60 protein-coding genes (2 of these 60 cut by a window edge) are annotated in these 57,671 nt (G+C 40.6%); 16 read left to right on the forward strand and 44 right to left on the reverse strand.

The window, feature by feature from the left end:
* The 8 genes from GOP56_RS15685 to GOP56_RS15715 form a co-directional block, all read right to left on the reverse strand.
* A protein-coding gene (locus GOP56_RS15685) for a malate:quinone oxidoreductase (RefSeq protein ID WP_003334032.1) crosses the window boundary here: on the reverse strand, positions 1–375 show its beginning. Its footprint begins 1,128 nt before the window's first position; the window shows 375 of its 1,503 coding nt (coding positions 1–375); it begins with the start codon at positions 373–375; the stop codon falls past the left edge of the window.
* Between the two features lie 671 nt (positions 376–1,046).
* Positions 1,047–1,640, reverse strand: coding sequence for a DUF1963 domain-containing protein (locus GOP56_RS15690; protein ID WP_254068429.1), 594 nt, complete (start codon positions 1,638–1,640; stop codon positions 1,047–1,049).
* A 43-nt stretch (positions 1,641–1,683) separates the two neighbouring features.
* Complete coding sequence (locus tag GOP56_RS24010) at positions 1,684–1,845, reverse strand: DUF1963 domain-containing protein (RefSeq protein ID WP_254068431.1); 162 nt, start codon at positions 1,843–1,845, stop codon at positions 1,684–1,686.
* Between the two features lie 724 nt (positions 1,846–2,569).
* Entirely contained in the window at positions 2,570–4,321 is a 1,752-nt protein-coding gene (locus GOP56_RS15695; RefSeq protein ID WP_163246023.1) for a hypothetical protein, read from the reverse strand.
* Positions 4,322–4,351: 30 nt separating this feature from the next.
* Positions 4,352–5,215 carry a DNA adenine methylase gene (locus tag GOP56_RS15700; protein ID WP_371807971.1) on the reverse strand — a complete coding sequence of 288 codons (864 nt, stop codon included), beginning with the start codon at positions 5,213–5,215 and terminating at the stop codon, positions 4,352–4,354.
* Positions 5,216–5,498: 283 nt separating this feature from the next.
* The gene (gene rlmH, locus GOP56_RS15705; protein ID WP_003344580.1) at positions 5,499–5,978 is read right to left on the reverse strand and encodes a 23S rRNA (pseudouridine(1915)-N(3))-methyltransferase RlmH; all 480 of its coding nucleotides are present in this window, start codon (positions 5,976–5,978) and stop codon (positions 5,499–5,501) included.
* A 5-nt stretch (positions 5,979–5,983) separates the two neighbouring features.
* Positions 5,984–6,217, reverse strand: coding sequence for a CxxH/CxxC protein (locus tag GOP56_RS15710; RefSeq protein ID WP_163246024.1), 234 nt, complete (start codon positions 6,215–6,217; stop codon positions 5,984–5,986).
* Positions 6,218–6,578: 361 nt separating this feature from the next.
* The gene (locus tag GOP56_RS15715; protein WP_163246025.1) at positions 6,579–6,998 is read right to left on the reverse strand and encodes a DUF4288 domain-containing protein; all 420 of its coding nucleotides are present in this window, start codon (positions 6,996–6,998) and stop codon (positions 6,579–6,581) included.
* A 402-nt stretch (positions 6,999–7,400) separates the two neighbouring features.
* Here GOP56_RS15715 and GOP56_RS15720 point away from each other — a divergent pair, with 402 nt between their 5' ends.
* Positions 7,401–7,796: a RidA family protein gene (locus GOP56_RS15720; protein WP_096886320.1), complete on the forward strand. Its 396-nt coding sequence runs from the start codon at positions 7,401–7,403 to the stop codon at positions 7,794–7,796.
* Between the two features lie 322 nt (positions 7,797–8,118).
* On the opposite strand, the gene GOP56_RS15725 is transcribed toward GOP56_RS15720, so the two are convergent.
* Entirely contained in the window at positions 8,119–9,393 is a 1,275-nt protein-coding gene (locus tag GOP56_RS15725; RefSeq protein ID WP_163246026.1) for a S1C family serine protease, read from the reverse strand.
* A 248-nt stretch (positions 9,394–9,641) separates the two neighbouring features.
* Between GOP56_RS15725 and GOP56_RS15730 the strand changes: the two genes are divergently transcribed.
* On the forward strand, positions 9,642–9,956 hold the full coding sequence (locus GOP56_RS15730) for a hypothetical protein (protein WP_163246027.1): 315 nt from the start codon (positions 9,642–9,644) through the stop codon (positions 9,954–9,956).
* Positions 9,957–9,979: 23 nt separating this feature from the next.
* On the opposite strand, the gene GOP56_RS15735 is transcribed toward GOP56_RS15730, so the two are convergent.
* From GOP56_RS15735 to GOP56_RS15760, 6 genes are all read right to left on the reverse strand, one after another.
* Positions 9,980–10,768, reverse strand: a complete 789-nt coding sequence (locus GOP56_RS15735) for an MBL fold metallo-hydrolase (protein ID WP_003334023.1) — start codon at positions 10,766–10,768, stop codon at positions 9,980–9,982.
* Positions 10,769–10,786: 18 nt separating this feature from the next.
* Positions 10,787–11,569: a two-component system regulatory protein YycI gene (locus GOP56_RS15740; RefSeq protein ID WP_022586024.1), complete on the reverse strand. Its 783-nt coding sequence runs from the start codon at positions 11,567–11,569 to the stop codon at positions 10,787–10,789.
* Complete coding sequence (locus GOP56_RS15745) at positions 11,556–12,941, reverse strand: YycH family regulatory protein (RefSeq protein WP_163246028.1); 1,386 nt, start codon at positions 12,939–12,941, stop codon at positions 11,556–11,558. Before GOP56_RS15745 ends, GOP56_RS15740 begins: the two co-directional genes overlap by 14 nt.
* The gene (walK, locus tag GOP56_RS15750; protein ID WP_163246029.1) at positions 12,938–14,770 is read right to left on the reverse strand and encodes a cell wall metabolism sensor histidine kinase WalK; all 1,833 of its coding nucleotides are present in this window, start codon (positions 14,768–14,770) and stop codon (positions 12,938–12,940) included. The genes GOP56_RS15745 and walK overlap by 4 nt, the downstream gene beginning before the upstream one ends.
* On the reverse strand, positions 14,763–15,473 hold the full coding sequence (yycF, locus tag GOP56_RS15755; RefSeq protein WP_163246030.1) for a response regulator YycF: 711 nt from the start codon (positions 15,471–15,473) through the stop codon (positions 14,763–14,765). The genes walK and yycF overlap by 8 nt, the downstream gene beginning before the upstream one ends.
* A 168-nt stretch (positions 15,474–15,641) precedes the next feature.
* Positions 15,642–17,135, reverse strand: coding sequence for a peptidoglycan DD-metalloendopeptidase family protein (locus tag GOP56_RS15760; protein ID WP_163246031.1), 1,494 nt, complete (start codon positions 17,133–17,135; stop codon positions 15,642–15,644).
* 368 nt (positions 17,136–17,503) lie between these two features.
* Between GOP56_RS15760 and GOP56_RS15765 the strand changes: the two genes are divergently transcribed.
* Positions 17,504–17,875, forward strand: coding sequence for a hypothetical protein (locus tag GOP56_RS15765; protein ID WP_163246032.1), 372 nt, complete (start codon positions 17,504–17,506; stop codon positions 17,873–17,875).
* A gap of 197 nt (positions 17,876–18,072) precedes the next feature.
* On the opposite strand, the gene GOP56_RS15770 is transcribed toward GOP56_RS15765, so the two are convergent.
* From GOP56_RS15770 to GOP56_RS15820, 12 genes are all read right to left on the reverse strand, one after another.
* A complete protein-coding gene (locus tag GOP56_RS15770; protein WP_003334016.1) occupies positions 18,073–18,282 on the reverse strand; it encodes a hypothetical protein in 210 nt (69 codons plus the stop codon).
* Between the two features lie 179 nt (positions 18,283–18,461).
* Positions 18,462–19,748 carry an adenylosuccinate synthase gene (locus GOP56_RS15775; protein ID WP_003334015.1) on the reverse strand — a complete coding sequence of 429 codons (1,287 nt, stop codon included), beginning with the start codon at positions 19,746–19,748 and terminating at the stop codon, positions 18,462–18,464.
* Positions 19,749–20,056: 308 nt separating this feature from the next.
* On the reverse strand, positions 20,057–21,403 hold the full coding sequence (gene dnaB / locus GOP56_RS15780) for a replicative DNA helicase (protein WP_003334014.1): 1,347 nt from the start codon (positions 21,401–21,403) through the stop codon (positions 20,057–20,059).
* 28 nt (positions 21,404–21,431) lie between these two features.
* The gene (rplI, locus tag GOP56_RS15785) at positions 21,432–21,875 is read right to left on the reverse strand and encodes a 50S ribosomal protein L9 (RefSeq protein WP_003334013.1); all 444 of its coding nucleotides are present in this window, start codon (positions 21,873–21,875) and stop codon (positions 21,432–21,434) included.
* 15 nt (positions 21,876–21,890) lie between these two features.
* Positions 21,891–23,828, reverse strand: a complete 1,938-nt coding sequence (locus GOP56_RS15790; protein WP_163246033.1) for a DHH family phosphoesterase — start codon at positions 23,826–23,828, stop codon at positions 21,891–21,893.
* Between the two features lie 15 nt (positions 23,829–23,843).
* Positions 23,844–24,824 carry a DUF2232 domain-containing protein gene (locus GOP56_RS15795; protein WP_163246034.1) on the reverse strand — a complete coding sequence of 327 codons (981 nt, stop codon included), beginning with the start codon at positions 24,822–24,824 and terminating at the stop codon, positions 23,844–23,846.
* Positions 24,825–24,899: 75 nt separating this feature from the next.
* Positions 24,900–25,130 (reverse strand): 30S ribosomal protein S18, encoded by a 231-nt coding sequence (gene rpsR / locus GOP56_RS15800; RefSeq protein ID WP_003334009.1) that lies wholly within the window; start codon positions 25,128–25,130, stop codon positions 24,900–24,902.
* Positions 25,131–25,182: 52 nt separating this feature from the next.
* Positions 25,183–25,650: a single-stranded DNA-binding protein gene (ssb, locus tag GOP56_RS15805; RefSeq protein WP_003334008.1), complete on the reverse strand. Its 468-nt coding sequence runs from the start codon at positions 25,648–25,650 to the stop codon at positions 25,183–25,185.
* Between the two features lie 24 nt (positions 25,651–25,674).
* Complete coding sequence (gene rpsF, locus GOP56_RS15810) at positions 25,675–25,962, reverse strand: 30S ribosomal protein S6 (protein ID WP_003334007.1); 288 nt, start codon at positions 25,960–25,962, stop codon at positions 25,675–25,677.
* 137 nt (positions 25,963–26,099) lie between these two features.
* The gene (gene ychF / locus GOP56_RS15815) at positions 26,100–27,200 is read right to left on the reverse strand and encodes a redox-regulated ATPase YchF (RefSeq protein ID WP_003344608.1); all 1,101 of its coding nucleotides are present in this window, start codon (positions 27,198–27,200) and stop codon (positions 26,100–26,102) included.
* A 492-nt stretch (positions 27,201–27,692) separates the two neighbouring features.
* On the reverse strand, positions 27,693–27,803 hold the full coding sequence (locus GOP56_RS24415) for a hypothetical protein (protein WP_371807972.1): 111 nt from the start codon (positions 27,801–27,803) through the stop codon (positions 27,693–27,695).
* A 39-nt stretch (positions 27,804–27,842) separates the two neighbouring features.
* Entirely contained in the window at positions 27,843–28,553 is a 711-nt protein-coding gene (locus GOP56_RS15820) for a hypothetical protein (RefSeq protein WP_022586018.1), read from the reverse strand.
* A gap of 122 nt (positions 28,554–28,675) precedes the next feature.
* On the opposite strand from GOP56_RS15820, the gene GOP56_RS15825 reads away from it, so the two are divergent.
* Complete coding sequence (locus GOP56_RS15825) at positions 28,676–28,891, forward strand: hypothetical protein (protein WP_022586017.1); 216 nt, start codon at positions 28,676–28,678, stop codon at positions 28,889–28,891.
* 293 nt (positions 28,892–29,184) lie between these two features.
* Here GOP56_RS15825 and pepF read toward each other — a convergent pair whose 3' ends face one another.
* The 4 genes from pepF to GOP56_RS15845 form a co-directional block, all read right to left on the reverse strand.
* Entirely contained in the window at positions 29,185–31,116 is a 1,932-nt protein-coding gene (pepF, locus tag GOP56_RS15830; protein WP_163246035.1) for an oligoendopeptidase F, read from the reverse strand.
* Between the two features lie 343 nt (positions 31,117–31,459).
* Positions 31,460–31,675 (reverse strand): DUF951 domain-containing protein, encoded by a 216-nt coding sequence (locus GOP56_RS15835; protein ID WP_163246036.1) that lies wholly within the window; start codon positions 31,673–31,675, stop codon positions 31,460–31,462.
* 4 nt (positions 31,676–31,679) lie between these two features.
* Positions 31,680–32,594 carry a mechanosensitive ion channel family protein gene (locus GOP56_RS15840; RefSeq protein ID WP_022586015.1) on the reverse strand — a complete coding sequence of 305 codons (915 nt, stop codon included), beginning with the start codon at positions 32,592–32,594 and terminating at the stop codon, positions 31,680–31,682.
* A 20-nt stretch (positions 32,595–32,614) separates the two neighbouring features.
* The gene (locus GOP56_RS15845) at positions 32,615–32,866 is read right to left on the reverse strand and encodes a putative Se/S carrier protein (RefSeq protein WP_035318994.1); all 252 of its coding nucleotides are present in this window, start codon (positions 32,864–32,866) and stop codon (positions 32,615–32,617) included.
* A gap of 206 nt (positions 32,867–33,072) precedes the next feature.
* Between GOP56_RS15845 and yyaC the strand changes: the two genes are divergently transcribed.
* Positions 33,073–33,696 carry a spore protease YyaC gene (yyaC, locus tag GOP56_RS15850; RefSeq protein WP_163246037.1) on the forward strand — a complete coding sequence of 208 codons (624 nt, stop codon included), beginning with the start codon at positions 33,073–33,075 and terminating at the stop codon, positions 33,694–33,696.
* Between the two features lie 58 nt (positions 33,697–33,754).
* Here the strand turns inward: yyaC and GOP56_RS15855 are convergent, their stop codons facing one another.
* The 12 genes from GOP56_RS15855 to rpmH all read right to left on the reverse strand — a co-directional run bounded on the left by GOP56_RS15855 (position 33,755) and on the right by rpmH (position 44,723).
* Positions 33,755–34,915 carry an aminotransferase class V-fold PLP-dependent enzyme gene (locus GOP56_RS15855; RefSeq protein WP_163246038.1) on the reverse strand — a complete coding sequence of 387 codons (1,161 nt, stop codon included), beginning with the start codon at positions 34,913–34,915 and terminating at the stop codon, positions 33,755–33,757.
* A 13-nt stretch (positions 34,916–34,928) separates the two neighbouring features.
* Entirely contained in the window at positions 34,929–35,774 is an 846-nt protein-coding gene (locus GOP56_RS15860; RefSeq protein WP_163246039.1) for a ParB/RepB/Spo0J family partition protein, read from the reverse strand.
* Positions 35,771–36,529, reverse strand: a complete 759-nt coding sequence (locus GOP56_RS15865; RefSeq protein WP_003344627.1) for a ParA family protein — start codon at positions 36,527–36,529, stop codon at positions 35,771–35,773. The genes GOP56_RS15860 and GOP56_RS15865 overlap by 4 nt, the downstream gene beginning before the upstream one ends.
* 178 nt (positions 36,530–36,707) lie before the next feature.
* Positions 36,708–37,562 carry a nucleoid occlusion protein gene (noc, locus tag GOP56_RS15870; protein ID WP_163246040.1) on the reverse strand — a complete coding sequence of 285 codons (855 nt, stop codon included), beginning with the start codon at positions 37,560–37,562 and terminating at the stop codon, positions 36,708–36,710.
* A 635-nt stretch (positions 37,563–38,197) separates the two neighbouring features.
* Complete coding sequence (gene rsmG, locus GOP56_RS15875) at positions 38,198–38,914, reverse strand: 16S rRNA (guanine(527)-N(7))-methyltransferase RsmG (RefSeq protein ID WP_003333992.1); 717 nt, start codon at positions 38,912–38,914, stop codon at positions 38,198–38,200.
* Positions 38,915–38,925: 11 nt separating this feature from the next.
* The gene (gene mnmG, locus GOP56_RS15880) at positions 38,926–40,827 is read right to left on the reverse strand and encodes a tRNA uridine-5-carboxymethylaminomethyl(34) synthesis enzyme MnmG (RefSeq protein ID WP_163246041.1); all 1,902 of its coding nucleotides are present in this window, start codon (positions 40,825–40,827) and stop codon (positions 38,926–38,928) included.
* A gap of 11 nt (positions 40,828–40,838) precedes the next feature.
* On the reverse strand, positions 40,839–42,215 hold the full coding sequence (mnmE, locus tag GOP56_RS15885; protein ID WP_162988303.1) for a tRNA uridine-5-carboxymethylaminomethyl(34) synthesis GTPase MnmE: 1,377 nt from the start codon (positions 42,213–42,215) through the stop codon (positions 40,839–40,841).
* A gap of 152 nt (positions 42,216–42,367) precedes the next feature.
* A complete protein-coding gene (gene jag / locus GOP56_RS15890) occupies positions 42,368–43,009 on the reverse strand; it encodes an RNA-binding cell elongation regulator Jag/EloR (protein WP_003333988.1) in 642 nt (213 codons plus the stop codon).
* Positions 43,006–43,773: a membrane protein insertase YidC gene (yidC, locus tag GOP56_RS15895; protein WP_003333987.1), complete on the reverse strand. Its 768-nt coding sequence runs from the start codon at positions 43,771–43,773 to the stop codon at positions 43,006–43,008. The genes jag and yidC overlap by 4 nt, the downstream gene beginning before the upstream one ends.
* Before the next feature lie 34 nt (positions 43,774–43,807).
* On the reverse strand, positions 43,808–44,029 hold the full coding sequence (yidD, locus tag GOP56_RS15900; RefSeq protein WP_004432969.1) for a membrane protein insertion efficiency factor YidD: 222 nt from the start codon (positions 44,027–44,029) through the stop codon (positions 43,808–43,810).
* A 6-nt stretch (positions 44,030–44,035) separates the two neighbouring features.
* Complete coding sequence (gene rnpA, locus GOP56_RS15905) at positions 44,036–44,404, reverse strand: ribonuclease P protein component (protein ID WP_003333986.1); 369 nt, start codon at positions 44,402–44,404, stop codon at positions 44,036–44,038.
* A gap of 184 nt (positions 44,405–44,588) precedes the next feature.
* Entirely contained in the window at positions 44,589–44,723 is a 135-nt protein-coding gene (gene rpmH / locus GOP56_RS15910) for a 50S ribosomal protein L34 (RefSeq protein ID WP_003333985.1), read from the reverse strand.
* Positions 44,724–45,309: 586 nt separating this feature from the next.
* Between rpmH and dnaA the strand changes: the two genes are divergently transcribed.
* The 6 genes from dnaA (at position 45,310) to gyrB (ending at position 51,654) form a co-directional block, all read left to right on the forward strand.
* A complete protein-coding gene (gene dnaA, locus GOP56_RS15915) occupies positions 45,310–46,671 on the forward strand; it encodes a chromosomal replication initiator protein DnaA (protein ID WP_003333984.1) in 1,362 nt (453 codons plus the stop codon).
* Between the two features lie 236 nt (positions 46,672–46,907).
* Positions 46,908–48,047 (forward strand): DNA polymerase III subunit beta, encoded by a 1,140-nt coding sequence (dnaN, locus tag GOP56_RS15920; RefSeq protein ID WP_003333983.1) that lies wholly within the window; start codon positions 46,908–46,910, stop codon positions 48,045–48,047.
* A 29-nt stretch (positions 48,048–48,076) separates the two neighbouring features.
* Positions 48,077–48,295, forward strand: a complete 219-nt coding sequence (gene yaaA, locus GOP56_RS15925; RefSeq protein ID WP_003333982.1) for a S4 domain-containing protein YaaA — start codon at positions 48,077–48,079, stop codon at positions 48,293–48,295.
* 14 nt (positions 48,296–48,309) lie between these two features.
* Complete coding sequence (recF, locus tag GOP56_RS15930; RefSeq protein WP_003333980.1) at positions 48,310–49,428, forward strand: DNA replication/repair protein RecF; 1,119 nt, start codon at positions 48,310–48,312, stop codon at positions 49,426–49,428.
* A gap of 10 nt (positions 49,429–49,438) precedes the next feature.
* Entirely contained in the window at positions 49,439–49,732 is a 294-nt protein-coding gene (gene remB / locus GOP56_RS15935) for an extracellular matrix regulator RemB (RefSeq protein WP_004432976.1), read from the forward strand.
* Positions 49,732–51,654, forward strand: a complete 1,923-nt coding sequence (gyrB, locus tag GOP56_RS15940) for a DNA topoisomerase (ATP-hydrolyzing) subunit B (RefSeq protein ID WP_121473178.1) — start codon at positions 49,732–49,734, stop codon at positions 51,652–51,654. Before remB ends, gyrB begins: the two co-directional genes overlap by 1 nt.
* 209 nt (positions 51,655–51,863) lie before the next feature.
* On the opposite strand, the gene GOP56_RS15945 is transcribed toward gyrB, so the two are convergent.
* Complete coding sequence (locus GOP56_RS15945; RefSeq protein WP_003333976.1) at positions 51,864–52,706, reverse strand: helix-turn-helix transcriptional regulator; 843 nt, start codon at positions 52,704–52,706, stop codon at positions 51,864–51,866.
* Between the two features lie 146 nt (positions 52,707–52,852).
* On the opposite strand from GOP56_RS15945, the gene fabF reads away from it, so the two are divergent.
* From fabF to GOP56_RS15970, 5 genes are all read left to right on the forward strand, one after another.
* Complete coding sequence (gene fabF / locus GOP56_RS15950; RefSeq protein WP_163246042.1) at positions 52,853–54,100, forward strand: beta-ketoacyl-ACP synthase II; 1,248 nt, start codon at positions 52,853–52,855, stop codon at positions 54,098–54,100.
* Positions 54,101–54,277: 177 nt separating this feature from the next.
* Entirely contained in the window at positions 54,278–55,267 is a 990-nt protein-coding gene (trpS, locus tag GOP56_RS15955; protein WP_163246043.1) for a tryptophan--tRNA ligase, read from the forward strand.
* A 350-nt stretch (positions 55,268–55,617) separates the two neighbouring features.
* Positions 55,618–56,142: a transglycosylase SLT domain-containing protein gene (locus GOP56_RS15960; RefSeq protein ID WP_163246044.1), complete on the forward strand. Its 525-nt coding sequence runs from the start codon at positions 55,618–55,620 to the stop codon at positions 56,140–56,142.
* Between the two features lie 23 nt (positions 56,143–56,165).
* Positions 56,166–56,933, forward strand: a complete 768-nt coding sequence (locus tag GOP56_RS15965; RefSeq protein WP_003333972.1) for an ABC transporter ATP-binding protein — start codon at positions 56,166–56,168, stop codon at positions 56,931–56,933.
* On the forward strand, positions 56,920–57,671 hold the 5' end (the start) of the coding sequence (locus tag GOP56_RS15970) for an ABC transporter permease (protein ID WP_163246045.1). It continues 1,165 nt past the right edge of the window; 752 of the gene's 1,917 nt are visible here — the first part of the coding sequence; it begins with the start codon at positions 56,920–56,922; its stop codon lies beyond the right edge, outside the window. Before GOP56_RS15965 ends, GOP56_RS15970 begins: the two co-directional genes overlap by 14 nt.

Raw genomic sequence — 57,671 nt, forward strand, 5'->3', positions numbered from 1 at the left:
ATTTGTTTCCCCTTGAACCAAACTCATATGAGGTATTGGCATGATAAAGTCCTGTGGATTACGAATCAGATTGCTTTCTACAAGGTAGGACCAAAACTGTCTGGAAAGCTGGAACTGTTCATTAATTTTTATCGCTTTTTTAATATCTATAGATCCGTCAGATTTTTCGGATGTATAGTTAAGCTCGCACAGTGCGGAATGACCTGTACCCGCATTATTCCATTCGTTAGAGCTTTCTTCCCCTGCTTTTGCAAGTTTTTCAAACACTTTGATTTCCCATTCGGGCGCTAACTCCTTGAGCAATGATCCCAAAGTCGCGCTCATGATTCCAGCACCAATTAAAATAACGTCTGTTTTTTGCTGCATGTTGCTCATTGTAATCTCTCCATCCCCTATATTGGCAAAAAAGAGTAGGCGCTTCGGCTTAGTTGTCACCAAAGCAAGGCGCCACCTAGGAATACACCTTTTCTGTCTCAATTATAACCATACCATAGTCTATTATAATTATTTATAGACCAAAATATCTACTATTATGATAATTATAAACCATTTAAGGCTGGTAAAAAAGTAAGAAGTCCGTCACAAGACTCAGGGAACACATAAAAAACCAAGGCCTTAACCCAGCTTCTTGCAAGGGGTAAGGCTTTGGTTTGCCGTTATTGGTGAATAGACATTCTCTAATTTTTGTTGTTAATTGCGGTATGGTTCTTCGCTGTTTTTTTTACTGGTAAACCTATTTTTCATCGATTCAAAAGGATACTTGTCTCAGCTTCTTTCTGTATTTCGACACCTGGATTTCTTTAATTACAGGCCGAATCAATACCTAGAAACGATTGCGCTCTGACAAGGTATGTACAAAGTCCATGAAACAAAAGACCCTTATGATGGAGCAGGTATTGCATGTAATATCGATGTGCAAGTTCCGCAATGTGACCCTAGTCTTCCCAGAATCTCTTATCAAGCCTATCCAGCCGTTCTGTCTCTTCCTCGGTATGCGATACTGATTATTGCGATATTCTTTGGATGTATGAAAGTCCTTTTGACGTCTAACTAGAATACAGGGAACAATAGGTGTGTGCAAAGTTCCCCGTCAGCAGATCTTCCTTCCGAATATAAAATTGCAGTTCTCCGGCATCCCACCAGCAAAACCCGACCTCCTGATCTGAGTCTAGCGCCAGTAGTAAAAGCGTATCGCGGACTTCCTGCTCCGCCTTGTCTGAATCGCTGTTCAAATGCGCCGTTATCTGCTCCATGGCCACCTTCACGGAATAGTTATATTCCTTACCGGTCAAAAGCCGAAGTGCCGCTTCGTATTCGCAATCTCCATGCTGGGTTGCCGGATAACCGAACAAGACTGCAAGGTCTCTTGAGTTCCCTTTGGTCAACTCGAAGCATAACTCTTCGTATTGCTCGTAATCATGCTCATCATCCTCCACCTGCTCGTACTCCACATAGCCGTAATTGGGCGGCTCAATCGTAGCTCTGGGAATCACCCGGTAACCGGCAAACTCTTCCACGAGCGCCGTCACTTTGGGTGAAGGTTGACGCTGGGCTTCCTGCAGCTTCTCCTCTTGTAGATACAGCACCTTGTGTTCGATATGATAAGAAGGTTCATCCACCCCAAAGAAAAAATAAAGCATGCCTCCCGCTGGAAGCAGAGAAGACTCATCATGAGACGCCAATTCACGCAGACCGCAACTGAGCCAGAAACGTCATGGGCGTCCCGTTAGAATTAAGCGGCCATTCCACGTTAGGCGGTAGTTCCGGATCGCCCTCTATGCGGGAAGAGCATATATCCTTATAATTCTCTATCTCTTTCTTGGACAAGCGAATGCCTTGGCGCACAGACTCCTCCAAATATTCCATCGCATGTTCGAACTGATTCTCCCGAACAATTAGCTCTCGCTTAACATCGCCTTCACCATCCTTGTTATTTGAGTATATAATTTGAACAAATGTTCTGAATCAACGTATACATAGGCATTTCAATTGTATCATAAGGAAAGGAAGAGTAACTCTCCACGTTGTTAGTAATCCAGATGCTTCACGCTGTAAATCTTCAATCTCGTATTGCTTCCAGTCTCAGGTGTCCGTCCTTTTGGTTAGTCAACTGATCGAAATATTCAGGCTGTTCGAGAAGCTTATTTACTTCAATTACTACTTGCGGGTCGGTAGTGCGGGAGCGTCTTAACTCGTCAGCCAGTTGCCGTAACTCTCGTGCTTTCTGACAATAGTCTCTTACTTCCTCTACTATCGCCTCGTACTCTACTTGCGCCTGTGTAATTAAACCTACCTTTTCCTATGCTTGTTTTGCCATTTTCCTTTTCCTCCTTTTATTTTGGACATGCAAAAAAGGCTCATTCCTCCTTATCGTTCAAGTTGGAATAAGCCTTTGAAAGTTTACCAAGTGTGTGTCAAGATTTTTATTGTTTGGTTATTGGTTTTATTGTACGATCCTGCTTCTAAGATGTAAACCTGCAAGTAAAATTTATCGTTAACCAAAGAAAAACATTTTAAGCTCTCTTTTAAAACTATGGACTTTTTTCAATTTACCTCTTAAGTAAACTGTTTATGCATGTTCAAATTGCTCTTTTAGAATTTCGGCATACACATACTCCAAGTACAAAGTCAGATTAGTGAACATCACTTGAATATCATCATTTGACATTGTTACATCAAAGTAGTGGATACTTTTTTGTAATATATCTACTTTACCAGTTGCCTCTTTTCTTCCCCTCTGGATGTGCTTCACAAATATACGTGGATCCAATTGCTCTATTTTATTGCAACAATAATCTATAAACCCTTGTAAGGATTTACTTTTTTCATCGATTGTCTGATTATCGTCTTTTAAAACTTTAGAAGCAAACATTCTGAAAGAGTACTCAAGGAACATTCGACTTACGATGTTAATAAAGAAAGAATACTTCCCATTTTTATTTTCAGTTGCTAAGAAGTACATCAGTGATTTTATTTTTTCTGAATGATCAAAGGTCAGTTGACCATAATATTTATCAAAAAAAGTCTTTGAAAGCACCGTTTGTGGTTGTACAACTACAGAAGAATATGTTTTTGTCGGTTTAATTGCAATTTTCAAGCTATCTTGCCAATATATTAATTCTCTAGAATGTTCCATATAGTATATATAGGTGACATAATATTCACCTGCTATATTATTCGGTTGAACAATTTTATTGACTATAGTCAAATTAGGGCAATCTATAACAAGCAACTCAGGATCAAACTTCTCATCATTTATCAATTCAAGTTTTTCCATTAAATCAATTGTTTGATTAGTAAAGTATGTTTGTTTACTGTCTTCTTTCTTTAAACTAATCTTTAGAGACTTATCAGTACGTTCATCACTCTCTACTGTACCCTCTTTACTATCATCTTTCTTTCCTTCGGTATTTTGATCTTCAGTACTTGTAGGATTATCTTCCTTCCTATCCTCTTCCTTAGAATCATCATTAGTATCTGTATTGTCTGTGTTCTCTTCTGTTTTTGCACTATCTATCTTACTTTGATATTCTTCAATTAATGGGATAAAAAAGTCCTCAATTTCTCTCGCTTTATTAAATAAGCGAGTTAACGCTACTTCTCGCTGATTACTTTTTTCAATACTCTTTTCAATTAAATAATTAATGAATTCGATTTTTTCCTTTGAAATTTTAGAGCTATCTTCTCCATCTAACTGAAGTGCCTTTTTAACTTCTCTATTGTTAAAAAATCTCTGTATGGTAGTATAGCTTATTTTCCTAGTTATATCTTCTTTAAGAAATTTTTCAGTTAACTCGGCGATTATCAAGGCAATGGAATTTTTCTGTTTTAGTCTTTTTTGGAATACACCTTGTTCCCTTGGTGTCCACGCTTTAAGTCCTCTACCTTTATCTTCTCCAGAATGCGTCCTCTCCATAATTAATAATGCGTCTTCTTCGTTAGTAACATAGCAATATATTTTTGTAGAATATACTTCTGTTTCTTTTTTTATTAAGTTTTCGATTCTTTGTTTCAAAGATCTATCAATTGTATTAAGAATCTCTGGGTTACTAAGAAACTTTAGGCACGCAACCCGTCTATTACCTTCATATACAACATATTTTCTTTTTTCTGGATTAAAAACTAGTGTGGGTAAGTTAGATCCCATCAACCCATTTTCATATATATCTTTTGCAAGATTATACATATACTGGGACCCTACTTTGTTAATTAGCTTCTTTATAGTATCGATTTCGTTAGTACCTACATCATGCCTAGGATTCTCCGCATAGTTTAAAATATTGGATATATCTACGGTCTTATACTCACTTTTAGTACTCATGACAACACCCCGACTATCATAAATTTAGTCTCAATTTTTGATAATTTTTATTAACTCATGTTCATTGTCTAACCGATTTGTTTTCTTAGAAAAAAACATGTATTCTGAGCCATTCTTTTTTTCTTGTAATGTATACGATAAATTAAAGGTAATTGAATCATACTTAGAATACATCTGTTTAATTTCACTAGTTGTATCGTAGGTAACAATCCATTTGCGATTAGCCATCGTATTATTAATTGTTTTAGCTAGATTATCGTGGTCTCCGTGGTTATAAAAGTTTGTATATAACCCTCGCCCCTTTTTATAGTAGGGTGGATCAAAAAATGTAAATGAGTTTCTAGTCTTTGTTATTTCTGATTCAATGAAATCCATTGCATCCATGTTAAATATTTTGATAGCGTCTTTATACTCGGATATTCTCAGTATTCTCTTGATCAGATCAGCTTTATTAAATCTGCAATCAATTAAGTAGTTCCCTGTTTGTTCCAAACCACCTATTGGTCCCGCTTTGTCTATAATACCTGACCTATTTACTCTATTTAAAAAAAAGGTAGAAAACCCTACATTAAGTTCCTCATGATCATACACATTTTCTCTAATCAATTTTTGATGATGCCACTCGTCGATTGTAATCGGCGTATTTTGAATTAACCTAATAAAATCATCTGTTCTGTTTAGAACACTATCCCAAAAACAATAAATTGAATAATCATAATCATTTATGATTATCCTCTTAACTACACCATTAAACAACAGTGCAAAAGACAGAGCAGAACCTCCTGCAAATGGCTCGACATATGTAGAACAATTGTTATTTGCGACTAACCTGCTTATAAATCGATATAACTTATATTTTCCCCCTGGATATCTTAAAGGCGATGGATTTATCAATTATTTCACTTCTTTCTATGTTGAGAGATACTTTGTGCGATAGAAGAATGTATACAACCAAGTATAGCATTTTAACAGAAAATGAGATATACTACCATCCTAAATTAAACCAATAATTCCAAAAAACCTCGTTCTAAAGAGAAACGAGGCTCAAAAAAGAATCATATTTTTCATTTGTTTTTACTCTTAACATTCTCGTCCGACACCTCTTTTTCAACATAGTCTCTTAAACTTATTATATAGTGTTTATCAAATACAATCTCCTGCCTAATCTTGTGTACCATCACTTATGATAAGGCTCACCCCGACTAATCCGAAACGCCCGATAAATCTGCTCTACTAGCACCAATCGCATCAATTGATGGGGAAATGTCATCTTAGAAAACGACAGCTTCGCATCCGCTCGCTTCAACACCTCATCTGCCAGCCCCAGCGATCCGCCAATTACAAACGCCACCTGACTACGTCCGTGCAGCGCTAGCTTATCCATTTCGCTAGATAGCTTCTCAGACGACCACATCTGCCCCTCGATAGCCAACGCGATCACGTAATGGTCCTGCTTGATATGTGCTAATATCCGCTCGCCTTCCTTGCGCTTGACCTGCTCCATTTCCGTAGCACTTAGCTCTTCCGGGGCTTTCTCATCGTTTACCTCGACGACATTTAGCTTGCAATAAGCCGACAAGCGCTTGACATACTCGGCGATGCCTTCCTTTAAGTACTTCTCCTTTAGCTTCCCGACCGTAATAATTGTAATCTGCACTTCTCCTACATTCCCTTCACATGCAATAGCACGATTTTGCCTGGTTGTTTACATTCCATGCAGGTGGCTGGGATTTCTCCTAATTCTACTTCATCTATGGAAAACGTATCTGGTGCCACATCGTGATAATTCACATAATCGTCCAGCTCCGTTTCAATATGCTCCATACAGATCACACGGATTGGATGCTCCTCATGAAGTGGTGTTTCTTTTCCTTGAATCACGATTGTTTTAGCCATGATGTAATATACCCCCGCTTTATAGTAAGTCGTCTCTCATTCTCGACTAAGAGATCGACTTTAGATTCATACTCAAATTGATTGATTTTCTCACTCTCCTAGTCTACCCCAGATGAGTAATGAATCAAAGGTGAATGGGCATAAAAAAGACAGCTCTTTCATAAGCCGTACCCAAAACAAGATAAAATTTGACTCTTTTTATCTATTATTTTCAATTAAAAAAACGGCTAGCCAAACACATATTTACTGCCTTACTGACAGCTAGACCAAAAAAGAGCCGGTTTTCCCCATGTTAAGAATATAACCAGCTGTCTGTCTAGCTCAAAATCTTCACCGTCTTTTATATCTATGATCATTCTAATTATTGTTCTTCCTCTTCATCTAAAGCCTCGGGATAGTATCTTTTAATAATGTCATTGGTGGTTTCTTTGCTTGTTGCGTGTATAAATCTTGAGTAAACCTCTACCCCGGTTGTTATCTCTGAATCGTTAAGCTCAAATGCATGGAGTGAACATACAAATTGATCCTTAACTTGTTCACCATAGTAATTTAGATATTCATGTTCAGCCTTTTTTGCATATTCTTCTGCCAATTTGCAAGCCTGTTCGGTATCTGTAGCTTTCACTATTATGATGCTTTCCTCCAAAAGTTTATTGTCCTTGCTTACATAATAGTCGGCATTTATTTTATCGGGAAGTGGAGCGCCTGAATGGATAGATTCAAATAGAACCTTTACTGAATACCATTTCATTCTACATTCATTCGATAAAGCATTTTCCATACAAATCTCCCCTCTCATCAACTACAACTTTTAGGTATGTTAATGAAAAGCTACCCCTGAAGTGGGTTTAAGTAAACCTATTATTACTTTTCAAATCAATCACCTGTTAATAAATGTACCCGTTTTTTTAGCTTGGAATCAGATCATCATTTCATTTGTCTTGCGTTAATGTTAGAATATTAATGTAATTATCTCACTTTTAAAGGTAAGGAGGAAATACCCGATGAAAAAGAGATCGATTAAATTTTTATCTTTTGGTATTGGGTATTCTACCGCTGTTTTTTTCTAGAATTGATTAATGACGGGATAAGTCTGTCTAAAATCAAGAAAGATGAAAAAACAGTGAAAATATATGACATATCCATAAGTTATATGTTTTCTATTTAAAAGGAGACTTTTACAATGAATAATCATGTGATCAAAAGATATAATCCAGAAAATATAGCGAGACCTGTCGGGAACTATAGTCATGTAACAAAAATAAGCAGAAATGCTGAAATGTATGTATTTTCTGGGCAAATTGGTATAGATCAGAACAATAATATACCCACAGATTTTAATCAACAAGTGACAAACACAATGAATAATATCGTTGAAATCCTTTCTTCTCAAAATTTGACTCCCGATCATGTCATTAAGGTTAATATTTGGGCCACAGAAGAAATTGATTGGGAGCATTTCGATGAGATTTGGAATCAAGTATTCGGTACCACACCTCCTTCAATGACGATTGCATACATTAAAGGATTAGGGTTACCGGAATTAAAAATTGAATTAGATGTTTGGGCAGCAGGTTGATTTTAGTAACTCTAAAACAGGCTGTCTCCAAAACCATTAAGGTAAGATCATGATATAAAAAGATAAAAAAAGACCATCCTTTTTCAGTGAAAATCTGAAAATGAAGGATGGTCTTTGCTTTGTACTTTATCCATCACCGATGCTTGTATTGGAATGAGCGAGAAATTACCCGATAGGGCTTTTCACATGCCTAAAATTTATGCTGGCAAGTAAAAATCAACAGGTTTTCTCATTCTCAGCTTTTCCTTTTCACTAGCTTGATGACGAAGGAGACCGCCAGCAACACTTGATTTGCTGGCGGTCCCCCTCATTACTCTATTATTTACGGAAATTGCGGTTGTAGCTGTTCCTGATTCTGCTGTGGCTTTTCCCCGAGTGTTACTTTAACCTCTTTCTTAAATCCATCTCGATACAGAGTGATCGATACGGTTTCACCTGCTTTTTTATTCAGGGTGAAGTATTTCAATAGCTGTGCACTGCTATTAATTGGAGTATCGTCTAGTTGGGTAATGACATCGTATTGTTTCAAGCCACCCTTAGATGCTGGAGAGAAGCTTCCTACGTCCATAGCAACTACACCTGTTTTCACTTCGTTTGGTAGATTCAATACTTCCTTCCACGCATATTTTGGTACGTCTGTTAGGTCGCGCGGTGTTACGCCAAGGTAGGCACGTTTTAGATAGCCATCCTGCATAAGACGTGGAATGATGTTTTTCACATCGTTAATAGGGATCGCAAATCCAAGACCTTCTACGCCCTCACGAGAGATTTTCAAGGTATTAATTCCGATTACCTGGCCATAGATGTTGACCAGAGCACCGCCGCTGTTTCCTGGGTTAATGGCTGCGTCTGTTTGGATAACGTCCAGCTCCCAGTCTACAACGCCGTCATCATTTACGTCTGTCGGCATGGAGCGGCTTTTCGAACTGATAATTCCTTGTGTAACGGTACGAGAGAAGTCCAAACCTAACGGGTTACCAATCGCAATGGTTGGTTCCCCTACTTTTAACGTGCTAGAATCACCTAGCTCGGCAACTTTTGTTACCTTCGATCCATCTATTTCTAACACGGCCAAATCGTTGTATGCGTCAGCTCCAAGGACTTTAGCGGTCACTTTGTCTCCGCTTGCTAGACTGACTTCAATGCTTTGCGCCCCTTGTACAACGTGATTGTTCGTGATGATATGCGCTTTTCCATCTTTCTTTTCGAAAATGACACCAGAGCCTACACCGGCCGCGACGTTACCTGTTTGTCTGGTCCAGAGGTTAGCTACCCGTTTGATGTTGGTAATTCCGACCACAGCATCCTCTGTTTTTTCCACTGCGCTGGTGATCGCTGTTTCCACATTCACGCTTACAGGCTGGTTGGTTTTCGTTGAGATCGTCGATGCTGTCACGGCTGCTTGATTAGCATCTGCTCCATTTTTTAAAGGTAGATTCAGATAACCTGTTTTGGAGATGACTGGCGTAAGCATAAGTACGACCAAACCTCCAATGACGGCTGATGTGACAGAGGTCACGATATATTTGCCCATGCCGGAACGGCTGGCTTTTTTCTTTGGCTCCGTTTCATAAAAATCATTATCGTAATAACCCATAACAATTACTCCTTTCGTTCTAGCAGGAATAAAAGATATTTTTGTAATTAAGAGCTTACATATTCTTGCTGTAGTAACAGTATACGCAGGCATTGAGGCAAATTAACGTTAGAAATATGGAAAGGTTGTGGAATGAATCTCGTCCATTCGCATAAGATGAGGAGGAAGCGTCAAGAATGGGGTTATGCATACATATTCAAGGCTTTCCTACCCGCACTAAACTGATAAAAAGAAAGGACGTGCTTCACATGAAACAGCCCTTTTCTCCCTTAGACCAGCTAGACATTTTGGCCAAGCTCAGCGATCTGCGAAATGTAGATTACCATAATACGTTAGTGCTTCATGCCATTATTGAGTTATTGACCGAAAAAGGACTTCTTAATCATGAAGAGGTAACTGCTAAAGTCCAGCAATTAGACAGCCGCATGAATACACAGATCATGGAAAAATCCTGTCCAAAGGGATTGCAGACCATGCAAAAAAGCCACGACCATACAGCCGTTAATTTTCAAGCCGCCCCAAAAGCTCCTAACGGAAGCTATGTGCCGACCAAGCCACAATAAATCAAGGAAGGCTATCAATGTTTCTACAGCACTTCCAACCTCGTCGGACGATGCGGATAGGTTTCCCGCAAGTGCACATCATTTCCGACATGCAGGCCCTTTTCCTCCAAGATATTTTTCACCGTAAGCTTTGCCAGATCCATCATATTGTTTTCTTTGCTTAAATGAGCCAGGAATACACGCTCTGCTCGCCCGCCAAGAATATCTGTCAAAGCTTCGCCGGCCATTTCATTGGAAAGATGGCCAACATCGCTTAAAATCCTGCGCTTAATACTCCAAGGATATTGCGACATGCGTAGCATATCCACATCGTGATTTGCTTCAAAAATGTAGGCATCTGCTCCACGAATAACTTCCTTGATTCGGTCACTTACATAGCCGAGGTCGGTCGCGATACTCAGCTTTTTATTATCCGCATGCATACAAAAGCCCATTGGCTCGACAGCATCGTGGGAGATTCCAAATGATTCAACCGTGATATCACCGAATTCCATCGTTTGGCCCACCTCAAAGAGTTGCTTCTGTCCCTCAGGGATCGTTCCTATCAGCTTGTCCAGCTCACCCCATGTTTTTTGTGTAGTATAAATCGGGATGCCATAGCGCCTTGCCATGACACCCACACCTTTGATATGGTCGGAATGCTCGTGTGTTACTAGAATGGCCTGCAAATCACTTGGCTTTACGCCAACCTCTTCTAAACACGCCTCCGCTTGTTTCCCCGTAAGACCGACGTCGATCAATAAAGAAGTACGCTCTGTTCCTACATAGATCGAATTCCCTGTACTTCCACTGGCTAACACACTAAATTGCAACAGATATCCCTCATTCCTCTATTCGACCATTCCCTTTTTATCTAGTGGTCGCTCCATCGTCCCAGTAAATCCATTCATATATTCAACCTTATTGCCATGCTGAAAACGCCACACAGGCGCTAACACCTGTATCTCAGCGTCATATTTAAACCCATAATAGCCGAGTGAGATGCTATCAATGCTTTCTCCGCTCTTAATCACTTCTTTTTCAATTAGAGAGCGCAGGGCTGTGTAAGCCGTAATGATTTTCCGACCTGAGCCCTGATTTTTCACCAGTAAATAAGTCTGCTTATACCCTCTGATAAATCCATCAGCAATGTGTAGCTCTAGTGGTGCGACGAACATCGGCAGTCCATCATGCGTCTGCCAATAAATTGGTGCAGATAAACTCCAGTTGACATCCTCTTTATACTGATCTGCGAATTTAATCGTGTTGTATAGTTGATGTAAGACATCCTTTGGACTTTTAAAATCTCGTATGGGGATTGGCTTTTCAAGGCGTGATTCTAGCACGGTATTGTCTACCACTACCTGCTGGTCTGCCATCTCCTCCTGTTCAAAGGTAGCCGAGGTCACATACTCCACATACAGATAGTTTAATAGAGGTGTTTCCTGTGGGATATCCATCTTGATCGTGATATTTTGCTTTGATAGATAGTTTTCAATCTCCCATTGCGTGCTTTGCGCAGATTCTGACTCTACGCCATGCTGCAATTTTGATAGGTACACCTGATAGCCAAGAAACAAATTAAGCGTCAGGAAGGCAAGAATCAGAATGGTTTTCGTCCTACTCCAGTCCACTCACTTTCCCTCCTTTTGGCACGGCACTGCGAACATCAATGATTTTATTATACACGCCTTCCAACTGCACCACCCAGGCTGGGATTAATTGCATGTAGCCCTTTTGTTCTACCAATTGATAGGCCAAATAGATGTTACTGATTTTTTCCGTATCAATTTTATTCTCTTGTAAATAGGTGATCAGATCAGCACCAGAAGCAACATTCACTTCCTTATAGCCGAAGAACGTATCCAAATCAATCAACGATCTTCTCATTGATTGAACCTGTCCTTTATCCATATTAAGTTGGATATTATCAATTAATTTAGAGTCCTGGCTGATGATCGGGAAAGCGCCTAGATATTGACGGAAAACGATTTGGGAGCTGCCCTCTGTGCGTTGCTCCATTGACCGTAAGCGAAATTCATCAATCCATCCCATGTGCTGATTTATAAAAGAAACGCTCTCCTGAAGCTGTTCATAGGCAGTCATTTGCGTATCGCCAGCTTGCCAAACAGGTGTGGTGAGAGTCATTAAATGCTGCCCATTACGCACCTGAACAGATCGAGTACCATCTGTATAAATATTCGTGCCATCTCGCTCTACAATCTGTCTGACCAAGCCCGGATCAAGAAAATAACTCTCCAGTAGTTGCTTGCGTGAGATTGGCAGATAGTTGTAATTATACATGCTCATGACACTCTGCTTTTTTGGTAGATAATAAACGCTCCAGAAGGATTGCTTATTTTGTACAATATACGGTGATCTTTGCGGGTCCTTATACGTTTTTAGAATCTGCTCCGGTAAATTCTTACCAAACAACAGATAAGAATTGCGTAAATCTTTCGGGCTTACGGCTGTCTTGGCTCGAAAGCTCTGGTGATCCTTCGTTGACAAAAATAGAGCATACACCGTATCATCTGCTTCCTCATAATACAGCCAGACTCTGTCTATTCCTGTTAAGCGCTGATCAACGTCACGCAATGTCAGTACCTGCTCCATAACGGAAATGGGGATGAGCGAGTTATATTGCAGCTCTAATCCCAGCTTTTTACGAGTCAAGCTATCCCACTTGTCTTCCGTCATCGGGTAATAGCTAAATTCATTAAAGTACCAATTCTGCACCTGTCCCATCAGGATTCGATACACATCATCACTGGAGTTTGCTTTGGTATGACGATCTTCGCCATAATGAAAAAGAATGGAATCGGGAACCACAAAATCCTTAGCTTGCTTAGATGCCCCCTGTTTGTCGGCAGGGACGAATGTGGCAGGTGATATAAATTCTAGCTGAGGCTGATTGTTGAGAAGAAGGGAAGTCAAAATCAGACTGAGCAGTACCAATACCACAAGCACGACAGACTTTATATTCTCCATCCGCTCTCTGCTCAAGCTTCCTCTCCTCCTTTAGCTAACGGAATCCAGAATGTGACGATGGTCCCTTCATTCCACTCACTTGAGATTTGTATCTCTCCACCATGAGCTTCTACCAAGTCCTTCGCGATGGCTAGTCCTAGACCTGTGCCTCCCTGACTGCGAGACCTTGCTTTATCTACGCGATAAAAACGTTCAAAAATAAACCGTAAATCCCGCTTAGGAATCCCGATTCCTGTATCTTTTACAGAAATATATGCGCGTTGTTGTTCATTATCGGCACGTGCCTCTACCGTTACTTCCCCGCTCTCTGGTGTATATTTGATCGCGTTAGACAACAGATTATCCAGAACCTGAGTAATTGCATCATCGTCCATATAGACATCATCCAGACCTTCTGAATGGAATAGCTTGAGCTTGATCCCATTTTGTTCACACTGCATCGCAAAACGCTGGGTTGCGTATTGTAAAAGCTCTGTCATGCTTATTTGCTTTCGATTTAATTGAACACCCTGCGCATCAAATCGTGTAAGCTGCAATAAATCATTGACCAGTCGAATCATCCGATCCGTCTCATTCATCGTGACACGTAAGAATTGATTCGATAGCTCTGGCACTTCTACTGCTCCATCCATGAGTGCTTCTGTGTAGCTTTTAATGGTAGTCAGCGGAGTGCGTAGTTCGTGTGAGACATTAGCCACAAAATTACGGCGTTGTTGCTCTGTACGTTCCTGCTCTGTAACATCCTGCAACACGGCAATAATTCCACCCTTTTTGCCACTATCCTGCTGGAGCGGGGTAATTAAGACTCGCAGCATAATCACTTCACGATTGGATACCATCATCTCTAGGAGCAGAGGCTCCACCTCCTGAAACAAAGGCATTTCTTCCTCAGGCGGCAGGCGTAGCACATCATAGATACTGCGTTTTTGATCTAACACATCCGCTTCCTGTACCTCAAGCATTTCTTCTGCTGATCGATTCATTAAAATGATCGTGCCATCCCGGTCAGTCGCCATAACACCATCGCTCATATTTGCTAAGATTTGCGATAGTTTTTCCCGCTCCTCCTCCTCTAGTAAAACCGCCTCTTTTAAACGAGCTGTCATATAGTTAAAGGTACTGCCAAGCTGGCCAATCTCATCATCGCTGTAAATGCGCACCGATCGGTTAAAGTCACCGTTCGCTACCGCCTTGGCCTGCCGAGTCATTTCTTTGACTGGCTTGGTGATGGTTTGGGCTAATAAATATCCCAACACTGCCGTTACTACTAAAGCGATAAACGTTCCTGTAGCAAAAATATTAGTGGTTTGACGAATGGTCGTATACAGGCTCTCAATCGAGGCAACCATGTACACAGCTCCGTATACCACATTCCCCTTTTTGATGGGGACGGCTAGCACTTTTACTCGCCCCTCCGTAACAGGATCAATACGCATTGATTCATTGCGCGTTCCAAGAAGCGCGATCGTAATTTCCTTCTGGGCAGTACGTTGCCCGATAATCGCCGGATTATCTTCAGAGGTACTAATCACCGTTCCATTCGCATCGACTACCTGTACATGCGCCTCCTTAAAGGACATGTTGCGAATCAGATTATCTATATCGGTTTTGACATCCTGTCCGTTATGGTCATCAGGACTGCGTGTCTGACTAAAATATTTCTCTAATAGAGTAGACAATAAGGTAGCCTGTCCGTTTAAGCCTTCTGAAAAGTTGTTGGTATAGTACTTTTCTATTTCACGAGTAAAATAGGCCCCAATGACCTGCATGGCCATTAGTAGTAACAGCATATAGATGACGACTACCTTCCACTGAACTGTTTTGAACAGCTTCAGCTTACCCATGAAGTGATCCCCCCGTAGAAGTCTGTTTCATGGTGTAGCCTAGTCCACGTCGTGTAATGATATAAGTAGGCTGACTCGGGTCATCCTCAATCTTTTCTCTAAGGCGTCTAATGGTGACATCGACTGTTCGCACATCACCGAAATAATCATAGCCCCATACCGCCTGTAGCAAATGCTCTCGTACCATAACCTGTCCTTGATGCTTTGCCAAATAAACAAGCAATTCAAATTCCCGATGGGTTAATTCGAGAGTCTCACCTTGTTTTTTTACGGTATAAGAATGCAAGTCTATCTCTAAATCCCCAATACGGAAAAAATGCTTGTTCTGTTCCCCTTGCTTTGGTTTTTGCCTGCGTAAATGGGCTTTGACACGGGCTAATAGCTCACGTGTACCAAATGGTTTCGTCACATAATCATCGGCTCCTAATTCTAAGCCTAATACCTTATCCAATTCCGAATCCTTAGCCGTAAGCATGATGATCGGCATCTCGTATTCCTGACGGACAATCCGACACACATCCATCCCATCTCGGCCAGGCAACATAATATCTAATAAAATCAAATCAGGCTTTTCTTGATGTACCAACCGAAGAGCTTCCTCACCATCGTATGCGCACACCACTTGATAGCCTTCTTTTTCTAAAGCGAATTTTAATATATCAGCAATTGGTTTTTCATCATCCACTACGAGGAGTTTCGCCAATGGATTCACTCCTTTCGACTACTTGATCTATTCGTGTACTCTATCCATTCCACTTTAACGAATAATTCCCTTTCAAGCAATCTACAGAGCCTCACATAACTAGTAGAGAAAAAGAAAACAGACCACCCTGACATCTCTGTCAGAATTGGTCTGTTGAATTGTCTATAGTTAGCGTAACACAGAAAGCGGGTTTAACAAACGCCCGTTTTTGTGCACTTCAAAATGAAGATGGACACCTGTAGAGTCACCTGTAGATCCCATAATGCCAATGGCTCCACCTTTGCTGACAACTTGTCCAACTTTTACCTTTGCACTGCGCAAATGTCCATAAAGGGTTTGCGTGCCATTCCCATGATTAATCGTTACGGAAATACCATAGTCTCCATTCCAGCCAGCTTGGACAACGCGACCGTTATCTGCTGCTTTCACTGTACCTGATCCCGCAATATCAATACCTTTATGCATACGTCCCCAGCGAGTTCCAAACCCACTGCTAATATAGCCCCTAGCTGGCCAAGCAATACGACCGGTACCACGGTCCGCTATGACCTTCGTACCTTTTTCAATAATTTTTGAAACGGGTTGTTGAATCATATCTTCATCGACCATCTTTGTTGCTACAAGCTGACCATTTTCTTTTACATATTCGTACTGAACACGTTTTAAACCATTCTTACCCTCGCGAACTACTTTCGTTTCACCTTTAGGCATTTTGGCATTCGATTTTGTTTCAATTTGATAAAAAATATTTTCGTCCTTAGTCGCGTTTTCCACCACTTGAACCGTCACATAAGGGCGAATCTCGGTAACATTTAATTTTTGATCCAATTGAAGCAACGTATTCTCAGTAACACCAGGATTGTTTTTAAATATCTCTTTTTGGGTAATTCCATATTTTTTAGCAATTCCGCTAACTGTATCACCAGGCTTAACAGAATGTATTGTTTCTTGTGCCGTACCTTTAACTAATACTTCCTCTAGCTTGTTAGCCGGTATAATCTTATCAGCCGGTACAGTTTCTGTATCTAGAGAGACCTTTTCCTTGAACGAAACTGACTTAATCTGTTTGTCAGTCGATAGGGAAGCCGCCATAACTTCTGGTTTCTTCGTTTTATTCGTCGGAACGCCACTGTATCGTTCCTTGATATCAGCTAAAACTTTATCCGCTTGTTCTTGATTAGCCGCATACCCCACAAGTTTGTCCCCAACCATTACCTTGATGGCTTCAACCTGAAGATTTGCTTCCTTTTCAAGTGTTTGAAGTGTTTCTTGATTGTTTACCTGCCCTTTAAACACCTTTTCTTCTGCAAAGGTGATATTATCACTTAGCGTAAGCGGGGCATGATGTTTCTGTTCCTGTTCCTTTAAGCGCTCTTCCGTCCATTGCCTCACTACTTCAGGGTTGTCCACCACACCCATCTCTTTACCATTTAGCATGACATGATAAAGGGGAGTCATATTAGAAGTGTAGTAATAATTCGCATAGGTTACGCTAGTAGCACCCATTACAAGTGTCACAGCTACAGTAACAGATTGTTTCTTATGGCTAAGGATATATGCCCAAGCACGGTCTGCAATTCGTCTGGAACTTTGATTACATGTATCAAGCAATGGCTTGACACGCTGAACCAACCAGTCTTTCCATTCGGCCGGTCGCATCATTAATACCTCCTATAAGCCTTTCCAACATCAACATTACTCGCGCAAAAGTTGAAAAAACAAAATGTTCCAGCACATTGTGTCTGGAGTTAAATTATACCTGTCAAATTTCCTAATTAAGCCAACTTATTAAACTGTATCACATCACAGCAATCGACATCAAGTGTAAAATCCGGTCGAATAAATAGTAATGTGTCGAGTAATAATAAAGTCACAAGATTGTAAAAGAATAACAAGGTACTATTTACCTGTATATGAACGATGATTTTCATAGGAAATAATACCCATGACATGTAAAAGCAAGGGCAGTCGTCACTGATCAAAAAATAAGTCAGTTCGTACATACTTCTCAACAACTGGAGGCAATTTCTATGAAAGAAATTAGTATTTTAGCAGGATTTTCATCCCTTCAGAGCGCTCAACAGGCAGCAAACGAATTACAGCAGCTAGGATGCTCCACAGTTAAGATTGATGAGGTAAGTAGCTATCCGGGAAAAGGTGTAGACCGCATAATGAATCCCATTACTGGGGAAATGCCCAATTTAGGAAGTATGACGTTAAGCGGAGACTTTCCTTCTGGTCGTGATGCTAGTGTGCTAGCAGCTTCTGACCCTTCTGCTAGCGGCATGGCTGATCGAGGTGCTGAGGCTACTATGCCAAACCTGCTGCTAACCTGCCTAGTGGATGATGCCATCAGTAGTAAGGCCAATCAGATTATCCAATCTCATGGCGGGCTGATTTAACCTATCTGGACCTCTTAGGAATAAGGAAAAGAGACTGTTTTGAAACGTCTACATGTAGTCATATAGACGTAGAAAACAGTCCTTTTTCCTGTTACCCCTGTTTTTTTGTGGTGCAGCCAAATCAAACGTATTACATGACTTATCGTGTTTTTTAATCAATAACCCCTGCCATTCTAATGTACATAATCGTGCATAATTTAGTTAATAGCCACCATTGAGGTGATGTCACGTATGGATAGTCTGCGAATTTCTTTCTTTTTGTTTGTATCATTCTCTCTTTTGCCAAGTACGAAGCAAACATATCCTTTGCTTACATGAGTCATCGTCCCGCTGATGATTACACCATTAAACATTTTAACTTCCACATCTTTGCCAACCAGTGTCATTGCTTTTTGATCGAATCCCATTATCAAGCACCCCGTTTTCATTTGGTATACGATAAGATATGCCCAGATGGTGGGTACTGGTGACTGTCCCAAACAATTTTTTTACGAAGAGGTAGAAAAATCATTATTTCCGTTCATAAAAAAGCGGTTCCTATGCTAGTGATAAGCATAAGAACCGCTTTTTTTCATTTGGCAAGAGCCTATACGTAAATGCCTCTTACTACATTTGTCTGTTCACGGTCAGGCCCAACGGAGAAGATAGACATAGGTACTCCTGTTAGCTGTGTGATACGCTCGATATAGTGACGAGCAGTAGCAGGCAAATCATTTAAATCACGTATGCCCGTGATATCTTCACTCCAACCCTCAAGCTCTTCATATACTGGCTCACATTCAGCCAGTACCTTTAAGCTTGCTGGGAATTCGTTTAGAATCTCACCTTTGTACTTATAAGCCGTACAAATTCGAAGTTTGTCGATGCCAGATAGTGTATCTAGCTTCGTAATTGCTAAACCAGTGATACCACTCACGCGACGAGCATGACGAACCACCACAGTATCAAACCAGCCGATACGGCGAGGTCTTCCTGTTGTTGTACCGAATTCAAAGCCTACCTCACGGATGTGATCTCCTGTTGCATCGTGTAATTCTGTAGGGAATGGACCGTCTCCTACACGTGTTGTATATGCTTTCGCCACGCCAATTACTTGATGAATTTTGGATGGTCCTACACCAGAACCGATAGTCACCCCACCAGCGATCGGGTTAGACGATGTTACATATGGATAAGTACCTTGGTCAATATCTAACAGTACCCCTTGAGCACCTTCAAATAGCACACGGTTTCCATTATCAATAACGTCATTTAATACGACTGATGTATCAGTTACGTATGGACGAATGATTTCAGCATACTTCAGATACTCTTCATAGATATCTTCTAGTTTAAAGCCTTCTTCGTTATAAAGCTTCTCAAGAACGCGGTTTTTCTCAACTAGGTTCCGAGCTAACTTTTCCTTAAACTCTTCTTTGTCCATCAAATCAGCGATACGAATACCAATACGCGCTGCTTTATCCATGTAAGCAGGACCGATACCTTTACGAGTAGTACCGATTTTGTTTTGGCCTCTGCTCTCTTCTTCTACTCCATCCAGCTTAATATGGTATGGCAGAATAACATGAGCACGATCGCTAATTTTTAAATTATTCGTAGTGAATCCATGACCATGCAGATATTCTAGCTCTGCTACCAATGCCTTAGGATCAATAACCATGCCGTTTCCAATTACGCAGATTTTATCCTTATAAAAGATCCCGGATGGAATCAAATGGAGCTTATATTTATTCCCATCAAAAATAATTGTATGACCAGCATTGTTACCACCCTGGTAACGTGCTACTACCTCTGCTGTTTCTGCTAAGTAATCTGTAATTTTTCCTTTTCCTTCATCGCCCCATTGGGTTCCTACAACCACGACTGTTGACAATGAACACACCTCCTGATTAATAATCAGAAAAACAAACTCATTTTACTAAAGCAACGAACAGATGTCAACCAAATCACGAACATTTTATAATCCTTATTACTATATGTTCGTAAATACATATTCATTTTATGCCAATAAGAAGCAGGCTTCCCTGTCCTTTTACCTATTTTTCTTAGTATATGTCAAAAAAAGAAAAACAGGCGAAAATAAGCTCTTGTGTACCTAGTAAAAATAAGAAATGCATTATTTTCTGCCCGTCATAACACAAAAAAAGCCATCTTCTTGAAATGGAAGATGGCTCGTTTTTGTTAGCCTACATCCCGATAACGATGATCTAAGCTGACGAATTTATTAAATTCCTTTAAGAAAACAAGCTCAACGGTCCCGGTAGGACCATTACGTTGCTTGGCAATGATAATCTCAATAATATTTTTGGCCTCAGTTTCCTTATCGTAGTAATCATCACGATATAGGAAGGCAACAATATCAGCATCCTGCTCAATGGAACCTGATTCACGAATATCTGACATCATTGGACGTTTATCTTGTCGCTGCTCAACAGAACGGCTTAACTGTGACAAAGCAATGATAGGTACATTTAACTCACGGGCTATCCCTTTTAACGTACGTGAGATCTCAGATACCTCCTGCTGTCGGTTGTCACCTTTTCCTCGTCCCTGAATTAACTGTAAGTAGTCAATTAGAATGAGACCTAATCCTTTTTCAGTTTGAAGACGTCGACATTTTGCACGAATATCCTGTACGGTTATACCTGGTGTATCATCAATATAGACGGGGGCCTTCGCTAAAGTACCAATTGCCATCGTTAGCTTTTGCCAATCATCCTCTTCCAACCCACCAGAGCGCATACGGGAAGCATCTAGATTCCCTTCCGCACAAATCATACGTTGTACAAGCTGAGACGCTGACATCTCAAGAGAAAAGATAGCTACTGTTTCATTCGCCCTCGCGGCAACGTTCTGCGCTACGTTCAAAGCAAACGCTGTTTTACCTACAGAAGGACGAGCAGCTAAAATAATCAGGTCAGATCGTTGAAAACCTGCCGTCATTTTATCTAAATCAGGATAACCAGATGGAATACCTGTTATATCGCCTTTTCTTTGGCTTAAAAATTCAATACGCTCATAGGTTTCCATCAAAGCATCACGAATAGGAATAAACCCTCCGCTATTGCGGTTTTGTGCGATCTCTAGGATATATTTTTCCGCATCCGCAATGATTTCGCCTACTTCATCCTCACGTGAGTAGCCATCATTAGCAATTTTAGTTGCTGTACGAATTAATCGACGAAGCAATGATTTCTCTTCTACGATCTTGGCATAATACTCAATATTGGCCGCTGTAGGAACAGAGCTAGCGAGGGATGTTAAATAGACAACACCACCCGTTTCTTCCAAGACCTTTTGATCCTGTAAATCTGCCGTAACGGTTACAAGGTCAACAGGCTCTCCTCTTTCATAAAGAGCAAGCATGGTATTGAAGATACGCTGGTGAGAAGTTTTATAGAAGTCTTCTGGGCGAAGGAGTTCCATCGCAGTAATAAGCGCTTCTTTGGATAAGAAAATCGCACCCAACACCGATTCTTCCGCCTCTATATTTTGCGGCGGCACTCGGTCCAAATATAAATCGCTCACTTCACACCCCTCAACTTCTGTTCAAATTTTACTCTTCTACTACATGTACTTTTAAAATTGCTACAACATCATGATGGAGCTTTGTTTTTACTTGTGTAACACCTAAAGAACGAATAGGCTCCATATCTAATTTTCGTTTATCCACTTTTACGTTAAATTGCTCTTCCAACGCTTCTACTACCTGCTTGCTGGAAATCGCACCAAAAAGACGTCCGCCCTCACCGGCTTTCCCTTTTATTTTAACGGTCATTTCATTCATTTTCTCAGCCAATTGTTGGGCTTCTAATTTTTCTTGCTCTTTTCTTTTATCTTCACTCTTTTTTTGTGCCTCTAAATTCTTAACGTTTCCCTCTGTTGCTTCTTTTACTAAGCCTCTAGGAAGTAAGAAATTGCGTACGTAGCCCTCAGACAATTCCTTGATTTCACCTTTTTTTCCTTGTCCTTTTACATCCTTCAAAAAGATTACTTTCATTTGAAACGTCCTCCTTTACAATTCTGTGTCTATAACATCTTTTAACAATCGTACAGCGTCAGGTATGGCAATATCTTTCATCTGAGTAGCGGCTCCATTTAAATGACCGCCTCCACCCATTTTTTCCATGATGGACTGTACATTTATATCGCCTAAGGAACGGGCACTTATTAAAACTACTTCATCAGCTCGCATAGCAATGACAAACGAAGCCTGAACTCCCTCAAGTGTTAATAGAGCCTCTGCTGCTTGTGCTACCTGTACCTGAGTGTAGGTTTCCTTAGGATCACCCACAGCGATTGCCATCTTGTCACGATACACCTCTGTATTCATAACTACGCGTGCGCGTTTGACAAACTGTTGGATATCCTCTTTCAAGAAACGCTGCACCATTGCAGTATCGGCACCATTCCTCCGCAAGAAGGAGGCTGCCTCAAAGGTACGTGAACCTGTACGGAATGCAAAGCTTTTGGTATCAACTACAATCCCGGCTAATAGCCCTGTAGCAGTCACGCTATCTAGGCTAACACGATCAGTCTGGTACTGTAGAAGCTCCGTAACTAGCTCTGCTGTAGAGGAAGCGTATGGCTCCAAATACAACAGAACTGGATCATTAATAAATTCCTCAGAACGGCGATGGTGATCAATAACCACAATGCGGCTGGTTTCTTGCAACAGACGGGATTCAACCACAAGTGACGGACGATGTGTATCTACAATCACTAATAAAGTTCTTGAAGATACAATCTGTAGGGCTTGATCTGGTGAAATGAATGCTTCCGCTAGCGTGGATTGATTCACTTCCTTCATAAGTCGTTCAATCGCTGGATTTACCTCGTCCAACACAATAAAGCCTGGTTTGTTGTGTATTTGTACGGTTTTTATCACACCAAGACAAGCACCGATAGAATCCATATCGGCATTCTTATGTCCCATGACAATAACTTGCTCAGCTTCGTGGATTAAATCACGTAGCGCATGAGCAATAACTCGCGCACGAACACGCGTCCGTTTTTCAACGGCATTCGACTTGCCACCATAGAAGGTTAATTTATTTCCAACCTTCACCGCTGCTTGGTCACCACCGCGTCCAAGAGCAATATCTAGACTGGACTGAGCATTTTTGCCCACTTCCACTAGGCTTGGCATTGCTGCACCTACCCCAATGGATAACGTAATAGGAATCTTGTTGTCAGCCGTCATTTCGCGCACGACATCCAAGATATCAAAACGTGTTTCTTCTAACCGATCCAAGGTAGCGCGATCCATAACCGCTAAAAACTTATCAGAACTCATGCGACGAAGTAAAATCCCATGCTTCTGTGCCCATTCGAGTATCACACCAGATACACTGGTCGTAAGTAATGTACGGCTTTGGTCATCCATTACCTGACTCAGTTCATCAAGGTTATCGAGATGAATGATACCCACAATGGTTTTTTCTTGCTGATACCGAATTGCTAGCTCTTTATATTCGGTTACATCGGTAAAATACAGCAAACGTTCCTCGGGGCGAATTAAAACCTCATAAATCCGCTCGCCAAAGGTGAAATCAAGCTTTTTCTGTTCTGCTTTCCATTCAAGAGCAGGAAATAGTTCCGCTAGTTCTTTTCCGATCAAATTCTCCATATTGGTCATTTGTTGCATATAAGGATTCGTCCACTCAACCTCTCGATCCTCATTAAACAGCAGTATCCCAATCGGCATTTCCTGCAATACGCCTTCACTTGCCTTCTTAACTCGATGATTAATAGTGGCAATATACATTTTTAAGTCTTGCTGAAATCTCTTTTCAATTTGAAGCGTGGCTAATATGAGACCGATAATGCACACTATCCCTATCGCGCCATATATCCAGTGATATAACGTTAAGATGGCGACAAGCACTAAGCTAAAACTTAAAGCTAAAACCATATGTAAGCCATACCAACGTTTAAACAGGAACTTGGGCATTTACTCAGCTCCTCTTCACTTTCTACTCTCAAGTCTAGTACGTAATCGTATGCCCAAATCAAGCAATCCCACGAATCCTAATACGGTAGTCAACAATAATACTACCCCGCCTATATTAAGTATAGTAGCTAGGATGAGAAAAATAAATACTCCAGCAAAGACATATGGAAAACGCCATTTGCTCTTATATTTATCAACAACGAATGCAACAAACCCTACTCCCTGAATAAAAAACAGGAATTGCAGTGCATAAAACAAGTTAAATAACAAAGAACTAGTCGTTGTTTGACCCATTGTATTCCTATTGAAGAACATAAACAGCAACGTAACCACATAAAAAAACAGAAGTGATCTCGGTAATTGCCATTGTCGTATAGGTGGCAAAGCTGGAATTTGAATGGACAGTCTTTTACTGATCAGCCGTGCCATCCAATGAATGAACGTGGTAGATACAAAGCTACCAAACATAATGATAAACGGCAACAGCATGGTCAACATCTCAAATATGTCAATTAAAAATTTTTTCCATGCCTCTACGGTAAACTCTGGAGGCCTTAACTCCAAAAGCTGCGGATTATTTAAAACTAATTCTTTTCCTTCATGGAATTGCTGAACAATATCAATGCCCATCAGCTTCGATGATACATACACTAAAAATACATAAGACAGCGCTTTAACAATAGAACCTGCAAAAATACTTGGAAATGCCCGATTGGTATTCCTATACGCAAAGCCCATCACCCAGCCCAGCAATACGGCAGATATCGCAAAAATAACACCAGCAATCGAGCTAATGATCAGCCCAAGTACAGCATATGCTATTGCTATGATAATCATTTGTTTGCCAGTACGTCTCATGGCTAAAATAATGAACGGAATAGGCAACAAGAAAGAGAATACGCCAGATAGAGGAGTTGCAAGGCTTACAAAGAGAAACACGCCTGCAATTCCCAGTAACAAAGCACTTTCTGCTAGTTGTTTTGTTCGATTAGGCAAACAGGAGCGACTCCCCTCTTATAAATATGGAAAAAGAGGGGCCACGCTCTGTGCCCCCCTTTGACTTTATTGATTCTATTCAGCCGTATATGGCAGCAACGCTACTTGACGAGCGCGTTTAATAGCGATTGTCAATCTACGTTGATATTTAGCAGAAGTACCAGTTACACGACGAGGTAAGATTTTACCACGCTCACTGATGAACTTCTTAAGAAGATCAATATCTTTATAATCGATCTTTTTAATCTTATTAACAGTAAAGTAGCAAACTTTACGGCGTTTATTAGGACGTCCTTTACGTGCCATGAGAGTCCCTCCTTTTCAAGTTATGATAGTTTACATACGATCTAGAACTTAACTAGAAAGGCAGATCATCATCTGAGATGTTAATCGGCTTTCCAGAATCGGCGAAGGGGTCATTAAATGAATCGTTATTACCTTTGGAAGCCGGACGCGTGCCACCATAGCTTGGACCAGGGTCATAGCCGGTGTTTCCTTCACTCGCTTCACGTGAGCTTAGGAATTGCACGTTATCTGCGACAACTTCTGTTACGTATACTCTTTTACCTTCTTTATTATCATAGCTTCTGGTTTGTAAACGACCTTCTACAGCAGCTTTTCTACCTTTACGAAGATAGTTTGCACATAGATCAGCCAATTGACGCCATGCTACAATATTGATAAAGTCCGTTTCTTTTTCGCCACCGGCTCCAGAATAAGGACGATTTATCGCCAAGGTAAAGGTCGTTACCGCAACACCATTGGGCGTATAACGCAATTCAGGGTCCTTGGTTAAGTTTCCAATTAGAATAACACGATTTAGCATAAGACTCCCTCCCCGCGACAACGATTACTGATCTTCTCTTACGAAAAGGAAACGAATAACGTCGTCGTTAATTTTCATCAAACGCTCAGTTTCAGAAACAACCTCAGCGTTAGCTTTAAAGTTCATCAAAACGTAGAAACCATCCTTGAACTTTTGGATTTCATAAGCAAGACGACGCTTACCCATTTCTTGAAGCTTGGTGATTTCTCCACCATTGTTAGTAACGATTTCGCTATAACGAGCTACATTCGCTTTCACTTTCTCTTCTTCAAGGTCTGGACGCAATACGTACATTACTTCATATTGACGCATACCTTCTTCACCTCCTTTTGGACTAGCGGCCCTTTAAAAAAGGGCAAGGAGCGAGTGCTAATGAAACCTACTAGAGGCACCCATTTCCATACTCGCATTTAAGCATTATAACAAACCATTAAAGACAAATCAAGAGATTACACGTTGAAACGGAAATGAATAACGTCGCCATCTTTTACCACGTATTCTTTACCTTCCAAGCGGTATTTCCCTTTTTCACGAGCAGCATTCACATTGCCCGCCGCTACCAAATCATCATAAGCTACCACTTCGGCACGAATAAATCCACGCTCAAAGTCTGTATGAATAACACCAGCAGCCTGAGGAGCCTTGGTTTCGCGACGAACTGTCCATGCACGCACCTCTTGAACCCCAGCCGTGAAGTACGTAATCAAACCAAGCAAGGAATAAGCAGCTCGGATCAAGCGGTCAAGACCTGATTCTTGCAGTCCTAGCTCTTCTAGGAACATTTCCTTGTCTTCGCCTTCTAATTCAGCAATTTCGGATTCTACTTTTGCACTGATAATAACTACCTCAGCGCCTTCAGCTTCAGCATGCTTGCGAACTGCTTGCACATGCGGATTCTCATCAGCATTGTGGATGCCGTCTTCCGCTACATTACAAACATACAGCATTGGTTTAATGGTTAACAGGTGCAGGTCACGAATGATTTTAAGCTCATCTTCTGTTAGCTCAACACCACGTGCTGCTTGACCTTCTTCAAAAGCGGCCTTTAGTTTTTCTAATACCTCAAGCTCTACCTTTGCCTCTTTATCACCTGATTTCGCTTTACGCCCCATACGATCAATACGGCGAGTAACGGAATCTAAATCAGCAAATACCAATTCCAGGTTAATGGTTTCGATATCGCTTAGAGGGTCTACTTTACCTGCAACGTGTACAATGTTCTGATCTTCAAAGCAACGTACCACCTGTGCAATCGCATCTACTTCACGAATATGGGCCAAAAATTGGTTCCCCAATCCTTCCCCTTTGCTCGCTCCTTTAACCAAACCAGCGATATCCACGAATTCAAAAGCGGTAGGTACAACTTTGTTTGGAACAACGATCTCTGTTAATTTGTTTAGACGTGGATCAGGTACTTCTACGATACCCACGTTAGGATCAATGGTACAGAAAGGATAGTTTGCGGATTCTGCTCCCGCTTGCGTAATTGCATTAAATAGGGTAGATTTCCCAACATTCGGAAGACCTACAATTCCAACGCTCGAACCCATGTATATATACACTCCTTATTTTCCGAAATAGAACATGCTCTTTAGTATAAAGACTTACTGGTTATAATACAATCACACAGTTCCCAATCTTTAATAGAAATGGTTCCCACAACTTGACCTAAAATTTCTTTTTCATATTTGTTTCATATCTTATAAAAAGTCGTCGTTTTTAAATCAAGTTCAGCCTTAATTTTACAGTCAGTTATAATACCGCTTTTCCTTTTGGGATATAGAGTTTCAAATTTCATACAAAATATAGCGCCTATCTTGTCAATAAACTCATTGTTTCATTTCTTAATGCCTATTGCAATTTTATATCGCTTCCCTGACTGTATAGTTTTATTGTATGCAGTACATTTTGTTGCGTAAAAATTATATATATCCTATAAGGTTTAGGTATGGAGTAAATAAAAAAACGTAGATGCTGGCGCACCTACGATTCTATACAATAGGCTATCTCTCAATGGGATTGACTAGCATAGGGTAAGATCGTCAGACTTTGGAAGGCTTAATGGCGGTCTTACTTTTTGGGGCCGGGGGAACGGTGACTCTTGTCACGACTAATCCCGGTAAGCTCACAAGGAAGCTACCAAACTGGAACAATAGAGAAGGAGTTTCGTGAGTTATTGCTATGTGCTCTTTTTATTTTCTAGGAGGTTTGCCATGAGGATCTCTAAAGTCTGTAACGACGATACTATTACCAAAATAATTGGTTACTAGAGTGGCGGTGAAATTGACTGTACTGAACGTTCCAATTTCTTTAAATTTATACACCTTAGCATTATTCCAGGTCCAAATTTCCCCTTGTTTTTTGGGAGGAATTTTCACGGTAAATGTATCTTTATAGGTGAATTTTTCAGACCATTTCTTTCCTACCTCTGCCTTAAAAATCTTTTCAAAGTCCCCGCCCACAGTTATTGACGTTTCGGAGAATGCATCTCTCTCCACTGTACGTTCCCATTCAAAATCCTTTTTTGTCCTATTTTCTGTATAGTCCACTCGATAATCGTATTTCATAGGTCCAACGTAATCAACATATTCATAAGTATCAAAAAGAGCTGGCTGGATACCTTTTCTTTTTTCACTGTCTTTAGCAGTTTGATCCTTGATGGCGGATTCTTTTTTAAATCCATTCTGTTCCATAAATTTTTGGGCCTTATCAGGATCAGCGATGTAAATAACAGGTACTCTTTCGCCTTTTTCACTTGTGATGTATTCAATTTTGTCTGGGACAATGCTGCTTTCGCTCAACGTAGCCGGTAACTCATTGGCTTGGACATTATTCCCCATCCAAGGCATTGAAATTCCAATTGTTAATGCTGCCACTAATGATAAACTTACTAGCTTTTTCACAATACTAATTCCTCCATTATTGTAAAATTTAAGTATTTTTATATTAGCATACAATAATTGGATATTCCATATCATTTGTAGTATTTTAAATATATTCCGTATTTAGGAGGGATTCAGATTTTATGTTTAAGATAGGGGTTGCTTTTCTTTTTGGAGCGTTTTTTCAGTTATTTTTGGCGATGGTTTGGGGTGAATGGTTCGCGTTAGAAGAATATAAATTTACTAAAGGATACTACAAACACCCTTTAGATTCTTTCTATACGCTTTTCTATTGGGAATTAGCAATAAGTGCGGTAATAATTCTGCTCTCTTTTTTTATCAAAAAGGAGCCAAAGTAATAAGGTGCTACGAACTGTAAATCGACGTAATTTTTTATAACGAAGATCGCCATAACGATATCGTAGGCGGTCTTTTTTTTATTCATCCCAAATTGGATTAATAGTCTATTTCCTGTAAGCTATTTATAGAAAAAAACCTTTATTATTAGGAGTTTGCTTCGTTTTCTTTACGAGATGTTTTATTTACGAGATGTTTCCTTTACAAGACATTTGCCAGTCCTACAATTCCAACTCTCGAACCTACGTATACATCTACTCCTTATCAAAGCAATAAAAAAGAAAACCCAGCTTACCTAGGTTTTCTTCTTAGCTTCCTTCAGCAATCCTTCCAATTCATCTAGTCTCTCTTCAAATACCTTCATCGCATCCTCTATTGGTTTAGCTGTGGTCATATCTACCCCCGCCTCCTTCAAAACAGTAAGCGGCGGCTTAGAGCTGCCCAATGAAAGTAACGTCTTGATAAAACGTTCAGCTTCTGGTTTCCCGCCCTCTTCTACTTGTTTCGCAAGAGCTACGGATGCCGCAAAGCTTGTAGCATATTGATAGACATAAAAGTTATAAAAAAAATGAGGGACGCGGGCCCATTCCATGGCGATCTCCTGATCCATAACTACCTGCTTGCCATAATATTTTTTATTGATATCCAGATACATTTTCTTAAGGGAGTCCGCTTGTAGTGCTTCACCGCGTTGATCAGCTTCATACATGGCTTTCTCAAATTCGGCAAATTGAGTTTGACGAAATAAGGTGGTACGGAAATTTTCTAAGTTTTGCACGAGTAATGCCATTTTCTCTTTATTTGTCTTTGCCTTTTTATATTGGCTCGTAAATAGTAGATTTTCATTCATAGTGGAAGCAACCTCGGCCGTGAAAATCGGATAACCCGAAGTTATATAAGGCTGTGCCTTGTTTGTGTAATACGATTGCATAGCATGTCCCAATTCATGGGCAATAGTTGAGACATCTCCTTTTAAGCCTTGATAATTTAATAAAACATAAGGATGGGTATCGTAAGCCCCCCATTGGTAAGCCCCTGTTCTTTTATCAGGTGTAGAATATACATCTATCCATCGATTATCCAACGCTTTTTTAATCACAGATACATACTCCTCACCAAGTGGTGCAAGCCCGTTTATAACCAAGTCCTTTGCTTGTTCATAGGGGATATAATCATTTTTTTGATCTACAAGGGGTACATATAAGTCATACATATGAAGCTCTGGTAATGAAAGCATCTCTTTACGTAGCCTAAGATAACGCTCCAAGAGCGGTATGTTCTTATTCACAGTGGAAATGAGTTGATCGTATACCTCTACAGGCACCTGATTTGGTGTAAGACTAGCTTCCAAAGCATTCTTATACTTTCTACTTGATGCATATAGGTTATTTGCTTTAATTTGTCCTGCCAGCGTCTGAGCCAAGGTATCCTGATATTTCTCTAGTGTCCGATACATGGCTTGATAGGCGGATTTTCTTACTTGCCGATCCTTGCTTTCCAAATAAGTGGCATAGTTTGTTCTGGTTAACGGCACCATCTTACCTGTTTCATCTTTTATCAGAGGCAGTGGGATGTCTTTGGAAATCATCTTATAAATATTTTCTGGCGTTCCCCCCAACGAAGAAAAGGAAGCCAACAATTGCTCCTGTTCTCTTGGGAGCATGTGCTGTTTTACACGTATTGTTTCTTGAATAAATGGTTTATAAGGGGCTAATTCTGGTGCCTGTAAAAACTGTTTCATCTTTTGATCGGGAATAGAAACAAGCTCTGGACCTACCCAAGAGGTTCGTTCCTTAACATATACTCGGATTTTTTCGGCTTGGTTGACAATTGCCTGAGCACTTGGATTAGCCGTTTGTATATCAAAATTCAATGTAGCATACACATTCACCTTATCGAGTAACCGCATCAATTGACTATACGCTTCCATCCCTTGAGCAAGCGCCTTTGCTGATTTCCCCCATTTGCCCTGCTGAGTTGCAAAAGCGTCGGCTAATCGCTTTGTCTCCTGCTTATCTTTTTCCCACGCTGATACATTTGGATAAATATCTGATAAATTCCATGTAAAAATGGTTGGAATTTCTTTGCGATTTTGATATGATGTTCGTTGTGTCTCTTTGTTACCCACTTGTGGATAGGCAAAGGAAATAGACATGAAGCTGCTGTGGATAAAAAATGTGCATGCAACAACTGCCCATACCAGATTTTTTCCTTTGAGAAAAATCATAGCAACTTGCTCCTTTCTACTAACGTAACAGTTCCATCATCATTTCTAAACAGGCTAGATTCGTTATTTTTTATGTAAGAAAATTGGATGGGATCGTGTTCATCTCTTTTATTGTGATAAATTGTCACAAAATTATTCAATTCTATCCTGGATAAGCCTGTGGATATCTTTGTGGATAGTTTTTTCAAAAAAAGTTATACACAAGTGAAAGCCTTGCTATATATGGGTTTTCACTTTTTGGGTTATCCACATTTTTTTATTTATTTTTGTGGAAAGTTTTTTCTATACACAAAAAGATGCCCCTATAACCGAGGCATCTTTTTTGCATTCAGCATCTCTACAGCTATTCTTCTACGGACTCTTTTGGCGCTGCTGGCACCAATACTTTTTTCATCTTCTTTTCAAATTCCAATCTCGGAATCATCACACTGTGATCGCATCCCGTACATTTAATTCGAATATCCATCCCCATACGAATAATCTTCCATGCATTTGTGCCGCATGGATGCTGTTTTTTCATCTGGACAATATCCCCCAGATCAAATTGCTTTCTTTCCATGAATTCACCCACCTGGATTTATCACTTTATTATCTTTTCCCATCATAACAGTTTTAGGGTATGGGATTTCAATACCTCTACGAACAAATTCTTGTTTAATTCGTGCTCTCATCTTACGCATAATACCAAAATGCGTATTAGGCTTACACTCTGCTGTCACACGAATAATGACCTCTGACGGTCCCAACGCTTGAACACCCAATACCTGTGGTTGATTGACAATATCCTCTTCTTCTTTCCCCATTTTCTCTACGACTTCCTTTAAAACCTCTTCTACATGTGTCAAATCTTCCTCATAAGCGACAGACACATCAACAAAAGCCACTGAATTCTGAACCGAGAAATTAGTCACTTGATTAATCGTACCATTCGGAAAGATATGCACTTCTCCCGTCCAGCTTTTAATTTTGGAGATACGCAAACCAATAACCATGACGGTCCCTGTCACTCCATTGATCGTTACCATATCTCCTACAGCAAATTGATCTTCAAAAATAATGAAAAATCCTGTAATTACGTCTTTTACTAAGCTCTGCGCTCCAAAACCTACAGCAAGACTCAATACACCCGCACTTACTAATACCGGCTGCAAATCTAGTCCTACCTGTCTTAGTACCACCAATAGAGTAACGAAATAGATTGTGTATCTAGCCACATTTTTAACCAGTATGCGCATCGTATCTACTCGACGTCTGTCAAATTGAATCATACTTTTCTCTCGATTACTAAAAATGCGATCAACTGATTTTCCAATAATGGTTACTAAAATCCGGGCTAACACAATAATGAGAATAATCCCAATCAAAGCAAACCCTTTATCCACCCAAAAATCTGGATTTGATAGTACTCCATATACCTGATTCCACATCTTTTGAAATGCAGTCAAGTTAGCATTCAAGTCCTGTTGTATTTCCTCCAAGTCTCTTTAACCCCTTTCTTTTACAAACCTATCTCTACGTAAGTTCCATTTTCATAATGAAAAAATCCACGTATGACTACGTGCTGTGAAGTGATGATAGCCAGTGCGCGTTCAAATGATTCGCTGGGAAATTCAATAGATAGTGCACATCCAGCCGTAATTTCCTTAGGCGTCGGTCGGGTATCAATTTCGATATCCTCATATTCTAATAACATTTCTGCCCGTAATGCTTGCTGTGTTGAATCAAAAGCGATCAAGACGGTATTTTCCATCTTTGTGCCCTCTCCTTTTCCTCCAGCCTCTATCACACTTACTCACCAGCTTATTCGTAAAGCATTATCTATTTTACCCGGAGACGACTCTCTCTTCTACTTTCTCTTGCAGTTTTTAATCAATTTCTAATCTCAATCCCCCCCTCAGGTATAAAACATCCTAAATCTCCATATACTAGGAATACTTTTATTTCGTGGAGGTATCTATGAAACGATTTGAAGAGAATCGGGATGTTTCTTATCCTCCCTTTAGGGTTGACCACACGCATGAGTCAGCTACGAGACACTTGTCTGAGCATCTTTATGAACGCTTCCTCCAAAAGTCAGCAGATCAGGATCTAGTAGTCCTATGCATCGGAACAGATCGCTCTACCGGTGATGCCTTAGGTCCTTTGGTTGGCTCTCGACTACACACATATTTTCTTGACGATATTTTCGTATATGGGACACTTGAATCACCTGTGCATGCTGTTAATCTTGCGGATCAGATCGCGCTGATAACAGAAAAGCATCCTAATGCTCTCATCGTAGCCATTGATGCTTGTCTAGGGCAATACCAGCATGTAGGATATATTAACGTCGTTGATGGTCCAGTGAAACCAGGAGCTGGAGTAAAAAAAGAGTTACCCGCTGTTGGACACTTCCATATCACCGGAATTGTCAATGTAGGTGGCTTTATGGAGTATTTCGTCCTACAAAACACTCGGCTACATGTTGTAGTCAGTATGGCTGATATTATTGCCTCAGCTATTCACAAAGCATCATCTCAATTGTTTTCCCCGTTTGATTACACATATAAGGATATACCGTTTATACGAGACGGTAGTTGATAGTAAAAAAGGCGACCTCACACGCTAGTAAGGTTGCCTTTTTCATCTTCATCCTCTTTTATCCGACATAAAATGCCTCAGAAATCTCCCTGATTGCCGAAATCAGTCGTCTCACGTCATTTTCGTCGTTAAATACCCCAAAGCTGGCTCTCACAGCGCCTCTTTTTTCAGTACCAACTGTTTCATGGCCAAGCGGAGTGCAATGATAACCAGCCCTCACAGCGATTTGGTATTGTTGGTCTAAAATGAAGGCAATCTCAGAAGCATCTGCTCCCATTATATTAAACGCAACCAGCCCAACCCGTTCGATTGACAGGTCTGGTCCATATACCTCTACCCCGTCTATCTTCATTAATTCCTCAAGGGTCATTTTTGCTAATGCCCATTCCTGTTGATGAATTTTCTCAATCCCAGTTTCCAGGACGAACGATACACCGGCACCTAGCCCCGCAATACCAACCGTATTAGCTGTTCCGCTTTCATAGCGGTCTGGCCTGGTCGTTGGCTGCTCAATAGCCTCGGATTGGCTTCCGGTCCCACCATGTAGTAATGGTTCCAGACTAATCTCATCTCTGACAAATAAGCATCCTGTTCCTTGTGGTCCGTATAGCCCCTTATGCCCAGGAAAAGCTAACATATCAATCTTCATATCGGCAACATCTATAGGTAGAACACCTGCTGTCTGCGAAGCATCCACCAAGAAGGTAAGCCGATGATGCTCACACAATTCTCCAAGCTCCTTAATCGGTAAGATCATACCTGTTAGATTAGAAGCGTGGCTAACCACAAGCAATTTGGTCTCTTTCCGAAATGCTTGGGCAAAATCTTCAGCATAAAAGAACTGATCTTCACGCGGCCTGACATATGTAATTTCAATTCCAAGCTTCGCGCGCAAATATTCAAGTGGCCTGCGTACAGAATTGTGTTCAATCGATGAGGTTACTACATGATCCCCCGGCTGTAGGAAGCCTTTTATCGCCTGATTGAGTGCTTGAGTTGCATTTTGGTAAAAAAAGAGGTTATTCGGGTTCTCAATCCCGAACAACCTAGCAAGTTGTACACGCGTCCGAAACAACGCTTTACTGGCCTTCATCGCCAGTGCATGTCCTCCACGACCAGGATTGGCTGCGTAATCGTCTATTACTTCTATCATTGCTTCTTTTACCTGGGGTGGCTTTGGCCAAGAAGATGCGGCATTATCCAAATAAGTCACTGACATAGGAAAATCCCCTTTACTCTTCTATTTGCAAAATATCAAGAATGCGTTGCAGATCGTCATCGGAGTAAAATTCTATTTCTATCTTTCCCTTTTTATTCGTTTTATTGATTTGAACACCCGTTCCAAAACGATTCTGTAGACGTTGCTCCCATTGAACGTATACCTTTTCCTTTGTAACAGACTTTTTCTTTTTGGTTTCACGTGAAACATGCAGTTGTTTCACCGTTTCCTCCAATTGGCGTACCGTCCACTCGTACTTAATCACATCACGAGCCAGTTTCCATTGTAAATCTGCATCTTCTACAGGAATCAACGCTCTCGCATGTCCCATGGATAAGGAAGATGTAGCGACTAGCTCTTTTATTTTATCAGGCAACTGTAACAATCGCATGATATTGGTTACATGGGGACGACTTTTCCCTACTTTTTGTGCTAATTCCTCTTGGGTATAGGAACAATGCTCCATTAATTTAAAATATGCCTCGGCTTCTTCCATCGGATTTAAGTTTTCCCGCTGCAAATTTTCAATGAGAGCAAGCTCCATAATCTGTTGGTCTGTATAGCTTTTGATAACGACAGGGACTTTCTTTAAGCCTGCCAATTTAGCAGCACGCAGACGTCGTTCTCCCGCCACTAACTCATATCCTTTAATACTCTTTCGGACGATTAACGGCTGAATGATGCCATGAATCTTGATAGATTCCCCTAGTTCCTGCAAAGCTTTTGGTTCAAATTCTTTACGAGGCTGGTATGGATTGGGACGGATCTCACTGATTTCGACGTCTGTAACTTGCTCGCTCTCTTCAATCAAATTAGAGGTTATTAAGGCGCCTAACCCTTTTCCCAAGCGTTTACTCATATACCGACCACTTCCTTAGCCAATTCAGTATAAACTTCGGCCCCTCTCGAACGTGGATCATAGCTGATAATTGCTTGTCCATGCGATGGTGCTTCACTTAGTCGCACATTGCGTGGAATAATTGTTTGATACACTTTATCTTGGAAATATTTTTTTACCTCATCAATTACTTGAATGCCTAAATTCGTACGCGCATCTAGCATCGTTAACAATACTCCTTCAATAGCTAGATTAGCATTTAAATGCTTTTGAACTAATCGAACTGTATTTAAAAGCTGACTAAGCCCCTCAAGCGCATAATATTCACATTGAATGGGAATGATCACCGAGTCGGAGGCTGTCAGCGAATTGACTGTAAGAATCCCTAAAGACGGAGGGCAATCTATAATAACAAAATCATAGTTATCTTTCACGACCTCTAGTGCCTTTTTTAAGCGAATTTCTCGTGAAATGGTAGGTACTAGCTCTATTTCTGCACCTGCTAATTGTATCGTAGCAGGGATAATAGATAACCCCTCAATCTCAGTGGGCAGAGTTGTTTCAATTGGACTGATGTCATTAATTAGTACATCGTATACGCAATAACGTACATCGGCTTTATTAATACCAACACCACTTGTAGCATTCCCTTGTGGATCGATATCCACTAATAAAACCTTTTTGCCTATACTAGCCAAGCAAGCACTTAGATTCACAGCAGTGGTTGTTTTACCAACGCCGCCTTTCTGATTGGCTACTGCAATTACTTTCCCCAAAATCTCCACCTCATTTGTACATGTTACTTGTGAGAGCAGCTTGTCGTATTCCTGACGCTGTTCGCGCAAAATTAGCTGTTTGTAAGAACGATTTTGTTGATAAAGTACACATTTTAGATGATGCCCGTATTCCATATATACATAATCATACAGAAAAAGAAAGGCGGCTCATGCCGCTTTATGACTGAGGTTTTTGATTTTTAGGGATACGAATCGTAAATTGATAATATTCATCGTAATCCTCTTCATCGGTTTCCACAGGTAGCCCTGTTTGAATCACCATATCAATAGATTGACGCACAGTATTGATAGCAATGCGCGAATCACGTGAAAAGGCCTTAAATCTTCCCCGTTTTTCCTTCTCAGGCTTAGGATTGTCCATCATTTCTAATAATTGCTTCACTCTGGTTTCCGTTTGCTTCACATTAAGCTCCCGCAAAGAAATCTCTTCTAATAGCTTAATCTGTAGCTCTGCATCCTTTAACGGTATCAAAGCACGTGCGTGTCGCTCTGTAATTCGTCTTGCCATGAGAGCTTCCTGAATCTGTTGAGGCAAGTGTAAAAGCCGTAATTTATTAGCGATGGTCGATTGCCCTTTGCCCAATCGTTGCGCTAAGCTCTCCTGCGTTAGATTATGAAGGTCAATCAGTTTTTGATAAGCATAGGCCTCTTCAATGGCCGTTAATCCTTCACGTTGTAAATTCTCGATTAAAGCAATAGAAGCTGTCTGTGTATCATTAAAATCTTTTACAATAGCGGGTATCCGTTCCATACCGATTTTCTTTGATGCACGCCATCTGCGCTCTCCCGCAATGATCTCAAACTGGTTATTACGAACACGAACCACAATCGGTTGAATAATACCATGTGTCTTAATGGTTTGGCACAATTCTTCAATTTTCCCATCGTCAAACACAGTTCTAGGCTGATAAGGATTGGGGACAATCTCATCAACTGGGATTTGCTTAATCTCCTCGTTTTCCGCTTTATCCGAGAGACCAAACAAACGTGAAAATTGATTTTTTACTGTCATTCTGAAATCCCCCACTTCTTTACACACTGTTAGAAAAACTCTTGGTGGCCAATTCTTTATTGATGGCCAAAATTCAGCGATGATAGTGCCTTAGGTTTATCATTTCCCCAACATTTATCGCTTTACAAGCAAAGAGAGAAGAATATGAACATCTCTTCTCTGGCTTAAGGCTTTTGTTACTATACATTTCGCACAGGACGATGTCGGATAGAACCGGCACCTCTATGCTTCAAAGTATTCTTCATCATAAGCTTAAAGTCCTGCCGACGAAACAGATAATCTTTGTGTTTCACGTGAAACATGGCGATGTCTTATTTCTCTTCATTACGGCTTTTTCTCTTCCAGCTTGTTACCTTTGATACAAATATTTTCTCTTCTTTTTCTACTTCATCTCTTTCCGTTCGACCTCTCCGCCCTCTTCTACAGACACTGGAATTTGGTTTACATTGAGGGGTAACAAAATCTGGATGAAATATCTCTCTTTGTATAACGGCTATTTGGGCTAAAACTTTTCCTGTTTTCTTTTATTTTTATGTGAAAAATGGAGTCATTTATCCTTCCTATGCTCACATATAAAAAGAAGTTAGCCCCATTTGGGACCAACTTCTCCGTGATATACATGCTTTAACTAGCTACTATAGCAATGGCTTTTTAGCCGGAATGCCTGGACGACGCGGATATGTTTTGGGAGTTGTCTCTATTTTGTTGATAAGAATGATATTTCTCTCCCCCGCTTCGTCAGGTAGCTCAAAGCTCTCTACCTTACGGGTTTTACCACCAAGTAGCTTAATAGCCCGTTTCGCCTCATTTAGTTCAAGTGTAACGTCTGGGCCCTTCATGGAAGCGAACAAGCCGTTTTGCTTAACCAACGGCAGACAAAACTCTGCTAATAAATTCAATCGTGCCACTGCTCTGGCTGATACGATATCGAACTGTTCACGGTACTTTTTATCCTGTCCAATCTCTTCTGCTCTTCCATGCACAGGATACAAATCCGTCAGGCCTAGTTCTGTACCCACATGACTTAGGAAATTCATACGTTTTTGCAAGGAATCAATGATGGTCATCTGTAAATGAGGGAAGCAAATCTTCAGCGGAATGCTTGGAAAACCAGCACCTCCTCCTACATCGGCCATTTTCTTCATATCCTGCAACGGAACATAAAACGCTAAAGAAATGGAGTCATAAAAGTGCTTATTATATACCTCATCCTCTTCGGTAATGCCCGTTAAATTCATTTTTTCGTTCCATTCGACCAATAGACGATAATATTGATCAAACTGGTCCAATTGTTCGGAAGTAAGCACAATCCCTTTTTCTTGTAGGCGTGCAGAAAAATCCTGTTTGCTCATTCCAGTCTCCTCTATTCAGCGGCTTGGTTTAGCATGCGATGAAATTGCTCCATATAAATCATCAATACAGAGATATCAGCTGGCGTTACACCGGAAATACGTGATGCTTGACCAATGTTTAGTGGACGAATTTTTTGTAGCTTTTCACGCGCTTCCTTCGACATACCGGAAATAACGGTATAGTCGATCCTTTTCGGAATGAGCTTTTCCTCCACCTTTTTCATTTTTTCTACTTGAGCTAACGATTTACGAATATATCCGTCGTATTTGACTTGAATTTCTACTTGCTCGCGAACATCTACATCTAACTCTTCTGGAGCAGGAGAAATGCGGTGGATATGCTCATACGTTACCTCTGGACGACGTAATAATTGAGCTAGATCAATCACCTCTGTCAGTTCAGGAGTACCTGCTTCTCGAAGTACCTCCTGAGCCAATTCGTGTTCTGGACGAATCCGAGTTGAATGCAGACGTTCCTTTTCCTTTGCTACTAGCTCGCGTTTTTGTTGAAATTTGTTGTGGCGTTCTTCACTGATTAAACCAATTTCGTAACCAATGTCAGTTAAACGCATATCTGCATTATCATGACGAAGCAAGAGACGGTATTCCGCACGAGAGGTTAACAGACGATAAGGTTCATTCGTTCCCTTGGTAACTAGATCATCAATAAGAACACCCATATATGCTTCCTCGCGACCTAGGATCACTGGAGGTTTTCCCTGTACCTTACGAGCTGCATTTATCCCTGCCATTAGACCTTGTCCTGCTGCCTCTTCATAGCCTGATGTACCATTAATCTGTCCTGCTGTAAACAGACCTTCTATCAATTTGGTTTCCAATGAAGGCCACAATTGTGTAGGCACAATGGAATCATACTCAATGGCATAACCAGGACGCATCATTTTAGCATTTTCCATACCGTCCATAGAACGAAGCATGCTTAACTGAACATCCTCTGGCAGACTGGTTGACAAACCTTGTACGTACATCTCTTCTGTATGACGACCCTCTGGCTCCAGGAAGATTTGATGACGCGGTTTGTCGTTGAAACGTACTACTTTATCCTCTATAGAAGGGCAATAACGTGGCCCGGTTCCTTCAATTGCACCAGAATACATCGGAGCACGATGCAGATTGTCCTGAATCACTTCATGAGTTTCCAGATTCGTATATGTTAACCAGCATGGTAATTGATCAGGAATCGAAGCTGTTGTTTCGTATGAAAATGCACGTGGTTCCTCATCACCTGGCTGAATTTCCATCTTGGAGAAATCAACGCTGCTTTTATGCACGCGAGGCGGTGTCCCGGTTTTAAAACGAACAAGCTCAAAGCCCAATTCTTTTAAATGCTCAGCCAAACGCACGGAAGGACGCATGTTATTAGGTCCACTTTCATACTGGAGATCACCAATAATAATCTTTCCACGTAAGTATGTTCCTGTGGTAACGACGACTGCCTTCGCTTTATACTGTGCCCCAGTGTTGGTAATAACCCCTTCGCACACGCCGTTATTTACAATTAGCTCCTCAACCATCGCTTGACGCAAAATGAGATTTGGCGTATTTTCAATCGTTTTCTTCATTTCATGCTGGTATGCAAACTTATCCGCTTGCGCACGCAACGCATGAACAGCCGGGCCTTTTCCTGTATTAAGCATCCGCATTTGGATATAGGTTTTATCTGTATTTTTACCCATCTCACCGCCTAAAGCGTCAATTTCACGAACTACGTGTCCCTTTGCAGGGCCACCTACTGACGGGTTACAAGGCATATAGGCTACAGCATCTAGATTGATCGTGATAAGCAGGGTTTGACATCCCATGCGAGCAGCTGCCAACGCAGATTCACACCCTGCATGACCCGCTCCGATAACAATTACGTCAAACTCCCCGCCGTTGTATGTTGTGCTCATGTTTCTACCTCCTATTTACCGAGACAGAATTGGGAGAAAATCTGATCAATTAAGTCCTCGCCAACACTCTCTCCGATTACTTCTCCTAATAACTCCCACGCCTTTTTAATATCTATCTGCACCATATCTACCGGCATTTGTTGATGAACACCGTCAATAGCATCTGCCATAGCCTGTTCGGCCTGACGCAGCAAATTAATATGGCGGGCATTACTGACATATGTCATATCTTCCTGTTGGACACGACCTGTAAAGAATAGATGGGCGATAGCTTGCTCTAACTGATCGATTCCCTTCTCTTCCTTGATGGACGTTAAAATCAAAGGTGCACTCGGAAAAGCCTCTTTTATCTTATCTATATCCAGCTTTTGCTCTAAATCAGTTTTATTGACGATAATGATGACCTGCAAGCCTTTAGCAGCCTCAAAAATAGCGAGATCATCATCGTTTAAAAACTCATTATAGTTTACCATAAGCAGCACTAAATCGACTTGTTGAAGAATTTGGCGAGACTTTTCTACCCCGATTTTTTCAACAATGTCATCTGTCTCCCGAATTCCAGCTGTATCAATTAGACGAAGAGGAACCCCTCTTACATTTACATATTCCTCGATAACGTCGCGAGTCGTCCCAGCAATCTCTGTTACAATCGCCTTATCTTCCTGTACAAAGCTATTTAATAATGACGATTTTCCAACGTTAGGCCTTCCGATGATCGCAGTAGATAATCCCTCGCGCAGGATTTTACCTTGTTTAGCCGTTTGTAGTAAACGAGCCACTTGTTGTTTTACCTCCTCACACTTACCTAGGAGGAAATTCTGGGTGAACTCTTCTACATCATGCTCAGGATAATCAAGCGTTACCTCAATATGAGCCATTGCTTCTATTAACTCCTGACGCAAGCCCTTAATTAGCTTGGACAGCTTTCCCTCTACTTGTGATAAGGCTACCTTTAAAGCTTTATCCGTTTTAGCTCGAATCAGATCAATAACGGCTTCCGCTTGTGATAAATCAATACGGCCGTTTAAGAAGGCCCTTTTCGTAAATTCCCCCGGTTCTGCCAATCTTGCTCCATGCTCCAGCACCAGATCGAGGACCTTCTCTACAGAAATCAAACCTCCATGGCAATTGATTTCCACTACATCCTCCCGTGTAAAAGTACGTGGTGCCTTCATAACAGAAACTAGTACTTCCTCTACTTGCTCATTAGCAACTGGATCTACCAGCGCACCATAATGTATCGTATGACTATCCACAGTGGATAACTTATTTTTACCTCGATAGATTTTATCCACAATCGAAATTGCATCATCGCCACTCACGCGAATGACTGCAATTCCACCTTCCCCCATGGGCGTGGCCACACCTGCAATCGTATCCATATTCACTATATTTCACCTCAAAACTATGAAGTAGGCATTCTTTTCCTAACGCCTTAGCATATCATATTTTTTCCACAATGAATAGAGCGCCTGCCATTGAGACTTATCCACAGTATTAGCAAAATCAAATCAGGTAAAACGCACAAAAAAAAAGAAGCCTAACGTGAGGCTTCTTTTTCCTTTGTTTTCGGTGCAACCACAATATAACGATGCGGTTCTTCACCTTCACTAAATGTAATGACATCAGTACGTGTTTGCAAAAAGGCGTGAATCACTTTTCGTTCTGCCGCTGTCATTGGTTCCAAACGTACGTTTCGTTTGGTGTGAATCGCTTTTTGAGCAAGACGATAAGCTAATTTCTCTAGTGCCTCTCTGCGCTTTGCTCGATAATTTTCTGCATCTAAAATAATGCGAACGTGCTTTTCTGCATGTTTATTGGCTACAACGTTAACCAAATATTGCAAGGAATCCAATGTCTGACCACGTCGACCAATCACCATGCCCAGATCTTCACCAATCATGTGGAAAACGGTACCTTCTGATTGTTTTTGGGAATCGATTTTCACATTGAGGTTCATTTGCTTTAACACATCAGCTAAAAATCCGCGTCCTTCTTCAATCGGATCATACTGTACTTCCACTTCTACTTTTGCATCTCTCGTACCTATCAAACCAAGAAATCCTTTACTTGGCTCTTCTAGTACGCGAACATTTACTCTGTCTCTTGATACTCCAAGTTCTCGCAGTGCCTTTTCAACAGCTTCATCAATCGTTTTGGCTGAAGCTAGCGCTTTTTTCACTTGGAAGCTCCCCCCTTGGGACTTTTCTGAGTAGTACGGTTATCTTTGTATAAGAAATACGTTTGGATAATCATATAGATGTTACCGTATACCCAATACAAAGCAAGGGCAGAAGGTAACGTCATAGAAATTACCAAAATCATGATAGGCATCATGTACAACATCATTTGCATTTGAGGGTTGTTTTGCATCGCAGAACCCATCATTTTTTGTTGCAGGAATGTTGTCAGAGCAGCTAATACTGGCAAGATAAAGAACGGGTCCTTTTCACCTAGCTGCATCCATAAAAACGATTGCTCTCGAATTTCGCTCGTGCGAATAATCGCATTATAAAAAGCAATAAGAATAGGCATTTGTACCAATAACGGTAAACATCCTGCCAGTGGGTTAATGTTATTTTTTTGGAATAATAACATGGTCTCTTGCTGTACTCTTTGTGGATCATTCTTGTACTTATCTCGGATTTTTTGAAGTTCTGGTTGAATGACCTGCATTGCCTTGGAAGATTTAATTTGCTTCACGTTAAGTGGCAATGTCAACGTACGAATTAAAATCGTCGCAACCAAAATTCCAAGCCCGAAGCTACCGCCAAGTAAAAGTGCGGATTCCTTGATCAGCCAAGATAGCGGATAAACGAAGAATTTATCCCAGATTCCAGTTGATTCAGGACCAATTGGCGGAGGATGTGCAATATCAGTCCCACATCCTGCCAGAATTACCATAAGGAATCCAAGCAGAAGGACATAGCGAATACGACTACTCAAAGACATGTTCCTCCTTTAGTTAAGGAAAATTATATTATTTATGTTTCTCTGGTACTGGATCAATTCCTCCTGGATGAAAGGGATGACATTTAGCAATTCGCACAATAGCTAACCATCCACCCTTCCATACACCAAAACGGCGTATGGCTTCAATCGCATAAAAGGAACACGTAGGCGCAAATCGACAGGTTGGAGGCTTTAATGGTGAAATAAATTTCTGATAAAAGCGGATAAACCCAATCAAAAATTTCTTCATTATCATCTAACCTCTTTTTTCGTTATGTATCTCAACCGCCTTTATTGCTTTTGCTCTTTTTAAAGCATGCATTAAAGAGCCCTGTATGGAAGCAAGCGGCATCTCTTCTACCCCTGGTCTCACAATTACAATGATATCCAAATGAGGCTTGATTCGATCCTCAATCGCAGCAATCGCTTCTTTTAAAAGTCGCTTAACTTTATTACGCGTGACAGCGTTGCCAATTTTTTTACTGGCAGAGATCCCGATTCGAAAAGTGGCTTGTCCCTGATTTTCTAATGTATAAATAACAAATTGTTTGTTAGCAGCTGATTTTCCCTTTTGAAAAACCTTCTGAAACTCTTCATTTTTTCGCAATCGATGCGAGCGATGCATTGGTGGACACCCCTACCATCAACATTATAGTGGAAAAAAAGGGCGCATTCCACTGCTTCTAGTATTACCAAGAAACAAAGGAAGAAGCCAGACAGGGCTGGCTCCTCACATATATTCTCTCACCTTTTTCTATAGAAGTACTCTTAAGTATTATCTATAGAAAAAGGCCACTTTAAAATGTGGCCTAAGCGGAAAGCACCTTTCTACCTTTACGACGACGGGCAGCTAAAACCTTACGGCCATTTTTTGTGCTCATACGTTTGCGGAACCCGTGATCTTTCTTACGTTTACGGTTGTTAGGATTAAATGTAGGTCTCATATTGAAGTTACACCTCCGTCCTCCAAGCATTCTTTGGAATTATATAAAGAAATAATCAAAAAGTCAAGTTACTCGTTATCTAATCCCTTTTGCCAAATTAATCCCTCTACTTTTATCTTCTCTTCCTCCTACATCTATCTTTTTTCTTTTCATCGTCTGTTTTCTACTATAAATAACTATCCACAAAAGATTATTTCCCGCCCCTGTGTATATCTTTTTTATCCACAGAAAAGTTTTCTACAAATTTATAAACAGGTTGCACACAAAATATAGGGGTGTTGATGAAATACGGCTACTATTTGTTGTGTTTGTGGATAACTATTAAAAAACCATTGATATCATGGCTTTTATTTGATATCATGTTTTTGTTTTGATCCGTTGATAAGTGAAATCAGATTTTTACTTTTCCACAGCATGTGGATAAGGTTGTGGACAGATATTCTGCATTGTGAATAAGATACTCACAGCTATGCGGATAATTGTCTTATTTTTTTCTCAGAAGGTACGGGAGTCCGTGATGACATATGATTTAGCATTTTTAATTATCCACAATGCCTGTGTAGTGCTGAAAGGAGGGATTTACTAGGTGGACGCAACGATTATAGAATTATGGCGAAAAGTTTTAGCTAAAATCGAGAAAACATTAAGCAAGCCTAGCTTCGACACCTGGTTGAAGGCGACAAAGGCAACTGCATTAGAGGAAGACTCTTTGATTGTAGTCGCTCCAAATGAATTTGCTCGTGATTGGCTCGAATCTCGCTATTCACCACTTATCATAGAAACGCTTTATGAAACGACAGGAATCCATATGAAGGTGAAGTTTGTCGTTCCCCAAAATCCCGACTTCGGTCTTACTGATGAGTTACCTATGGCGAAAGCAAAATTAGTATCTCAACCTCTAGCTGGCGATGATCAACCGCCTAGTATCTTAAATCCGAAGTATACATTCGACACATTTGTAATTGGTTCGGGGAACCGTTTTGCCCATGCAGCTTCACTAGCCGTAGCTGAAGCACCTGCGAAAGCTTACAATCCACTGTTTATTTATGGTGGTGTAGGTCTTGGTAAAACACACTTAATGCATGCGATTGGCCATTATGTCGTTCAGCATAATCCATCTGCGAAAGTGGTCTATTTATCATCTGAAAAATTTACGAATGAGTTTATTAACTCTATTCGCGATAATAAAGCGGTTGAATTCCGCAATAAATATCGTAGTGTAGATGTTTTGCTTATAGATGATATTCAATTCTTGGCTGGAAAAGAATCAACGCAGGAAGAATTTTTCCATACTTTTAACGCCCTGCATGAAGAAAGCAAACAAATCATCATTTCATCCGATCGACCGCCAAAGGAAATTCCTACTTTGGAGGATCGATTGCGTTCCCGTTTTGAATGGGGCTTGATTACGGATATTTCACCACCTGATCTGGAGACTCGAATTGCCATTCTGCGTAAGAAGGCCAAAGCCGAGAATCTGGATATTCCGAATGAGGTTATGATTTATATTGCCAACCAGATTGATAGCAACATTCGTGAGTTAGAAGGTGCTTTGATTCGCGTTGTTGCTTATTCTTCTCTGATTAATCGCGATATTGATACGCAATTGGCAGCCGAGGCCCTCAAGGACATCATTCCTTCCTCTAAGCCAAAAATCATTACAATTATTGATATTCAACGTGCAGTTGGTGAAGCTTACACGTTAAAATTAGAGGATTTTAAAGCAAAAAAACGCACAAAATCCGTTGCTTTTCCAAGACAAATAGCCATGTATCTATCTCGTGAGCTTACTGATGCCTCACTCCCTAAGATCGGGGACGAATTTGGCGGACGAGATCATACAACGGTTATCCATGCCCATGAAAAAATCTCGAAATCATTAGCAGTTGATCCTCAATTGCAGGCCACCATCCAAAACCTTATTGAAAAATTGAAGGCTGGCCATTAAACTAGTATTCCTGTGTACATTTGTGAATAACCTAAAAAGCCTATACACAACTTATCCACATGTGTATAGGCTTTACTTTTCAGCGCTTTTTGCAGATATCCACAAATCCACAGCGCCTATTACTACTACTATTATTTTTTTAATATAAAAGATTACTTACTATATATGCATACGGCATACGGAAATATGCATAATTCTTTTGTAGAACAAATCCTTGTATACGGGGGTAAGGTATAATGAAAATTACAGTCCAACGTGACAAACTATCAACTGCTGTTTCACATGTGGCTAAAGCTGTATCAACTAGAACAACGATTCCAATTTTGACAGGTATTAAACTAACAGCAAATGAAGAAGGCTTAACATTAACTGGTAGTGATTCAGATATTTCTATTGAGGTGCATGTTCCATTAGAAGAGGGAGAAAATTGGGGAGTTACTGTACACGAGCCAGGCAGCATCGTGCTACCATCACGTATTTTTAGTGAAATTGTACGTAAATTGCCAGCTAATGAAATTGATATTAGTGTAGATGATCGTTTACTTACGTTGATTCGTTCAGGTCAAGCCGAGTTTACAATCAATGGTCTAGATGCTAATGAATATCCTCAATTACCTCAATTAGAAGAGGATAAGGTTTTTAGCATTCCAAGCGATTTATTAAAAACAATGATTCGCCAAACATCCTTTGCAGTTGCCACTTCTGAAATGCGTCCCATCTTAACAGGGATTATGTGGACACTAGAAGAGGGAATACTAAAATTTGTAGCGACAGATAGCCATCGTTTTGCTTCTCGCAATGCAAAAGTAGAGTGTTCTGAATCCCTACGATTCTATAATATTGTTGTACCGGGTAAAAGTTGTAATGAATTGGTAAAGATTATAGATGATGATCAGAATTTGGTTGATATCGTTGTAGCCGACAATCAAATTTTAGTAAAATCAAATCATATCTTATTCTATTCCCGACTGTTGGAGGGAACTTATCCAGATACCAATCGTATTATTCCACAGGGCTGTAAAACGGAGATTGTTTTATCAACCAAAGAATTTTTACAATCCATTGAGCGTGCTTCCTTATTAAGTCGTGAAGGAAAAACCAATGTGGTAAAATTGGTAACATTGCCAGATGGAAATGTAGAAATTTCATCAAATGCACCAGAGATCGGAAAAGTAACGGAAACCATTCAGCCAAAACAATGCACTGGGGAGGAGTTAAAAATCTCCTTCAACGCAAAGTTTATGATTGATGCACTTCGTTCCATTGACAGCTCTGAGATTGTAACTAGCTTTACTGGGGCAATGAGCCCATTTATTATTCGACCAACTGATCATGATTGGAGTCTACATCTAATCTTGCCAGTTCGTACGTATTAAGAGGTAGCCACCTAAAGGAGTTTTCCCACATGGCAGATAAAGTTTACATTTCTACAGAATATATTACGCTTGGACAGTTTTTAAAACTAAGTTCAGTAATTGATACGGGTGGAATGGCTAAGCCTTTTTTAGCTGAGGTTCCCATTATGGTAAATGGAGAAAAAGAAAACCGCCGTGGTCGTAAGCTATATCCAGATGATCTAGTGGTTATTGAAGGGTACGGCTCTTATCAAGTGGCTGTACGCTGAGAGGAGTAAGCCCTTTGTTCTTACGTAATCTGTTTTTGACTAACTATCGAAATTACAGAGAGCTTTCACTGGATTTTACAGGACCGATTAATTTATTCGTTGGGAATAATGCGCAGGGCAAGACGAATGCATTAGAATCTATCTATGTACTTGCTCTGGCCAAATCCCACCGAACCTCCAAGGATAAAGAACTGATTAAGTGGAATGCAGATTATGCGGCGATCCGTAGTGAAGTCAATCGACGCTACGGATCTGTTCGTTTAGAGATGCAGTTGACCAATAAAGGTAAAAAGGCTAAAATTAATGGTTTAGAGCAGAAAAAACTGAGTAATTATATCGGTTCTTTAAATGTTGTGTTATTTGCGCCAGAGGATTTAGCAATCGTAAAGGGCGCTCCAGCCCAACGCAGACGCTTTCTAGACATGGAAATTGGTCAGGTTTCTCCAACATATATCTACCACTTGAGCAATTACAATAAAGTGTTAGCACAGAGAAATCAGCTATTGAAAGACCTTGCCATGAAAAAGAGTAGTCAGATTGACCTTATGGCAATTTGGAATACACAATTAGCTGATTTAACTGTAAAATTACTAAGGAAGCGTTTTGAGTTTATTACTAAATTAGAGCAATGGGCTCAAGAAATCCACGCTGGAATTACAGATGGTAAAGAGAAGCTGAGTTTGCATTATGTGAATAGTTCTCCTGTTACCAAAGAGATGAAAGAGGAAGAAGCTCTTCAAGCGCTACTGGCTGCTTATGAAGAGATATTTGAACGGGAAAAGATGAGAGGTAGTACACTAATCGGACCTCATCGTGATGATTTCTCTCTTTTGGTAAACGAGATGGATGTACAATCATTTGGCTCACAAGGGCAGCAGCGAACAACGGCTTTATCTTTGAAATTAGCCGAAATTGAGCTGATTAAGCAAGAAGTTGGGGAATATCCGATTCTGTTGCTTGATGACGTCTTGTCAGAACTGGATGAGCATAGACAAACATTATTACTTGAAACGATACAAGATAAAATTCAAACGTTTGTAACGACAACAGGTGTGGAAGGATTAAAGCATCAGGTCTTACAGCAAGCAACTCGCTTTAATGTGCAAGAGGGGTCCATTTCCAAAGAAGGGTAAGGTGAAGTGTATGTTTCTGCACGTGGGAGGAGATACGGTTGTTAGTATGAAGGAGGTTATCTCTATCATCGATCATCAAACGGTCAAGCACTCGAAGATATCCCTCACATTTATGGGAGATCAGAAGAAAGAAAAACGCATGATTGATCAGCAGTCGGAAGAGATTAAATCCTACGTAATTACGGATCGTGCTATTTACTGTTCGCCCATTTCTTCGCTTACCTTGAAAAAACGTGCGCAGTTTATACAGCACAGTGAGCTGTTTCCCTCTGTACAAACTGATAGTAAGGAGTTGACTGAGTAGTGGATGTAACAACTAAAGATCAAAACTATGATGCTAGTCAGATACAGGTACTGGAAGGGTTAGAAGCGGTACGTAAACGCCCAGGTATGTACATTGGCTCTACTAGCAGTCGAGGTCTACATCACTTGGTATGGGAGATCGTAGACAACTCTATCGACGAATCACTGGCAGGTTATTGTACGGAAATTAACGTATTGATTCATAAAGATAATACGATCACCGTTATTGATAATGGGCGTGGTATTCCTACAGGGATTCATGAAAAAACGGGGAAATCCACAGTAGAAACAGTTCTTACCGTTCTACATGCCGGAGGTAAATTCGGCGGTGGCGGATATAAGGTTTCTGGGGGATTGCACGGGGTAGGTAGCTCTGTTGTTAATGCTCTTTCAGAATGGATGACTGTTACTGTTAAACAAAACGGAAATATTTATTCCATGCGCTTTCATGTTGGTGCGCCGGAGGAAGAACTGAAAATCACTGGTGAAACAGATACAACTGGTACCACCATTACCTTTAAACCAGATCCAACTATCTTTACGGAAACAACCGTATATGAATATGAATTGCTACAAAAGCGGATACGTGAATTAGCTTTCCTAAATAAAGGCTTGCGGATTACGTTAGAGGATCAACGTGAGGGTCAAGAACGCCGTGATGATTTTTATTACGAGGGCGGAATTAAATCCTACGTGGAGTTTCTGAATAAAAACCGTGAAAGCCTGCATGATGAAGTGATCTACTGTGAAGGCGAAAAAGATGGATTGCAGGTAGAGGTAGCCATTCAATACAATGATAGCTATGTAAGCAATATCTATTCTTTCGCCAATAATATTAATACGCATGAGGGTGGAACACACGAGGCTGGTTTTAAAGCAGGCTTAACTCGCGTAATTAATGATTACAGTCGTAAATTTAATTTCTTGAAGGAAAAAGATCAAAACTTGTCTGGTGATGATGTACGTGAGGGAATTACAGCGATTATTTCCGTTAAGATTCCTGAACCGCAGTTTGAAGGACAAACCAAAACCAAGCTAGGGAACTCTGAAGCTCGTAGCATCACAGAATCGGTCTTTGTTGAGCGATTCCAGGAATTTATGGAACAGAACCCTGCTGTAGCCAAAAAGGTTGTAGAGAAGTCCCTGATGGCTGCTAGAGCGCGTGAAGCGGCTCGTAAGGCACGTGAGCTGACTCGCCGTAAAAATGCCTTGGAAGTAAGTGCCCTGCCGGGTAAGCTAGCGGATTGTTCCTCTAAGGATGCAGCCGAGAGCGAATTGTTTATTGTAGAGGGTGACTCTGCGGGTGGTTCTGCCAAAATGGGACGCGATCGTCATTTCCAGGCGATCTTACCGTTGCGTGGTAAAGTATTGAACGTAGAGAAATCCCGACTAGATAAAATTTTAGGTAACAACGAGATTCGGACGATCATCACTGCACTTGGAACCGGTATTGGTGAGGATTTTGATATCAGCAAAGCGCGTTATCATAAAATCGTCATCATGACAGATGCCGACGTCGATGGTGCTCACATCCGTACGCTCTTGTTAACCTTCTTCTATCGCTATATGCGTCAACTAATTGAAGCTGGATTTGTGTATATTGCACAGCCGCCGCTCTTTAGTATTAAGCAAGGAAAAACGATTCAGTATGCCTTTAATGATCGTCAACGCGACCAAATCTTAAGCCAGCTAAAAGAGACTCCTAAGCCTAACATTCAGCGTTACAAAGGGCTAGGGGAAATGAATGCAGAGCAATTGTGGGAAACAACAATGGACCCTTCCGTTCGTACTTTGCTACAGGTAGAACTAGAAGATGCTATTGATGCAGATATGGTCTTCCAAACTCTAATGGGTGATGAAGTAGAGCCGCGTCGTGACTTTATTGAAAGCTACTCTCGTAACGTACGCAATTTGGATATTTAAGGTGGGCTCCGACTATCTCGGAGTGAAGCACCAGAATTCAAATTCATTCAATAAGAAGACAAAAAGCTTGTCCTTTACGGGGCAAGCTTTTTTTTTGCAGGAAAAAGGAATTTGATCCATCTCTATTTGCTTTTGTACTTATTGGTTAAGCTTCCCCTTTTCCCGATTATTTACCCTTAAGCATGGTGTTCTCATTATTTGATACGGTTTTATAGCACTTCCTCCATCAGCTTCCTTAACTTAGCTTCCGTCGTAGACTGTGGCACAGGGGTGTAAATACTACAGCGTAAGTCCCCACTGCCCTGAACCTGCAAGGAGGTAAGATGGAATAACATCTTTCCCGCTTTAGCATGTCTAAATTCAATGTAAACCTCTGGCGCAGAGCTGACCTCGCTCTGTTCCCACAACCGCTGAAAATCAGGATGGACGGTTTTCATTTTCTCTACGAATTGACTATACCATTCATCCTCGACATATTGCCCATAAGAGGCCCGGAAGATAGCTAAAAAGCCACTAGCAAAATGCTCCCAATTAACAGCTAACCGTTGCAATTCCTTTCTGGTAAATATCAGGCCTAGTAGGTTACGCTCCTCGTAGGGAATCTGGTTAAAATCCAAAAATACATGGGAAGCTGCTGCATTCCAGCCCAAAATATGACTTCTGCTGTTCGAGACGATCGTGGGGCAAAAACGCAGCTCTTGTAAAATTTTTTGTAAAGAAGGCGGAATTTCCGTTATTTCCCCCGTATTTTTTGAGATAACGGGTCCAGCTCCAAGTGCTAACGAATGTAGGTATTTCTGCTCATCCACTGTTAGCTGTAAGGCAGTAGCGATAGCATCGACTACGGATTTGGAAACGGTGATGTCACGTCCTTGCTCCAGCCAGGTGTACCAGGTGGTGCTAACGCCAGCTAGCTGGGCTACTTCTTCTCTGCGTAACCCTGGCGTTCTTCTGCGGACACCTGCGACGAGGCCAACTGACTCGGGAGAAATCTTTGCTCTTTGATTTTTTAAAAAGGTAGAAAGTGCTTGAAGTCGGGCATTTTTATTCATTCTATGAACCCTCCTTACTGTTTTGTTTATACTGGTACTAATTATACTAGGATAAATAACAACTTGTAATAGGATAGAGGCTTTGCCAAGATAGAAAGTAAGAAGAAACTGAAACATTTCCAAATATGCAAGTAAGGAGAGTGCCTATGGAAAGAGTAGTAATTACTGGTATGGGTGTTGTATCACCAATGGGAAATCAAGTAGAGAGCTTTTGGAGTAATTTAGTACAAGGTACATCCGGAATTTCATATATAGATACATTTGATACTAGCAAGTATAAAACCAAGTTTGCTGGGGTAGTTAAGGACTTTGATGCAGATTCCATTTTTGGACGTAAAGAGGCACGGCGCATGGATCGCTTCAGTCAGTTTGCTTTGGTAGCTGCAGAGCAGGCCCTAATAGATTCTGGCCTTGTACTTTATGAAATTGATTTAGAGCGTTTAGGCGTATATGTTGGATCTGGCATTGGTGGCATTCAAACCATGATGGGACAAGAGCAAATACGAAAGGAGAGAGGCCCAGACCGTGTGAGTCCATTATTAGTTCCTATGATGATTGCCAATATGGCGTCCTCTATGATTAGCATTAAATATGGAGCGATGGGGCCAAGTATGTCTCCTGTAACAGCTTGTTCAATCGGAAATACAGCAATTGGCGAAGCGATGCGCCTGATCAAATCTGGTGGCGCTGATGTAGTTTTTGCGGGAGGGACAGAAGCGGCGATTACAGAATTAGCTGTCGCTAGTTTTGGAAATGCAACGGCACTATCTACCCGAAATGATCAGCCAGAATTGGCAAGCAGGCCATTTGATGCTGATCGTGATGGGTTTGTTATGGCTGAAGGGGCAGGTATCCTGATTCTTGAATCCTTAGCGCATGCGAAAAAAAGAAAGGCTCGCATTTATGCTGAGGTGTTGGGCTATGGAGCAAGCTCGGACGCGTATCATATTGTAGCTACTCATCCAGAAGGAAAAGGTGCTTATCAGGCTATGAAGCTAGCTTTACAAGAGGCTGGAGTACAACCGGAGCAGGTCGATGTGATTAGCGCACACGCTACCAGTACCGAGGTTGGGGATCGATCAGAAACAGCGGCAATCAAACGACTTTTTGGAGAAAAAGCATATCAAATTCCTGTGACAGCAAATAAATCCATGACCGGACACATGCTAGGGGCAGCCAGTGCTGTTGAGGCTATCGCCTTGGTAAAGACTCTGCAAGAAGGAATTATCCCACCTACCATTAACCAGGATAACCAAGACCCTATTTGTGACTTAGACTATGTTCCGAATAAAGCTCGCAAGGCAGAAATGAGAATAGGAATGTCCAATTCCTTTGGATTTGGTGGACATAATGCAGTTATTGTCCTTCGAGCTTGGGATTCTAACCAGTCCTAGCCTATTATCTTGGCTTGAAAGAATAAGCAGTATCTATTATTGAAATGATGCTATTTGGTGTTAAACCAAGACGCAACTATCGGAAGAAAACCCTCTCATGCTATAATTTATGTAAAGAAAAACGAAAATAAAATCAGGATAAGATTTATTTCTGTCGAAAGTAGAGAGGTGGATACATTGAAACGTTTTTTTTCAGGAGTGCAACCATCTGGTAACCTAACAATAGGTAACTATTTAGGTGCAATTAAGCAATTTGTAGAATTACAGCATGAGCCAGATGCAGAAGCCTTTTATTGCGTGGTAGATATGCATGCGATTACAGTTGCTCAAGATCCAGAAGAGCTGCGCAGACGTACACGTGAAATTGCTCAAATCTATCTAGCATGCGGTGTTGATCCTAAGCAAGCTACTGTATTTATTCAATCACATGTAAAAGAACATGCTGAGCTTGGCTGGTTATTGCAATGCGCTAGCTACATGGGCGAACTAAATCGTATGACACAATTTAAGGATAAAGCAGAAGGAAAAGCGAACGTCAATGTTGGTCTGTTTACGTATCCAGTCTTAATGGCTGCTGACATCTTATTGTATGATACGACCCACGTACCTGTAGGGAACGACCAAAAGCAACATATTGAGTTAACTCGTGATATTGCAGAACGATTTAATAATAAATATGGCGATACCTTTGTCATTCCAGAGCCAAAAATCCAAGAATTTGGGGCACGTATCATGGCTCTCGACGAACCAACGAAAAAAATGTCCAAATCAGCAGAGAGTGAAGCGAGTCGCATTGCGATTTTGGAAACCCCAGATGTATTTAAGAAAAAGATTATGCGAGCAGTAACCGATACCGAGAATTCCATTGCTTTTGATGAAACGAATAAGCCTGGTATCTCGAATTTGCTAACAATCTATAGTATGTTTGCTGATGAATCGATTGAATCGCTAGTAGAACGTTATCAGGGGCAAGGATACGGTACATTGAAAAAAGACCTAGTAGAGGTTGTAACTGAGCAGCTTAGTAAGATTCAACAACGTTTTAATGAGTATAACGACGTAGCAGAGCTGGACAAAATTCTGCGAGCTGGTGCTGAAAAAGCCAGTGTGATTGCAGAACAGACGTGCAATCGTGTAAAAGATAAAATGGGATTATTGCGTATATAACTGAAAATACAGGAGAAGAGCCATTACTCTTAATTGAGAATGGCTCTTTTTCATGTTTGTCGAAGTATGACATTTCGTGAAAGCTTGAAGGAGATAAAGTAAGTTTCACGTGAAACAATTTAATTAAAATGAAAAAAAGCAATAAAAATCGCAATTTATCCTAGTCCTCGACGACATTCGATTTTGCCTATGCGAATCCGAATCGGATTGATCTCTTACAAAAATGTAAGATTGATGAAAGCTAAACCGATGGGAATGAAATCAAGTGATTTATAAAATAAACCTATGATCGCGAAGCAATCATTCGCATTCACCTATGAGCTTATGAAAGGAAGCGAGGGTGAGACATAATGAGACAAGAACACAGAAAGAGAAGGATGGGTCTTATATCCGTTGTTTTTTTTGTTGTACTTGCTGCAATCATTGGTTCAGGTGCTAGCTTTTATAAGTATCAGACTGTGAAATACAATGTTCCTTATGAAAAAGAGATACTAGCCTATTCCAAACAATATGGCATTGATTCAGCATTACTAGCTGCTTTAATCTCTTATGAAACAAATTTTAAAAATAAAGAATACCAGCCAAACAAGTTAAATGGATTGATCCTTTTGAAAGATACTACGGCTCAGGTATTCGCTGAGATTATGGATTGGAAAGGATTCACACCAGATATGCTAGCCAACCCTGAGCATGCGATCCATATGGGGGCTTTTATGATAAGCCATTGGGAAAAGGCAGGTAAAACACAGAAAGAGATTATTCGTGCTTTTTTATTACGAAACAAAGATGGCCAGTTTAAACAAGATAGAACATTTCAAACAGCATATGAAGCGATTCAGAAAAAGTATGAGCAATACCAACGACTATTCACATAATCATTGGAAAGGGACGATATGACATGCAAAAAGTGTTGCAAGTAAAGAATGCTTCCAAAATATACGGAGGAAAGACAAATAGCTATACAGCATTAGACCATGTTAGTTTCGATGTACAGCAGGGTGAATTTGTTGGAATCATGGGACCATCAGGCGCAGGTAAAACTACGCTGCTTAATATTATTTCTACGATTGATTCGCCTACATCTGGGGAAATCCTGATTGATGGAAGTGATGTTGTCAAAATGAAGGAAGACAAGTTGGCAATGTTCCGTCGCACGAAGCTAGGCTTTATTTTTCAAGACTACAATCTGCTAGACTCGTTAACAGTACGTGAGAATATAGCACTACCATTAGCCCTGACAAAGGTAAAGGCGAAGGAAATTGATAAACGCGTAGAGGATATTGCTAAAAGATTTGGAATTGAACACATTTTAGAGCAGTATCCATACCAAATTTCCGGGGGACAAAAACAGCGTTGTGCAGCTTCTCGGGCGATTGTCACGAATCCAAGTTTGATTTTTGGAGACGAACCTACCGGAGCTCTTGATTCCAAATCCTCGGCTGACCTGTTGCAATGCTTACAGACATTAAATCAAGAGGAACAAGCGACAATTTTAATGGTTACTCATGATGCAAATGCAGGAAGCTACTGTGAACGCATTTTGTTTATTACAGACGGAAAAATTTCAATGGAATTAAAAAAGGGTACACAAACTCGAAAAGAGTTCTTCCAACGCATTATGGATGTGCTGGCTGAGCTTGGGGGTGATATGAGTGACGCTATTTAATCTCGTTTTACGCAATATGAGACGAAACATGAAAAGCTATCTGATTTATTTCGTCTCCATGATCTTTAGTATTGTTATTTACTATACGTTTATGTCCTTGCAATTTAATACGCAAATTGCTGAAGTAAGCGGTGGAGATCCATATGTAAAAAAAGCATTTGAATTTTCTAGTGGTTTGCTCTTATTGTTTGTAGCTATATTTATGGTGTATTCAAATAGCTTTTTTACTCGCAAACGGAAAAAGGAAGTTGGTCTTTATTCGTTACTTGGGGTTAGAAAAAGACAAGTTGGAATGATGCTCTTTTTTGAGAACCTCTTCCTAGGAGTTGGAGCTTTAATCGTAGGAATTATTCTGGGTGGTTTTTTATCGAAAGCTTTCTTGTCCTTACTCGTTTATCTCATGAATATTGATATGCAGGTAAACTTCGAAATTCCGTTAGAAGCAATCAAGCAAACAGCTACCGTGTTTTTTGTTCTGATTCTCTTTACATCGCTACAGGGCTATATATTAATTTACCGTTTTAAATTAATTGAGCTATTCCGTGCTGAACAGGAAGGAGAAACCGTTCCAAAGGGTTCAGTTATTCTAGCACTCTTCTCTGTATTTCTGATTGGTTCTGCCTATTTCCTAGCGGCGACCTTCATGAATTACTTTGATGTTTTAGTAGCTTTTTATATTATTGGTGGTACTGTGCTAGGAACTTATATCTTGTTCCATTACTTCATGATCTTTTACTT

It is taken from the genome of Brevibacillus sp. 7WMA2 (genome assembly GCF_010748895.1).
Taxonomy (GTDB): Bacteria; Bacillota; Bacilli; order Brevibacillales; family Brevibacillaceae; genus Brevibacillus_B; species Brevibacillus_B halotolerans.

Bases quoted from the DNA above. Each gene is read 5' to 3' on its own strand.
- fabF (WP_163246042.1), top strand. From the start codon at position 52,853: ATGGAAAGAGTAGTAATTACTGGTATGGGTGTTGTATCACCAATGGGA.
- GOP56_RS15760 (WP_163246031.1), bottom strand. From the start codon at position 17,135: ATGATGCGACCGGCCGAATGGAAAGACTGGTTGGTTCAGCGTGTCAAG.
- GOP56_RS15845 (WP_035318994.1), bottom strand. From the start codon at position 32,866: ATGGAAAATACCGTCTTGATCGCTTTTGATTCAACACAGCAAGCATTA.
- GOP56_RS15690 (WP_254068429.1), bottom strand. From the start codon at position 1,640: ATGCTTTATTTTTTCTTTGGGGTGGATGAACCTTCTTATCATATCGAA.
- rnpA (WP_003333986.1), bottom strand. From the start codon at position 44,404: ATGCATCGCTCGCATCGATTGCGAAAAAATGAAGAGTTTCAGAAGGTT.
- yaaA (WP_003333982.1), top strand. From the start codon at position 48,077: ATGGCAGATAAAGTTTACATTTCTACAGAATATATTACGCTTGGACAG.
- GOP56_RS15945 (WP_003333976.1), bottom strand. From the start codon at position 52,706: ATGAATAAAAATGCCCGACTTCAAGCACTTTCTACCTTTTTAAAAAAT.
- rpsR (WP_003334009.1), bottom strand. From the start codon at position 25,130: ATGGCACGTAAAGGACGTCCTAATAAACGCCGTAAAGTTTGCTACTTT.
- GOP56_RS15720 (WP_096886320.1), top strand. From the start codon at position 7,401: ATGAATAATCATGTGATCAAAAGATATAATCCAGAAAATATAGCGAGA.
- remB (WP_004432976.1), top strand. From the start codon at position 49,439: ATGTTTCTGCACGTGGGAGGAGATACGGTTGTTAGTATGAAGGAGGTT.
- GOP56_RS15765 (WP_163246032.1), top strand. From the start codon at position 17,504: ATGAAAGAAATTAGTATTTTAGCAGGATTTTCATCCCTTCAGAGCGCT.
- dnaN (WP_003333983.1), top strand. From the start codon at position 46,908: ATGAAAATTACAGTCCAACGTGACAAACTATCAACTGCTGTTTCACAT.
- GOP56_RS15770 (WP_003334016.1), bottom strand. From the start codon at position 18,282: ATGGGATTCGATCAAAAAGCAATGACACTGGTTGGCAAAGATGTGGAA.
- GOP56_RS15730 (WP_163246027.1), top strand. From the start codon at position 9,642: ATGAAACAGCCCTTTTCTCCCTTAGACCAGCTAGACATTTTGGCCAAG.
- ssb (WP_003334008.1), bottom strand. From the start codon at position 25,650: ATGCTAAATCGTGTTATTCTAATTGGAAACTTAACCAAGGACCCTGAA.
- yidD (WP_004432969.1), bottom strand. From the start codon at position 44,029: ATGAAGAAATTTTTGATTGGGTTTATCCGCTTTTATCAGAAATTTATT.
- GOP56_RS15835 (WP_163246036.1), bottom strand. From the start codon at position 31,675: ATGGAAAGAAAGCAATTTGATCTGGGGGATATTGTCCAGATGAAAAAA.
- GOP56_RS15710 (WP_163246024.1), bottom strand. From the start codon at position 6,217: ATGGCTAAAACAATCGTGATTCAAGGAAAAGAAACACCACTTCATGAG.
- rsmG (WP_003333992.1), bottom strand. From the start codon at position 38,914: ATGAGCAAACAGGATTTTTCTGCACGCCTACAAGAAAAAGGGATTGTG.
- walK (WP_163246029.1), bottom strand. From the start codon at position 14,770: ATGGGTAAGCTGAAGCTGTTCAAAACAGTTCAGTGGAAGGTAGTCGTC.
- GOP56_RS15960 (WP_163246044.1), top strand. From the start codon at position 55,618: ATGAGACAAGAACACAGAAAGAGAAGGATGGGTCTTATATCCGTTGTT.
- rplI (WP_003334013.1), bottom strand. From the start codon at position 21,875: ATGAAAGTAATCTTTTTGAAGGATGTAAAAGGACAAGGAAAAAAAGGT.
- ychF (WP_003344608.1), bottom strand. From the start codon at position 27,200: ATGGGTTCGAGCGTTGGAATTGTAGGTCTTCCGAATGTTGGGAAATCT.
- GOP56_RS15790 (WP_163246033.1), bottom strand. From the start codon at position 23,828: ATGCCCAAGTTCCTGTTTAAACGTTGGTATGGCTTACATATGGTTTTA.
- GOP56_RS15825 (WP_022586017.1), top strand. From the start codon at position 28,676: ATGTTTAAGATAGGGGTTGCTTTTCTTTTTGGAGCGTTTTTTCAGTTA.
- rpmH (WP_003333985.1), bottom strand. From the start codon at position 44,723: ATGAGACCTACATTTAATCCTAACAACCGTAAACGTAAGAAAGATCAC.
- GOP56_RS15965 (WP_003333972.1), top strand. From the start codon at position 56,166: ATGCAAAAAGTGTTGCAAGTAAAGAATGCTTCCAAAATATACGGAGGA.
- pepF (WP_163246035.1), bottom strand. From the start codon at position 31,116: ATGATTTTTCTCAAAGGAAAAAATCTGGTATGGGCAGTTGTTGCATGC.
- rpsF (WP_003334007.1), bottom strand. From the start codon at position 25,962: ATGCGTCAATATGAAGTAATGTACGTATTGCGTCCAGACCTTGAAGAA.
- GOP56_RS15860 (WP_163246039.1), bottom strand. From the start codon at position 35,774: ATGAGTAAACGCTTGGGAAAAGGGTTAGGCGCCTTAATAACCTCTAAT.
- GOP56_RS15715 (WP_163246025.1), bottom strand. From the start codon at position 6,998: ATGGAAAATGCTTTATCGAATGAATGTAGAATGAAATGGTATTCAGTA.
- GOP56_RS15855 (WP_163246038.1), bottom strand. From the start codon at position 34,915: ATGTCAGTGACTTATTTGGATAATGCCGCATCTTCTTGGCCAAAGCCA.
- GOP56_RS15695 (WP_163246023.1), bottom strand. From the start codon at position 4,321: ATGAGTACTAAAAGTGAGTATAAGACCGTAGATATATCCAATATTTTA.
- yyaC (WP_163246037.1), top strand. From the start codon at position 33,073: ATGAAACGATTTGAAGAGAATCGGGATGTTTCTTATCCTCCCTTTAGG.
- mnmG (WP_163246041.1), bottom strand. From the start codon at position 40,827: ATGAGCACAACATACAACGGCGGGGAGTTTGACGTAATTGTTATCGGA.
- GOP56_RS15725 (WP_163246026.1), bottom strand. From the start codon at position 9,393: ATGGGTTATTACGATAATGATTTTTATGAAACGGAGCCAAAGAAAAAA.
- noc (WP_163246040.1), bottom strand. From the start codon at position 37,562: ATGACAGTAAAAAATCAATTTTCACGTTTGTTTGGTCTCTCGGATAAA.